Here is a 56871-nt window from a genome sequence, read left to right on the forward strand (position 1 = left end):
GCTCGTCGTACTGGCTGATCTGGTAGTTCTTCGGCTGATCCGGGTAGAAGTAGTTCTTGCGCGCGAAGCGCCCCCACGGGGTGATCGAACAGTTCAGCGCGAGGCCGATCCGGATGGCCGACTCGACGGCCTTCTCGTTGACGACCGGCAGCGAGCCGGGCAGGCCGAGGCACACCGGGCACACCTGGGTATTGGGTTCGGCGCCGAACTCGGTGGGGCAACCGCAGAACATCTTGGTCGCCGTGGACAACTCGACGTGGACCTCCATGCCGAGCACCGGCTCGTACCGGGAGATGACATCGGCGTAATCCATCAACTCGACCGTGGGTGCGCTCATGGCCCTCAGTCTAGGTAAGCCCTACCGGGCCGGGATGTGCTGGGTGAGCCAGTCGGTGACGTAGGCGAGCACGGCCGGGTCGATGGTGGTCTCGATGGTGGCGTATTCGCTGGGCTTGCCGGTCTCGGTCGGCTGCATCAGGTGGTTGACGTCGGGGAAGGTGTGCACGGTCGGGTCGGGGGCGCCGGCGAGATTCGCCCGCATCGGCCCCTCGTTCTGGGCCGCGGGCACCTGCAGATCCTTGCCGCCGAAGAAGGCGAGCACCGGGATCCGCAGCGCCTCCAGCGCCGGCTTCGGGTCGTAGGTGATGAACGAGGCCATGTACGGGGTGCTGAACGAGTCGATGGCTTCCTGCGGTGCGCGTTTGTCCGCGGGCTGGGCCTGGTTGTGCTGCTCGGCGTAGGCCTTCGCGCCCGCGGTGTCGCCTGCGCGCAGCAGGCCGGTCCAGCGGGTGAGGTAGTCGATCTGGGCGTCGATGTCGGGTTGGGGCGCGCCCTCGGCGGCCATGATGATCTTGTTCTGCTCGATCAGCACATCACCGCCCACCACGGACGGGCCCGCCATCAGCACGGTGAAGGCCACGCCGCTGTCGGGACGCGCGGCGACCAGCGGCGCGAGGTACCCGCCCTCGCTGTGCCCGAACAGACCCACCTTCGCCGGGTCGATCTCGGGGCGGGCCCGCAGGAAGGACACCCCGGCGGCGGCGTCGTCGGCCAGGTCGTCGTAGGTGGACTGGTCGAGGTTTCCGCTGGTCCCGCCGACGCCGCGGTCGTCGACACGCAGGACCGCGTATCCGGCGCGGGTGAAGGTGTCGGCCAGCAGCAGGAACGGACGGTGACCCATCAGGTCCTCGTCGCGGTTCTGCGGGCCGCTGCCGGTGATCAGCAGCATCGCCGGAAACGGCCCTGCGCCTTCGGGTTCGGTGAGGGTGCCCGCGATGGTGACATCGCCGCTGGCATAGCTGACGTCCTCGCTGCGGTACGGGTACGGCGGCACCGGATCCTGCGGCCTGCTGGTGCCCGCGACCGGACCGCGGGTGAACACCAGCGGCGCGCTCTGGCCCGACTGCACCCACTCACCGGTGAGCTGCTCGCCCTCGAGCTTGCCGTGGAACTTCGGATCGCCCGGCACGTCGGGCATGGCGAACTCCACCCGATCCGGCTCGGTGCGTACGTCTTTCAACGGTGCGGCACGCACACCCTGGACCGGGATGTCGATGGTGGCCGAGCCGTCCGCGGCGAAGCTCACCCCGATCGAGACGGCCTGCCCGCCGGCGGTGAGATCACCGTGCCATGGCCCGAGGACCGCCGGGGCGGTCTGCTCGTCCGAGGATCCCGAGCAGCCCGCCACCAACGCGGCGACAACGAACAGAACCGTGACGATCACTCGACCGGGGCGCATACCGCCACGGTACCGACCCGCACCGACATCTCAGCCGAAGAAGGCCTGCGCCTCGCTGAGCCGTTCGGCGGGCACCCGCTTGAGCTGCTTGGTGGCCTCCGAGAGCGGCACCAGGCCGATGGCCGTGCCGTGCAGGGCGACCATCTGACCGAAGTGCCCGGCGTGCACGGCCTCCGCCGCGTGCACGCCGAACCGGGTGGCCAGGATGCGGTCGTAGGGTGTCGGGCTGCCGCCGCGCTGCACGTGGCCGAGCACCGTGGTGCGGACCTCCTTGCCGATGCGACGTTCGATCTCGGACCCGAGCTGCTGGGCGACCCCGGTGAATCGTTCGTGCCCGAATTCGTCGATGCCGCCCTCGCGCAGCGCGAACCCGGAATCGGGTGCGGGATGGGCGCCTTCGGCGACCACACAGATGAAGTGCTTGTCCCCGCGCTGGAAGCGGCTCTTGATCATCGCGCACACCTGGGCGACGTCGAAGGGCTCCTCGGGCACCAGGGTCAGGTGCGCGCCCGCGGCGATGCCGGAGTTGAGCGCGATCCAGCCGGCATGGCGGCCCATCACCTCGACGAGCATCACGCGCTGATGCGATTCGGCGGTGGTGTGCAGGCGGTCGATGGCCTCGGTGGCGATGGACAGGGCGGTGTCGTGGCCGAATGTGACGTCGGTGCAGTCGATGTCGTTGTCGATGGTCTTGGGCACGCCGACCACCGGCACGCCCTCGTCGGAGAGCCAGCTCGCCGCGGTCAGCGTGCCCTCGCCGCCGATCGGGATGAGCGCGTCGATGCCGTTGTCGTCGAGGGTCTGCTGGATGCGGCCCAGCCCGGCGCGCAGCACATCCGGATTGGTGCGCGCGGTGCCGAGCATGGTGCCGCCCTTGGCCAGCAGCCGGTCGGTGCGGTCGTCGTTGTGGATGCGGATCTTGCGGTCCTCGAGTAGGCCGCGCCAACCGTCCTCGAAGCCGACGATCGCGTCGCCGTAGCGGCCGTTCGCGGTCCGGACCACCGCCCGGATCACCGCGTTCAGCCCTGGACAGTCTCCGCCTCCGGTCAAGACTCCGATGCGCATGGCGTTCATCTTGCCGCACCGGCGGCGTTCAGGCGCAGTGACCTCCGGCCAGTTCGTCCAGGTGGCCCGAGACCAGCGTCGCCATCTTGTCGAGCATGGTCATGCCGTCGTTGAACGAGCCCGAATCCGGTTGCGCGGCGAAGGCGATCGCGATCCGGCCCGAGGGCGAATCGATGAGCCCGAACTGGCGGACCAGGTACTTGCCCGCGGGATCCGGGCCCCAACCGCCCTTGAATTCCGCGCTGGTGAAGGCGCCGAGTCCCCACCGGTGACTCGGCACGATCTGCTGCATCAGCCCGACCACGCGCTGGCTCTGCGCCAGGCACGGCAGCCGCGAGGCGAAGCGCACCTGATCGGCCAGCGTCCATTCGGCCTGACCGTAGATCGAGGCGTCGGCGCGGGTGCGCTGGGTGGGCACGGTGGTCTTGGTGTCGCCGCCCTCGCGCAGCACGCCCTCCACGGCCGCGGCCGCGTCGGCGCCGGAGCCGAGCGACTGCCACAGCGTGTCGGCGGCGCCGTTGTCGGAGGCGGTGATGGCCGAGCTCGCGGTGGCGCTGTAGCCGGCGTTGTTGCGCAGCGCGGCGATGGCCAGCGGCACCTTGATCGTCGACCAGGCGGGTCCGGTGGTCCAGCTGCCGAAGGTGACCATCTTCTCGCCGCCGACCGGCATGATCGCCAGCCCCACGCTGCCGCGGAAACCCTGCTGCAGGGTGGCGAAATCGGCGGCCAGACTGCCGGGGAGCGCGATCGAGAAGCTTCCGGCGCCCCCGCCCGGATCCACCGCGGCGGCGCTCGTCCTGGTGGGCTGAGTCGGCGCGGGCTTCGGATCGTCGCCACAGCTCGCGGTGAGCAGGGCGAGGGTCCCCAGCAGCGCGGCGAGCGCGGTCCGGACCGGACGCCGATCTTTCGTCATCATGTGAAGCATCTTCGTTTCTAGACTCCCCCGGGCTTCGGCGCCGGGTTGGCGATCCCGACACCGTACTGGGCAGTATTGCCGATCGCCCACCGCGAGTACGAAACGCTCAGGTCAGACGGTGTTCACCCGAGTAGATGTTCATCGTTTCCCCGCGCAGGAACCCCACCAGGGTCAGCCCGGACTCCGCGGCCAGGTCGACCGCGAGTGAGCTCGGCGCCGAGACCGCGGCCAGGATCGGGATGCCCGCCATGACGGCCTTCTGCGCGAGCTCGAAAGAGGCCCGGCTGCTCACCACGAGCATCAGCTCGGCGGCGGGGATCCGGTGCTCGCGCACCGCCCAGCCGATCACCTTGTCGACGGCGTTGTGCCTGCCGATGTCCTCGCGCAGCGCGAGCAGGGCGCCGTCGGTGGTGAACAGGCCGGCGGCGTGCAGCCCGCCGGTGGCCTCGAACAGCTTCTGGCCCGCGCGCAGCTTCCCCGGCAGCTCGGCCAGGGTGTCGATCGCGACCGTGCCGGAGTCGGGCCGGATCGGGTAACGGGTGTGGGTGCGCACCTCGTCGAGCGCGGTCTTGCCGCAGAGCCCGCAGGCGCCGGTGGTGAGGAAGTTGCGGGTGTGCAGCGGCACCGGCGTGCGCAGGCGCACGTCGAGCACGTTGTAGGTGTTGCGGCCGTTCTCGTCGGTCCCGGCGCAGTAGCGGGCGGTGACGAGGTCGTCGGCGGAGCCGATGATGTTCTCGCCGAACAGGAATCCGTGCACCAGATCGATGTCGTCGCCGGGGGTGCGCATGGTGACCGTGAGCGACTGCCCGTCGACGCGGATCTCCAGCGGTTCCTCCACGGCGAGGGTGTCGGGTCGCTGGATGCGGCCGGTCGGCGACAGCCGGGTGGTCTTGCGCCGTGCGGTGACTCTGCTCATCTGGGCTGCCGATCGGTTCGGTGGCGGGCTCGCCTCAGCCGGTCGCGAAACCGGCGACGAGGTTGATCGTCGTCGCGAGGATGACCGTGCCGAAAGCGTACGACAGCAGGCAGTGCCGTAACGCGACGGCACGGATGGTCTCGTCGGTGACGTTGGTGTCGGAGACCTGGTAGGTCATGCCGAGGTTGTAGCTGAAGTAGAAGAAGTCGCGGTAGCTGGGCTCGGCCTTGATGTTGAAATCGATCCCGCCCGTCGGCTCCTGGTAGTAGATGAAGGCGTAGCGCGCCGCGTACATCAGATGCACCGCGGCCCAGGCCATGAACACCCCGGCGAGCGCGGCCGCCGCGGCGATGTCGCCGGAGCCGGAATTGCGCAGCACCAGGACCACCACGATGCCGACGAGCCCGCTCAGCGCGGCCGCGACCACCGACAGCTCCTCGATGAAGGGCTGGAAGTCCTCCGCGCGCGCCAGCTCCCTGGTGCGCTGCGCGCTCATCGGCCACAGCACCAGCCATCCGGAGACCACGAAAGCGGTGGCGGCCAGGACGATTCCGGTGAGCACACCCAGCGGAGGCCCGGTCCAGATCCCGACGATCAGACCGGCCGACAGGCCGATGAGCACCGCCACGATCAGGCGGGTGAGAGCGGATTGCGGCAATCGAGCGCTCATATCCGAGGACCCTACCGAAAGATTGCCGTGTCATAGCTGAATTCGATCGTCGCGGGTGAATTCGGTGGCCCGGGCGGTGTCGGCGAGGGCGGTGGTGAGCACCGACGCGGGCTCCACGGCCGTCGTGACCAGCGCGATCCGCGCGGTGACCGCGGGGTCGGCGAGCTCGAAGACCCGGACCCGCGCGGTGGGCCCGAGGGTTGAGACCCAGGGTTGCGGGACGATACAGGCCCAGCGGCCGGTCCGCGCGTGCTCGAGCAGGGTGGCCACCGAGTCGCTCTCCAGCTGCGGCGCCGCGACCAGTCCGCGTCCGGCCAGCGCGCTGTCGATGAGCTGGCGGCCACGCATTCCCTTGGGCAGCAGGCACATCCGCAGTTGCAGCGCTTCGGTCCAGGTGATCGTCTCGGCGCGGCCGGTGAGCAACTCGGCGCCGGCGACGAGGACGTGCCGCTCCTCGTAGAGCGGGATACCGGACAGGCCCTCGGTGTCGACGCCGTCGGCGTAGACGATCCCCGCGTCGAGCTCGAAGCGGCGGATCCGTTCGACGATGTCGCGCGAACGCAGGCTCGTCTCGACGCGCACCCGCACCAGCGGATGCGCGGCGCAGAACGGGTCGGTCAGCTGGGTGACGGTGCCCGACGCCGCCGGGATCACCCCGATGCGCAGGTCTCCGGTGAGGCCGGTGCGCAGCGCGGTGACCTCGTGTTCGAGGGCGTCACGGTCGGCGAGGATCCGGCGGGCCCACAGGACGAGCCGCTCGCCCTCGGGCGTGAGTCCTTCGAAGGTCCGCCCCCGCCGCACCAGCGGCACGCCCAGCTCGCGTTCGAGCTTGCGGATGGCCTCCGAGAGCGCGGGCTGGGAGACGTAGCAGGCCGCGGCCGCGCGCGCGAAATGGCGCTCCCTGGCGAGGGCGACGAAGTACTCGAGTTGCCGGAACATGCGCCCCCGGGTCAGTCGTCCTCGTCGTCGGCGGCCTTGTTGCGCGCCTTGGCGATCCCGAGCGCGCGCTCGGCCGTCGCCTGATCGGGGTAGGGGCCCATCCGGTCGCCGTACCAGCAGGTTTTGCCCTGCTCGGCGGTGCGGTGCTTGAGGCAGTAGTACCACTGGTTGTCGTCAGCCATGACGCCAGTATGCATCGGTTCGCATACCCGCGGCGGGAACACGGGCGCCGGTTCGCGGATCAGTAGCGCGACAGCGATTCCCACCGCGACGCCGACCACCGTGTCGAGGGCACGCTCGGTGAGCATCGTGCGCGGATCGGTCGGCGCGGCGAGTTCGGTCATCGACATGATCAGCGGCGTGAAGAAGCCGAGCGCGAGCGCGTAGTGGCGGGCCATGAACAGCTCGGTCGGGTACAGCAGCGCGATGATCGCCAGCGCGAGCACCGTCGAGCTCGGCCCCGGCAGCAGCAGCGGGGCCGTGACCGCGAGGCCGAGGAAGGTGCCGAGCACCCGGTGCAGCCCGCGCGAGATCCGGTCGCGGGAGGTCGCGGCGGCCAGCGGGACGGCGGCGCCCGCCATCGCCCAGTTGGCGTGGCCGACGCCGAGCAGCAGCCCGATGCCGCCGGAGATCGAGATCGCCAGCGCGTAGCGGCCGGACTGGACCAGCGAGACCCGGCCGGTGCGGTGCGGCGCGATGCTCACCGGCAGCACGCAGGCACCGGCGCGGCGCGCGCGGCGGGTGCAGTCGAGGTAGCCGACCGCCACGCACAGCGTCGCGGTGATCGCGCAGATCAGCAGCGCCGCGAGCGGATCGGGCTGATTCCCGGCGACCATCGCGATCGCGCCGAAGGCGAAGATGCCGAAGAAGGGTCCTTCGGGGCGCAGCCCGAGCCGGTCGGTGACCGGCGAGGCGACCGCCGCGAACACCGCCACCGCCGCGACCAGGACGACCGGCGGCGCGTGCCAGCGCGCCAGCGCGATGCCCGCGCCGACCGCCCCGACCAGCATGACCGCGGCCTCGCTCTGGTGGATCAGGCGTTGCCGCTGCGCCTCGGCGAACCCGTACATGCCGGTGAAGGAGCCGAACACCGCGTAGATGAGCAGGTCGGTGCGGCCTGCCGCGGTGAGCAGCAGGCCGGGGATCGCCAGGCCGACGAACACCCGCGCGGCGGGCAGGTGGTCGATGTCGATGCCGGACCGCCGAATCAGCGGGCGCGCCCGGGTTCGGGTGGTGGGCAAGGGTTCCTCCGGCATCGGCTCAGGGGTCTGGAATCGCATCGTCGCCGAGAGAACGCGCCGCCGTCAAACCGCTTCCATGCAGCTCAGAGGCTGTTTTGCGGACCTTACCTGCGTTGATAATCCGAACCTATCGAGTGCTCGGAAGTAGGTCTTGGACGTGTCGGGCCGCGCGGGCCGACAATCGAACCGCGACACGCGCGATGGCGGTGGGTCGAGCGCTGAAACGTCGAAGGGAAGATGTCATGGCCGACGGTCCGTACACCCCGTATGACCCCGACAGCGGGCCGAGCGGCGACGCCGACCGCGCCGCGGTGCCGAAGTTCAAGCCCTACCATCACCCGGCTGCCGGGTGGGGCGCCGCGCTCTCGGTCGGCAAGTTCATGCTGCTCGACGAGCACGAGCCCGTGCTCGGCACCAAGGCAGTACTGAAGATGAATCATCCCCACCATGGCTTCGACTGCCCCGGCTGCGCGTGGCCGGACGCCACCGACGGCCTGATGCTCGATGTGTGCGAGAACGGCATCAAGCACGTGACCTGGGAGATGACGCACAAGCGCTGTACCCCGGAGTTCTTCGCCCGGCACACCGTCAGCGAGCTGGCCACCTGGAGCGACCACGACCTGGAGGACCAGGGCAGGTTGACCCATCCGATGGTCTACGACGCCGCGACCGATCACTACGTGCCGATCAGCTGGCCCGACGCGTTCGAGATGGCGGGCAAGGCGCTGCGCGAACTCCCCGATCCGAATCTGGCCTCCTTCTCCACCTCCGGCCGGCTCGGCAACGAGGCCACCTTCCTCTACCAGCTGATGGTGCGCGAACTCGGCACCAACAACCTGCCCGACTGCTCCAACATGTGTCACGAGGCGAGCGGTCGCGCGCTGCAGGCGGCGCTCGGCACCGGCAAGGGCACCTGCGACATCGACGACTGGGACAAGGCCGACGCGCTGTTCGTGATGGGCATCAACGCCGCCTCCAACGCGCCGCGCATGCTGACCGCGCTGGCCGAGGCGCACAAGCGTGGCGCGCAGATCGTGCACGTCAACCCGCTGATCGAGGCGGGCGCGCGCAACACGATCATCCCGCACGACTTCGCCGCGATGGCCACTTTCCGCGCCACCGACACCAGCACCATGACCCTGCAGGTACGCATCGGCGGTGACTTCGCGCTGCTGCGCGGCATCGCCAAACATGTGCTGGAGGAAGCGAAGACGAATCCGAAGGCGCTCGACCGCGAGTTCATCGAGCGCTACACCGCCGGCTTCGACGCCTACGTGCGCGAGGTCGAGGCCACCACCTGGGCCGAGATCCAGCGTCAGTCCGGGCTGAGCGAACAGGAGATCCGCAAGGCCGCCGGGATCTACTGCGACGCCGACCGCACCGTGATGAGCTGGTGCCTCGGGATCACCCAGCACGAACACGGCGTCGACACGATCCGCGAGATCGTCAACGTGCTGCTCCTGCGCGGCAATCTGGGCCGCGAGGGCGCGGGTCCGTCACCGGTGCGCGGCCACAGCAATGTGCAGGGCAACCGCACGTGCGGCATCGACAACAACCCCACCGCGGAGTTCCTCGACCGGCTCGCCCAGGTGTGCGGGATCGACCCGCCGCGCGAGAACGGCTACGACACCGTCGCCACGATCCAGGCGATGCAGGCGGGCAAGCTCGAGTTCTTCCTCAGCATGGGCGGTAACTTCGTGGCCGCGGCCCCGGATGCCGCCTACACCTTCGCGGCGTTCCAGAAGTGCGGGTTCACGGTCAATGTGAGTACCAAGCTCAATCGCAGTCACGTCATCCACGGCAAGCGCGCGCTGATCCTGCCCTGCATCGGTCGCACCGAACGCGACATCCAGCGCGGCGGACCGCAGATCACCTCGATGGAGAACGGGATGGCGGTGGTGCACATGTCGCGCGGTATGAAGAAGCCCGCGTCACCGCATCTGCTGTCGGAGCCTGCGATCCTGGCCGGCATCGCGAAAGCCGCGCTGCCCGAGACGAAGACGCCGTGGGAGTACTACATCGAGGATTACGACCGCATCCGCGACACCATGTCGAAGGTGCTGCCCGGTTTCGAGGACTACAACCGCCGGGTCCGGCTGCCGCTGGGCTTCCGCATCCGTCAGCCCGCGCGTGAGCTGATCTTCCTCACGCCGTCGGGCCGGGCCGAGTTCTCCACGGCGACGCTGCCCGACATCACCAATCCGCCGGGCGTGCTGACGCTGGCCACCCAGCGTTCCCACGACCAGTGGAACACCAGCATCTACTCCGACAACGACCGCTACCGCGGCGTGAAGAACCTGCGCACGCTGATCTTCATGAACACCGAGGACATGCGCGAACGTGGGCTGCGCGAGTTCGACGAGGTCGACATCACCAGCACCGCCCGCGACGGATCGACCCGGTCACTGCACCGGTACAAGGTGATTCCCTACGACATCCCGATGGGCTGTGCCGCCGGGTACATGCCGGAGATGAACGCGCTGTGCGCGATCGGCGACTACAGCACCGAGAGCGACCAGCCCTTGATGAAGAGCGTGAAAGTCACTGTGACGCGGTCCAGCTGAGCGGTTGTGATCGGCCGCGGCTCCGTTCGGGGCCGCGGCCGAGGCGTCTCAGTAGACGTAGACGACCGCGTTCTCGCCGCCGGTGCAGGTGACGAGCTTGCCCGCCGGGGTGCAGTCCATCGTGTAGGTGCGCCCCGTCACCGGGCTGGTGGCGACGACGGACCTCGGGCCCGCCGCGCTGCCGCCACTCGCGTACGCCGCGCGGACCGCCTCGGCGAAACCACAGCTGGTGACCGTGCTGCCGATCGCGGCCTTGCCGAAAGCACCACCGGTGGAACCGGATTCGCACGGTTGCGCACCGGCGGGCAGGGTGACCGGCCCTGCCGAGGTCGTCGGGGCCGCTGTCGTTGCGCGCGGGGCCGTGGTGGCCGCGCCCCCGCCGCCGATCGGCGCCGCCGAGCTGGGCGCGGCGGTGGTGTCGGTGGCCGGGTCGCCGCCCGACATCAGCCGCCAGCCGATCGCGCCGCCGATCACGAGCACCGCGACGGTGAGCACGCCCACCAGGATGGGCAGCATGGCCTTGTTCCGGCCCGAATCCCGTTGCTGCCAGGCGGGTTCCGCGTAGCCGGGGTCGGGGCCGTACGGGTCGGCGCCGTAGGCGGGGTCGCGGTAGGCGTGATCGCCGTAGGCATTGTTCTCGTCGTACTGCGCGTACGCCTCCGGCCCGCCGTACGGTTCGTCCGACGGGGCCTGGTGTGCGGGGAACGGCGCGGCGCCACCGCGATACTGCTGCGTGGCCTGCGCGCGTTGCGGATCCGGTGCGCCGAACGGTTCTCCACTGGGCGAGGTGCCCTGGTAGTGCTGCGTCGGCGCCGATCGCTGCGCGTCGAACCCGGCCGGGTCGTACTGCTCGGTCGCCGGGCCGTCCACACCGCCGTACTGCCGGGTCGCGGCGACCCGGCGCGGGTCCTCCCCCGGCACGCCGCGGTACTGCTCGGTCGGCGCGGCGAACCGGTCGGCGCCGCTGGGGGATTCGCCGAACCGATCCGGGTCGTCGAATCCACCGGCCGGTGCGCCGAAGCGGGCGTCCGGGCCGGGCCGGTCGTGGTCGTCATCGAACCGGTCCGGTCCGGCAGCGAACCGCGCGGGCTGCACGGTGCGGTCGTCATCGAAATCGTCTGCCGCGGAACCGAAGCGATCGTCTTCGCCGCCGAACTTCGCTGCCGGGCCGAAGGGGTGCGGCGAGTTCTCGCCGTCACCGAACATCCCCGCGGGAGCCGGGAACCGGGCGTCGGAGCTGGAGTCAGGCGCGCGAAAGCGGGCGTCCGGGGCGCCGGACTCGCCGAACGGTGGTTCCTCGTCGCCGAACCCGCCTGCCGGAGAACCGGATTCGGGACCACCGGGACCGAATTTCGGGTTGGGGTTGGAACGCCCGGAGTCGACGTACTCCCCGACTCCGGGGTCTGCCGGGTATCGCTGAGTGGGCGCGGACCGCTGCGGGACGGGGCCGGAGGGCCCGTCGGGTCCGGCGCCGAACGGTCCGCCCGGAGCCGCTCCCGGCGCGCCGGGAGCCGAGCCGAATGGGCTGTCCGGGGCACTTGCGGCACCGAAGCGGTTGCCCGAACCCGGGTTCGGCGACTCCGGATCCTCGCCGAAGTGGTTGCCCGGTTCGTTCGCGGCACCGAACCGGTTGTCCGGGAACGGGTTCGGCGCGCCGGGAGCCGAGCCGAAGGTGGCCTCGGGGCTGCCGCTGAATTCGGCCGGTCCGGGAGGACCGCCCTGGTAGCGCTGGGTGGGCGCGGATCGTTGCGGGAGGGGGCCGGAGGCGCCGTCGTGTGGGGGACGCACGGGATCGGGCCCGGTGCCGAAGGGGCTTCCGGCGCCCGGTCCGCCTGTGGCTGGCCCATCCAGTGGTGGGCGTGCCGCGTCGGCGGTGGGGCCGAATCTCGGGTTGGGGTTGGAGCGGCCCGTGTCGACGTATTCCGGCGGGGGGCCCGCGAAGCGCTGGGTGGGGGCCGAGCGCTGGGGAACGGGGCCCGACGGGGTCGCGTCGGCGAAGCCGGTCGGGGCCGGGTACGGCGGGTGCGATACCGGGGCCGAGGTTTCGCCGGGCCGGGCGCCCTCGTAGAGGTGGGCGTCGGGGAACGGGCGCATCTTGGGCAGGCCCTGATCCGGGGTGTAGGCCGGCGGCGGCTCCGGGGCGACCGGGGCGTCCGCGGGCGGGAGCGGCGTGAAGTAGGTGTCGTCGGGGCGGATCTCGGCGGGGCCCGTCGGTTGGATCACCGCGGGGATCGACACCTCGCCGGTGCCCTCGGCCGGGACGCGCTGGAATCCGGCGGTTTCCGGGCCCGCGTTGGCGGGCGGCCGGATGATCAGCGTGGGCTGCGCGCCGGTCGCCGAGGTCTGGCTGCGCGAGGTCTCGATGCCACCGGTCGCGGTCACCGCACCGACGACGCGAAACTCTCCGGTCGGCGTCGGCACGGCGTCGTCGGCGTTGTCGTCACCGTCGGGCCCGCGCCCCTCGCCGGGCGCCTTCCGCCCACCGGACACTGTGCGACCACCGGCATCAGCGCCACCGGGCGTCCGACCGCCCGGCCCCTCATGACCGCCGCTGGGCACGGCCTGTCCCCCGGCACCACCGGGCAGCGGATGACCACCAGTCGCACCGGCGCCAGCCACACCCCGGCCACCGGCACCCCCGGGCACCGGATGACCACCGGTCCCACCACCACCCGGCACGCCCCGGCTGAGGCCGGCACCCTCTGGCACCGGATGACCACCGGTCCCACCTTGGCCACCGCGACCGCCCCCGGGCACCGGATGACCACCGGTCCCACCAGCACCGGGCACACCCCGGCCACCGGCGGCGTCATAACCACCACTCGCGCCGACACCCGGCATCGGCTGACCACCGGTTCCCACGCCTGCGGGCAGATTCCAGCCTTCGGGCGCCTTGCCGCGCACCGGATTCCGCGCACCCGCGCCGAAGGCCGCCGCACCCGCCGCCGCTCCGGTACCCGGGCTCGGCACGCCCATCGCCCCGGAACCCTGCGGACCACCCACCGGCAGACCGTCCTGGATCGCGGCGACCAGCGCTTCCCTGGCCGCGACCGCGAGTTCGCCCGCGCTGGCGTAGCGGTCGGCGGGGTCCTTGGCCATGCCGATCGCGATCACCTCGTCGAGGCTCGACGGCAGGCCGGGCAGCAGGGTGCTCGGCTTGGGCGGGACTTCGGAGAGGTGGGCGCGGATGAGCACGCTCATGCTGGCGGCGGGGAACGGCGCGGCGCCGGTGAGGCATTCGTGCAGGACACAGGCCAGCGAGTAGACATCGGCACGGCCCGAGATGGGGCCGACGTCGAAGCGTTCCGGCGCCATGTAGATGTAGGAGCCCATGGCCATCCCGGCCTGGGTCACCGCGCTGTCACCCTCGGTGTGGGCGATGCCGAAGTCGGCGAGGTAGGCGAAATCGGCGGGCGTCACCAGGATGTTGGCCGGTTTGACGTCACGGTGCACCAACCCGCCCGCGTGCGCCGCGTCGAGCGCGGCCGCGATCTGCTCCACTACCGCGACCGCCCGGTCGGGACTGAGCGGCCCCCCGCCGCGCAGGACCGTCCGCAGATCGGTGCCGGGAACCAGGCGCATGTCGATGAACAGCACCCCGTCGATCACGCCCCAGTCGTGAATCGGGATGACGTGCGGTTCGGCCAGTTTCGCCGCCGCCTGGGACTCGCGCCGGAATCGGACCTGATAGGCGGGATCCTGGGCGAGCTCGGGCGCCAGCAACTTCAGGGCGACCACCCGGTCCTTGCCGGTGTCGTAGGCCTCGTAGACCTCGCCCATTCCGCCTTTGCCCAGCATCGACCGCAACTCGTACGGGCCGAATCTGCTCCCCGTCCGTGACCCAGGTGCCTGCACCAGCGTCCGCCTCCCACTTCTGGCATGCCCGAAGACCTGCTCGTCAGAAGGAGGATTCTCCCGGTGTCACCACGCCGTGGTCAAACGCGAACACGATCGCGGCGGCTCGGTCACGCAGGTCCAGCTTGCCGAAAATGTGTCCTACGTGGCTTTTCACGGTGACTTCGGAGATGCCGAGTTCGGCGGCGATCTCGCTGTTGACCCGGCCGCGCCCGATCAGTTCGAGCACTTCGTACTCGCGCGCGGTGAGGTCGCCGAGCCGGTGATCGCTGCGCGTACCGGTCGGTCGCACCGTGCGGTACGCGGTGAGCACGCGACCGGTCACCGACGGGTCGAGCCACGCGCCGCCCGCGGCGACGGTGCGCACCGCGCGGATCAGGTCCTCGGCGGGTGAGTCCTTGAGCAGGAATCCGGCCGCGCCGGCGCGCAGCGCCCCCGAGAGGAGCTGATCGTCGTCGAAGGTGGTGAGCACGAGCACCGGCGGCGCGTCGGGACGCGCGCGCAGCAACCGCGTCGCATCGATGCCGCCGACCCGTTTCATCCGCAGATCCATGAGCACCACGTCGGGGCGCTCGGCGCCGACCGCGGCCACCACCTCGTCGCCGTCGGCGCACTCGGTGACGGTGAAGCCGTCGCGGCGGCGCAGGATGCGGCGCAGGCCGCCGCGGACGAGTTCCTGATCGTCGACGACGAGCACCGTCACCGGGTTGTCGATCGGCGCGGCGGCCGTCACGTGTCCTCCTGGGGCTTGGTCCTGAGCAGGTTGGGCAGCAAGGCGGTGATGGTCGTGCACGGCCCGGACTTCAGCGGGAAGCTCGCCCGCACCGTCCACCCGTCGTCGGCGCTGCCCGCGGTGATGCGGCCGCCGAGCAGTTCGGTGCGCTTGCGCATGCCGCGCAGGCCCATGCCGACGTCGCGCCGTGGCGGCGGACCGCAGGGCATCGGGTTGGTCACCACCAGCGTCGCCAGGTCGGGGGCGACGTCGAGCCGCACGGTCGCGGCGGCTCCGGGCGCGTGCTTGGCCACGTTCGCCAGCGACTCCTGTCCGATCCGGTACAGCGCGTGCCCCACGGTGCCCTCGACCACGGCGAGGTCGCCGGTGCGGGTGTATTCGACGTCGAGTCCGGCCCGCCGGAAGTCGCCGACGAGTTCGTCGATGTCGGCGGCGCTCGGTTCCGGGGGGAGCAGCGCGGGGCTGGTGTCGAGCATGCCGACGGTGCGGCGGATGTCGGCCATCGCCTGCCTGCCGAGGCGTTCGGCGTCGACGAGCGCGTCCACCGCCTCGGTGATGTCGTCGTCGGTCTGCAGCGCGCGCCGGGCCGCGGTCAGGTGCAGCAGGGTGATGGACAGCGAATGCGCGATGACGTCGTGCACCTCGCGGGCGATCCGGCGCCGCTCCTCGTCGGCGGCCTGCACGGCGCGGATCGCCTGGTTCTCGCGTTCCTGATAGAGGAACCGGCGCTGATACTGCAACAGCACGCCGACGAAGACACCGAGCACGATGCCGAGCACGTACATCGGCAGCCCCTGCAACCGCTGCCCCGCGTCGCCCCACCGGACGTGACCGGCGAGGTCGAAGGCGACCAGCTCGAGAATCGCGAGCACCGTGAACCCGACCGTGATCCCGCGCGAGGCGACCGCCGCCACCTCACCGGCGACGATCACCAGCACGAACGGCGCGAAATCGGCGCTGACGGGCTGCAGCAGGAACAGCCCGCAGGAGAGCAGCGCCGAACCCTTCAACAGCGCCGGATGCGGCTTCACCCCGAAGATCGCGAACAGCGGGATCGGCAGGAAGGCGGTGGCCATCGCCACCAGCGGGAGCGGACTCGGGAAGTAGGAGTGCCGCTGGATCACGGCCGCGCCGGTGATCACCAGCAGGGCGAGGTCGGCCCCGATGATCACGGCGGGAGGGTAGTCGTAAGGCAGGGACTCGATGCGCTCACGCACGATGTCGAGCAGCCGTCGCATCCCCTCCCGCGGCCGGTCCGCGAGCCGCCGCCAGCGGCCGTGCGGGCCCGCCGTACTCGCGGGAAGGGCGTGACTCACCTCCATGGGGTAAGGCTAGCCGCCGGGCCCGGCGCCCGTCATCGTCCCGCGAACGGGCCCGTCCTCCTACCCGGGTAGGAGGAGAAGTCGGGTCCCGGGCACGACGATTCCGCCGCGGCGCGACCGTAGCGTGAGTGACACCGCTCACGGAAGGTGAAGCCCATGACCTGGACCGATCAGCACCGCCGCACCGAGATCGTGCACACCGTGCTCGCCAGGGCCTCGATCGACCCGCGCGACCCCCAGCTGTTCACCGGCCTGGCCGGGCTGGACGAGCTCTTCGGCGGGATCGACGGCCTCCTGCAAGCCCTGGCCTATCGCTGGAACAACCATCTGCGCGCCAAACTCGAACAGGCCGAGATCGAAGGACATTCGGCGGTGGAGGCCTATCTGGAACTGGCCGCCGAGCAGCCTGCGCTGCGCGCTCTTCTCGACGCGCGCGCCGCGACCGGGCAGACTACCCGTACCCGCGCCCTCGTGCGCTGACGATTCCATCCGACCGAAAACCCTTGGGGGCCAAGAACATGCCGGACAACGATTCGCCGATGCTGGAACTGACGCGGGTGGTCAAGCAGTACCGTGTCGGCGAACAGCGGGTACGCGCGCTCGACGAGGTGAGCATGCGCATCGAGGCGGGCCAGTTCACCTCGATCATCGGGCCTTCCGGTTCCGGCAAGAGCACCCTGCTGCATCTGCTCGGCGCCCTGGACAAGCCCGACGAGGGCTCGATCCGCTTCCGCGGCACCGAGATCGGTGGCCTCGACGAGGACGCCCAGGCGGCTTTCCGTTTGCAGCAGGTCGGTTTCGTCTTCCAGTTCTTCAACCTGCTGCCCACGCTGTCGGCCTGGGAGAACGTCGCGGTGCCGAAGTTGCTGGACGGCACCGGATTACGCAAGGCCAAGCCGCGCGCGCTGGAACTGCTCGAGCTGGTCGGTCTGGGCGACCGAGCCCAGCACCGGCCCGCCGAGCTCTCCGGCGGGCAGATGCAGCGCGTCGCGGTGGCGCGGTCGCTGATCATGGATCCGCCGCTGATCCTGGCCGACGAACCCACCGGAAACCTGGACTCCAAGACCGGCGCGTCGATCCTGGAACTGCTGGGTGAGATCACCGCGCAGGGCAATTCGGTCGTGATGGTGACCCACGACATGGGCGCCGTCGCGTACTGCGATCGGGTGATCACCCTGCACGACGGCCGGATCGACGCCGACGACGTCGTGGCAGCGCGGGTCGACGCATGATCGCGGCGATGTGGGATCGGTTGCGGCTGTTCAACATCGGTGAACTGATCCGCCATCCGGGCCGCACCGTCATGTCCACGGCGGTGATGGCGGTGTCGGCCTCGCTGCTGGTCGCCGTGCTGAGCATCTCCGGCTCGGTGACCGGCTCGGTAGACCGGCTCACCCAGGGCCTGGCAGGCACGGCCGAGCTCGAGATCACCGGCATCACCGACGCCGGCTTCGAGCAGTCCCTGCTCGCCCGGATCAGCGCCACGCCCGGCGTCGCGACGGCGGTGCCGATGTTGCGCACCACGCTGGGCGCCGGTCCCGACCGGGCCATGCTGGTCGGCGCCGACGCGAATGTCGCCGCGCTCGGCGGCGATCTGGCCGGGCCGATGGCCGAGCACACGGCCGAGCTGGTCAGCACGCCGCGCGGGGTGCTTGTCGGCGCCGCCATGGGCTACCAGGTGGGCGACAGCATCCCGATCGGCTGGGGCACCGGGACGGTGGCGGGGGTGCTCGACGACGAGGCGACCAACCGGCTCAACGGCGGTCACCTGATCGCCGCCCCGCTGCCGCTCGCGCAGTTGCTCACCAACCGGGTCGACCGGCTCGACTCCGTGCAGATCCTGCCGAAGCCCGGCACCGATATCGGGCAGCTGCGGGCCGATCTCACGGCCGCCGTGGACGGGCGGGCCGTGGTGGCCGAGCCGAGCCTGCGGACGGCGCAGGCCGGCGGCGCGATCCAGATCCTGCGGTATTCCACGCTGATGTCGTCGGCGGCGGCGCTGATGGTGTCGGCGTTCCTGATCTACAACGCGATGAGCATGGCGGTGGCCCAGCGCAGGCCGACGCTGTCGCTGCTGCGGGCGATCGGCGGGCAGCGCGGGCCGATGGTGCGCGACCTGCTGGTCGAGGCGGCGCTGCTCGGTCTGATCGGCGGCGCCATCGGGTCGGCGATCGGCGCGGTGATGGGCCGGTTCGCGATCGAGCGCCTGCCCGCGGCGATCGTGCAGTCGGTGGAGTCGCGGACCGAGTTCATGGTGCCGAACTACGCGGTGCCCGCGGCGATCGTGGCCTGCGTGGTGGCGACCGTGCTGGCGGCGGCGATCGCGGCGCGTCAGGTGTACAAGGTGGCGCCGGTGGAGGCGCTGGCGCCGGTCGAGGCCAGTGATTCGGCCGCCGACAACGCGGTGCTGCGCTGGGCGGCGCTGGCCGGTGGGCTCGGCCTCGTCGGGGTGGCCGTCACGCTGGCCTTCCTCGATCTCGGACGGATCTCGCTGGGCGCCATCTCGACCTCGTTCGCCGCGGCGGTGCTGCTGTGCTTCGCCGCCACCGGCCCGATCGTGCGCGGCGCCGCGGGCATCGCCCGCTGGTTCGGCGCACCCGGCGCGCTCGGCGCCACCACCCTCGAACGCGCGCCACGCCGCGTGTGGGCGACCGCGATGACGGTGATGATCGGCGTCGCGGCCGTGGTGGCGCTCGGTGGCGCGTCCGGCAACATGGTCGACTCGGCGACCGAATCGTTCGAGAGCCTGGCCGACACCGATCTGTATGTGAGCGGCAGCCCGGTCGAGCAGTTCCCGACCGGCCCGATCCTGCCGCCCGAACTGCGCGAGAAGGTGGCCTCGGTGCCCGGCGTCGCGGCGGTGCGGCCCGCGCAGATGGCGTTCGCGACCGTCGGCACCGGGCGGGTGATGGTGCAGGGCTATCCGCCGACGGCCGACGAGAGCAGGCTGAGCGCGGTCGATCCGGCCGTGGTCGAGCGGATGGAGCGCCGCGAGGGCGTTGTCGTGACCCGTGATGTGGCCAGGTCGATGCACGTGGCCGCCGGTGACGAGATCACGATGCCCACACCGTCGGGCGCACGGACCGTGCCTGTCCTGCAGGTCATTCCGTACTTCACCGCCGTCTCGGGTGTGGTGATGATGAACCTGGATCAGATGCGGGAGTGGTATCAGCGACCCGGCGAGACCATCCTGTCGGTGGAGTACACCCCCGGCGCCGACCCCGAGACGGTCCAGGCCGCGGTGCGCGCACTGGTCCCCGAGGAGTTCTACGTCGCGACCGGCGCCGACATGGTGAACGCCATCTCCTCCGGCGTGCAGCAGGGCGCGGCCATGAGCAACATGATCCTGTGGATCGTTGTGCTGGTGGCGACGGTGGCGCTGCTCAACACGCTGATGCTGTCGGTACTGGAGCGGCGCAGGGAACTCGGCGTGCTGCGCGCCATGGGCACCAACCGCAAGTTCCTCTTGCGCTCGGTGCTCGCCGAGGCGGCGGGCATCGGCTTCATCGGCGCCGCCATCGGTCTCGTGATCGGCGTGGGCGTGCAGTACCTCGGCACCGTGGCCATCGGCCACGCCATGACGATCGACATCGTCTACCGGCCGAGCCCCCTGCTCCTGGTGTACGGCATCGTCGCCCTGGGACTCGCCCTCCTCGGCTCGATCCCACCCGCCTTCCGCGCGGCACGGATGCCGATCGTCGCGGCGCTGGCGGTGGACTGACGGATGTCGCGGTGTCGCCGGTCCGCCCGGTGGCACCGCGACGAAGGGCTAGCGCGCGGCGCCCGCCAGCATGGCGCGATGGAATTCCCAAGCGTCGCCGATGATTTCCGAGAGCTGCGTCCGGCGCGGAGTCCAGCAGAGTCGCTTGTGTGCCTTCGCCGAGGACGCGACGCAGACCGCTGGGTCGCCGGGGCGCCTGTCCTCGACATCGATCGGGAAGTCGGCGCCGGTCACGGCGAGCACGGCATCGATGATCTCGCGATTGGAGAAGCCGCGACCGTTGCCCAAGTTGAAGACCTCGTGCTCGCCGGGCCGGACCGCGTCGAGCGCGAGCAGGTGCGCGTCGGCGAGGTCGGCGACGTGGACGTAATCGCGCACGCAAGTGCCGTCCACGGTCGGATAGTCGGTGCCGAAGAGGGTGAACCGGGGCCGCTGCCCCGCTGCGGCCTGCAAGAGGATGGGGATCAGATGCGATTCGGGATCGTGCCGTTCGCCCAGATGGCCGCCGTCGGCAGTGCGGACCGCGCCCGAGGCGTTGAAGTACCGCAGTGACGCTGCGCCCAGGGTCGTCGAGGCGCCGCACTCCCCCGCGATCATCTGATCAACGGTGAATTTCGTTGCGGCGTAAGGATTATTGGGCCGTACTTCCGCACCCTCGTCGAACGATGTCTGACCGTCGCCGGCGTACATGCTGCCGGTGCTGGAGAAGATCAGCCGCGGCACCGCAGCGAGCCGGATCGCGCGCAACAGGGCCAGGGAGCCCTCGATGTTGTTGCGCCAATACTTGTCCGGATTCCGCACCGACTCGGCGACCTCGATGGACGCGGCGAAATGCAGCACACCGTCGAATCCCGCGTCGGGCGTGAGAATCTCGGCAACCTCGTGTACCGATATCTCGTGGAACGTCGCCGCGCCGGGCACGTTCTCCCGGAAGCCGGTGGACAGATTGTCGAGCACGTGGACCTCGTGCCCCGCGTCGACGAGTCGGTGCGCGGTCACGCCGCCGATGTATCCGGCACCGCCGGTGACGAGCAGTTTCACAGCTCTCCTCGGGTTCTAGCGGACTATCGTCAGAGTGGAACGTCCTCCCACCAGGCGGTGACCTCGTCCTGGGCGGAGGGGCGTGGGGCGCCTGCGGTGCCGCTGCTGCCGCGGCGGCTCACGGCGATGAGGTAGTTCGCGCGCAGGTCGTCGTCGGGGAAACCGATCACCTGGTGCGCGGTGCTCATGCGGGCGCTGGAGGGGTCGGGGACCACCCAGCGGCGCAGGTCGAACTCGACGCCGTCCTTGTCGCCGGGATAGCGGACCGCGGCGGGCAGCGCCTCGACCACCGACCTCGCGTGCGCGGCGGACGGGTACTCGAGCACGAGGTAGCTCACCGACCCCGCGTTGTTATCGGTGCGCTCACACTGCCAGCCGGCGCTGATCGGATTCCATTGCAGTGCGGGCTCTTTCCACTCCAGCTCGCTCACCGACCGCACCGCGAAGCAGCGCGCGCCACGATAGCCCGGCCCCTCACCCGTGGCACCCTGCGGGACCAGAGTGGGAAACACCCGACGGCTCTCGGCGAACGAATCACCCACTGTCGTAGCGGAACTCGACGGCGGACCGGCGGTGGCGGCATCCTTGGCCTGGTCATCGTCGTCCCCACCGACCACCACGGCGACCAGCGCCACCAGCAGCGCCACCAACGCCACGACCAGACCGACGAGCGCCAACCACCCCAGCCGGTGCAACCCGGACATCCGCTTCGGCACAGGCAGCCGCGGGCCGGGCCAGGCCCGGCCCATCGGCGGTGGTGCGGGATAGGGGTGGACACCGTGTCCCGCAGGCCCCGGACGCGCGCCTTCGGCCGACGGAACACCCTGCGACCCAGCGGAAGCCTGGTGCCGTGCCGCGCTCTGTGGTGCCGGGTCGCTGTCCCCCATGTCGAACGGCTTGTCCGGCTCGGCCGCGCCACCGCCACCGCCACCGCCACCAGCCGCACCACCACCGTCAGCTGTGCCACCACCAGCCGTGCCACCACTACCAGGCACGCCACCACCGCCAGGCACACCGCCACCGCCATGAGTGCCGCCACCACCCGGCGTGCCGCCACCACCCTCAGCCGCACCACCACCGGCAGGCATACCACCACCGGCAGGCACGCCACCACCGCCATGCGCGCCGTCACGACCGTCAGCCGCGCCACGACCGTCAGCGTCGCCACCACCAGCCGTGCCGCCACCTGCAGGCGTGCCGCCACCGCCATGCGCGCCGCCACGACCGTCAGCCGCGCCACGACCGTCAGCGTCGCCACCACCACCAGGCGCACCACCACCACCGTCAGCCGCGCCAGCACCGGCAGGCGTGCCGCCACCGCCATGCGCGCCACCACCAGCCGTGGCACCACCGGCGGGCGCGCCGGCACCGCCACCGACCGCACTTGTGCCCACCGCAGCGCTGCTGCCCGTGGCAGTTCCACCCGGCTCCGCGGTACCGGCGCGCAAGGATTCAGCGCTGCCCACTGAGCCACCGTCGGCTATTGCGCGGTCGTCGACCATCGCGCCGCGGTCTGCCGCCGGAGCTCGCGCCGAACGCGCCGAAACAGTGTCCGTGGCGTCGGCGTCGCCGGCGACTGCGGCCGATCCCTTGGCATCGGCCTCGGCGCCCACCGCAACGGGTCCGGTGAGACCCATCTCGGCCCGCACCGCGACGGATCCCGTGGCACCGGCTGTCCCAGCGGCACCGGGCGAACCGGCGACCGGCGCGTCCGGGGCCTCAGCACTCCCCGTCCGCTCCGACTCCGCCACATCGGAACCGCCGCTGGCGCCTGCTGGATCGGCGTTCGACTTGTCCGGCTCACCCTCGATGAACCCTGGTCGTTCCTCGGATGAAGCGCGGCCGGCGCCACCACCTCCGTCCGTGAGCTGTGGCTCTGCCGCGAAATCCTCGGGGGCGGGCACTCTTTGAGCCTGGTCCGGCGGGCTGGACGAACTCGCGATCGCGGTGACGATGGTCGGGGCGTTCGCGTTCGCGGCCAATCGCGCGGACTCCGGCATCGGCACCACATCGGTGACCGCTGACTCGGATCCGTCGGTGCGCACCGACGAGGGGTGGTCGCCGACCGCACCCCCGCCTGCCTGCGCGCCCGCCGGATCTCGGCGCTGAGGCTCTGCGTGAGCGGCTGCACCCTGCCCGGCTCCCGAATTCCCCGCCGGTCCGCCGCTCGACACAGACGATCCCGGCTCGACACCGGGCCGCACCGGCGGCAGATCCAGCTCCGCCATCGGCGGTGAGTACTCGCCCGCCCCCACCGAGGGCGCCGCCGAATGCTGCTGTGCCGCATCGTGCGAACCACCTGACGGCGTAACCGCAGGATGTCCGGACTCGGGGTGAGCGACCGGACCACGTCCCTGTCCACCAGCCGAAGCGGAACTCGGATGCGGCGGCACAGGCGACGCGGAGCCCAGGTGCGGCGGCACTGGCGAAGCGGAGCCGGGGTGCGGCACAGGCGAAGCCGAACCCGCGGGGGACGACGCGGGCGAACCCGAACCCACGTGCGGCGGAACGGGCGACGCGGAACCGGCGTCCGGCGGCACTTGCGAAGTCGAACCCTGCGGCGTCGGCACGGGCGAAACGGAGCCCGACTGCGGCGACACGGGCGAACCCGAACCCACGTGCGGCGGAACGGGCGAAGCCGAACCCTGCTGCGACACAGGCGAAGCCGGACCCTGCGGCGTCGGCACGGGCGAACCCGAGCCCACATGCGGCGGCACGGACGTAGCCGAACCCGCGTCCGGCGGCACGGGCGAACCCGAACCCTGCGACGTCGGCACAGGCGAAGCGGAACCCTGCTGCCTCGGCACGGGCGAGGCGGAGCCCTGCTGGGACACGGACGAACCCTGCTGCGGCACAGACTGACCCGGTTGCTGCACAGGCGAACCCTGCGGCGGCACAGGCGAACTCGAACCCACGTGCGGCGGAACGGGCGAATTCGAACCTGACTGCGGCACACGCGAATCCGGCCCCTGCTGCGGCGGCAGCACCGGTACCGGCGGCACGCGCGGTGGCGCAGCGGGAGGGGGAGGCGCGGCAGGTCCCCAATTAGCCTGGGGCACAGGCTGTCTCGGCGGTCCCGGTTGGGCCGCATATCCGGGGGCGGCCGGCGGGTAGGGCCCACCGCCCGGCTGGGGCGCGGGTGGGTAGTAGGCGGCAGGCCGAGGCAGAACGGGTGGGGTGTTGGAGGTGAGGGCCTTGCGGGCAGCCTTGGCGAAGGCCGTGCAGGAATCGAAGCGGGCGGCGGGATGTTTCGCCATGGCGGCGGCAAGGACCGCGTCGAGGGCGGGCGGTAGGCCTTGGCGGCGCAGGGCCAGGGGCTGCGGCGGGAGGTGCAGGGTGCCGCGGATGATCTCGTTCGGGTCGGGGGAATCGAAGGGGGCGACGCCGGTGAACAGCCAGTACAGGGCACAGGCCAGCGAATACTGGTCGGAGCGGTGGTCGAGTTCGGCGCCGGTCATCTGTTCGGGCGAGGCGTAGGCCAGCGTCGCGGTGAACATGCCCTGCTGGGTCAGGTGGGTGGAATCGGCGCGCAGACGGGCGATCCCGAAGTCGGTGAGGAACACCCGCTCGCCCTGGCCGCCGCTGGAGCGGGCCAGCAGGATGTTGGCCGGCTTCACGTCGCGATGCAGCACGCCCCTGCCGTGCGCGTAGTCCAGGGCATCGGCGACCCCTTCGATGATCTGCACGGCCCGCTCGGGCGGCAAGGCCATCGGGTCGACGGTGGCCGCGTCGACCCCGTCGACGTACTGCATGCTGATCCACAGCTGTTCGCCCTCGGCGCCACGGTCGAAGACGGTGACGATGCCGGGATGGTCGAGCCCGGCGGCGAGATCGGCCTCCCGCTCGAACCGCGCGCGAATGCGGGCGTCGGCGAACAGGTCCCGATTGAGCAGCTTGAGGGCGGTCAACCGGTCCAGCCGCGGGTGCCGCGCCAGGTACACCGTGCCCATGCCGCCCTGGCCGAGCATCCGCTCGACGGTGAACCCGGCGAACACCTCACCGATCTCGAGCACTGCGACCCCCTTCCGGCCTCCGTGGCGGACCAGCATGGCACCCGCGACCGCGTGTGACCACGTTCATTCGAATTCTCGCCGAAAATCGGTGAAACTTGCCATCAGTCGTCCGGGATCGTCCGGACGCGCTCGACGAGTAGTTTGCACCGCCGAAGATCAGCGCCGACGCGCAGTGGGTGGTGGGGAGGATCCGGTGGTGAATTCCATAGGGAGGGCAGCGGTCGTTCGCGGACTGCTGCACAGTGTGGTGCTCGTTTCGGCCGCGCTGAGCGCCTCGTGCGCGTTGCCGGACGCCCCGGCCGCGGTGCGTGCCCCGACGGTCGCGGTGAGCAGCGAGGACGCCGGGAACCCCGGCCTGTCGATCATGCGGCCCGACTCGCTGACCGCGGAGTTCACCCAGTTGCAGGCCCAGTTGCCCGGCCAGGTCGGGATGGCGCTGATGCCGGTCGGCGGCGGCCGGATGACGATCTACGGCGACTGGACCACCGGCATCGCCTGGTCCACCATGAAGGTGCCGCTGGCCGTCGCCGCGCTGCGCCACGATCAGGATCAGTCGATCTTCGAGATGGTGCAGGCCGCGATCACGGTGTCGGACAACGACGCCGCCTACGGGCTCTGGGAATCGCTCGGCGACGGCGAGGAGGCGGCCGCGGCCGTACAGCAGGTGCTCGACGAGGCGGGTGACATCCCGGCGGGCAAGGAGAGCCTGCGCACCGAACTCGACTACACCTCCTTCGGCGGCACCGAATGGTCGCTGGCCAATCAGGTGCGCTTCGCCTCGCGGCTGCCCTGCCTGCCGCAGACCGAGGTGGTCACGAAGCTGATGGGCGAGATCACCCCGGATCAGGGCTGGGGTCTGGGCCTGCTCGACAACACCGAGTTCAAGGGCGGCTGGGGCCCCGACGACTACACCGGCGTGTACACGGTGCGCCAGTTCGGGCTGGTGCCGGTGGGCAGCGGCCAGCTGGCGGTCGCCCTTGCCGCGCAGGCGGATTCGGGCACCTTCGAAGACACCACCGCGCTGCTGGACCGGATGACTCTGCTGCTGGCCCGGCACCTGCCGCAGCTGCGCGGCGGCGTCTGCCCGCGCTGAGCCCACCGGCTCAGCCGGGGACGACCAGGCCGGATTCATAGGCCAGGACGACGGCTTGGGCCCGGTCGCGCAGGCCGAGCTTCGAGAAGACCTTGGAGACATGGGTTTTCACCGTCTGCTCGGCGACGAACAGCGCGGCCGCGATCTCGGTGTTCGACAGCCCCTTGGCGACCAGTTCGAGCACCTCGCGTTCGCGCGGGGTGAGCGAGGCCAGCGCGGGCGCGGCGGGGGTGCGTGCCGTACTGCGGCGCCGGGTGACATCGGCGATCAACCGGCGCGTGATGGTCGGGGCCAGCAGTGCCTCGCCGTCGGCGACCACGCGCACCGCCCGCACCAATTCCTCGGCGGGCGCGTCCTTGAGCAGGAATCCGCTCGCGCCGAGGCTCAGCGCCTCGTAGACGTAGTCGTCGATGTCGAAGGTGGTGAGCATCAGCACGCGCACCGGCGGATCGAAGCCGGCGGCGAGGATCGCGCGGGCCGCCTCCAGCCCGTTCATCTCGGGCATGCGCACGTCCATGAGGACGACGTCGGGACGCAACCGCTTGGCCTCGGCCACCGCGATCCGCCCGTCGGCCGCGTCACCGATGACGCTGATGTCGGGCTGGGCGGCGAGCAACGCGCCGAAGCCTTGCCGGACCATCGCCTGGTCGTCGGCGATCAACACGGTAATTGCCACTCGACCACCCTAGTGTGCGCGGAAGCGATGCGTTCGCCGGTCTTTCGCGCCGGGGCCGGCCCGATCACGCGGGCACGCCTAGGCGGTGGGCAGTTTCGCCGACACCTCGAAGCCGCCGTCGCCGGTGGGTCCGGCGGCGAGTTCGCCGCCGACCGCCTCGACCCTGGTGCGCATGCCGTCGATGCCGTGTCCGCCGCCGAGGCCCGGACGCGACACGGTCGCCGAGGGCGCGTTGCGGACGGTCACCGCCACCGTGCCTGGGCCGACGGCGACCGCGACGAGCACCGGGGCGCCCGGGGCGTGCCTGGCCGCGTTCGCGATGGATTCCTGCACGACGCGGTACATGGTGAGCCCGGTCGTCTCCGGGACCGACTCCAGCGACCCGGTGACCGTCCACTCGACCGGCATCCCGGCCCGCTGGGCCGAGGCGCACAGCTCGGGCACGTCGACCGCGCGCGGCTGGGGCGCGTGCTCGGGCAACTGCCCGTCGCTGCGCAGCACCCCGAGCATGCCGCGGATCTCGTTGAGCGCGGTGCGCGCGGTGGCGCCGATGGACTCGAACTCGCCGCGGGCCGCGGGATCGAGATCGGCGATCCGATACGGCGCGGTCTGGGCCTGCACCACCACCATCGACATGTGGTGGGCGACGACATCGTGCAGGTCGCGCGCGATGCGTGCCTTCTCCTCGAGAATGGCTCGCCGGGCGCGTTCGACCTCGGTGACCTCCTCCTGTCGTTCGAGCTTGCGCCGCGAGGCGAGCAGCGTACGCAGCAGATACCCGAACAGCGCCAGGGCGCCGAGCCCGATCGGCCAGCCCCACAGCGGACCGGCGGCCGAGCCCGGCATGGTGGTGGCGAACAGCATCGACTGCGCCGCCCAGGCGACCACGACGACCGGCACCGCGGCCTGCAACGCCACCGCGAACAGCAGCACGAACAGCACGATGATGTGCACCACCTGGAACGGCACATCGTTGCCGGGGGTGGACGACAGCGCCAGCGAGATCAGCAGCGCCGACCCGGCCGAGACGGCCCAACCGAGTGCCGGGTTGATCCGCACGAACAGGATCGGGAACACCGCCAGCGCCGCGAGCAGCGGCGCGAGCGGCGCCGGCACCTCGTGGGTGACGAACAGGGTCGGCCAGGCGATGCTGTAGAGGATCAGCGCGACCGCGACGGTCCCGATGTCGAACCAGGTGCGCGCGGCGATTCGGCGCGCGGCAGGGCGCAGTTGTCCAGGCATGGCACGAGCCTACGAACCACCCGGTCGGCGGACCTCATACCCACGTGCCAAATCGGACCCCCTACCCTGGTGTGACCCCGACGCCGGGTCACCCGCCCGCGCGTCCCGAGAACCGGTCCGCAGCGGGATGCCCGCCGCGCGACCCGCTCCTTACCGTCGGAGGCCATGAACACCCCGCTTCGCCCGGTACCCGCCGCTCGCCGTGCCCGTACCGCAGTCTCCGCCGCCTCCGCGTCCGATTCCACGCACCGCCGCCGTAGCGGGGTCGCCCTGTGCACCGCGGGTGTGGCGATGGCCGCCGCGGTCGTCATGTCGGCGCCGGGCGCGATGGGCACCACTCCCGGCGGCACCGAGAACGCCGCGGCGGCCGCGGTGGTGCGCGCGCTCACCGACGACGACCCCGACGCCACCTCGCTGATCCCGCGCGACTTCGGCTACAAGTTCGGCTACGACCCGGCCCAGCAGGACGGTCTGCTGCTGAACCCGAACGGCAGCTGCTCCTCGCCGGTGACGCTGCCCGCCGAGTTCGCCGCGGCCTGCAAGGCGCACGACCTCGGCTACGACATGCTGCGCTACGCCGAGCGGGTCGACGAGCCGCTGGGCCCGTGGGCCCGGCGATCGGTGGACGCGGCGCTGAACCGCCGCATCCACGCGGCCTGCGAACTGCGCGACGACGAGTTCTCCCGGGCCCGCTGCGGGGTGATGGCCGACATCGCGTTCACCGCGGTCGATGTGAATTCGCGGCGCCAGGAGTACGGCGCCCCGGTGGTGGAGAACGTCTTCGCCGAGACCGATCCGGCCGACCGCCCGAACCTGTGGCCGCTGGCGCGCACGGTGCTCGGGTTGTTCGCGGCGACGGCGGCCTCGGCGGTGATCATCGATGCGCTGCGGAAACGTCGGCGCAGGCTTGTCTGAACGGCTTGCCGAAAATTAGAACTTGTCCTAGTTTTCAGGCATGGCCCTGACTATCGACGAAACGATCGAGATCGACGCCCCCGCCGAGAAGGTGTGGCAGGTCCTCACCGATTTCGGTCGCTACGGCGAATGGAACACCTTCTGCTACGAGGCCGCCAGCACCCTGGTGCCGGGTGAGCCGATCGACATGAAGGTGAACCTCGGCGGCAACGAGCGACCCCAGCGCGAATGGATCCGCAGCCACACCCCCGGCTCCGAGTTCAGCTACACCATGAAGCCGGTCCCCGCAGGCGCACTGCACAGCCTGCGCTCGCACACCGTGGTGCCGCTCGGCGCCGACCGCTGCCGCTACGAATCGCGGTTCACCCTGGCCGGCTGGCTGAGCCCGGTGGTGAACCTCGCTCTCGGCAAGCACCTGCGCGCCGGCTTCACCGCGATGACCGCGGGCGTCGCGAAGCGGGCCACCGAGATCTGAAAAACGGGGTGCGCCAGGCCGATCCGGCCCCGCGCACCCCGCTCGTGTGCTTCGCTCAGACCGCCGCGGGCACCGGCAGCGCGCCGCGGGCGAGTTCGTAGGCGGCGCCAACCCGGTACAGCCGGTCATCGGCCAGCGCGGGTGCCATGATCTGCAGACCCACCGGCAGGTTGTCGTCGGTGGACAGCCCCGACGGCACCGACATGCCGCAGTGCCCCGCCAGGTTGGTCGGCAGCGTGCACAGGTCCGACAGGTACATGGCCAGCGGGTCGTCGACCTTCTCGCCCAGCTTCCACGGGGTGAACGGGCTCGTCGGCGAGACCAGCACATCGACCTGCTCGTAGGCGCGGTCGAAGTCCTGCGCGATCATCGTGCGCACCTTGAGCGCCTGACCGTAGTAGGCGTCGTAGTACCCGGCCGAGAGCGCGTAGGTGCCGATGATGATGCGGCGCTTGACCTCGGGGCCGAAACCGGCCTCGCGGGTCAGCGACATCACCTGGTCGGCGCTGTGGCTGCCGTCGTCACCGACGCGCAGGCCGTAGCGCATGGCGTCGAAGCGGGCCAGGTTCGACGACACCTCCGAAGGCATCACCAGGTAGTACGAGGACAGCGCGTACTCGAAGTTCGGGCACGACACCTCGATCACCTCGGCGCCGAGGTCCTTCAGCACCGCGACGGCGGCGTCGAAGGAGGCCAGCACGCCGGGCTGGTAACTGTCGGAATGCAATTCGCGCACCACGCCGACGCGCACGCCGCTGAGGTCGCCGTTGGCGCCCTGCTTCGCGGCCGCGACCACCGGGGCCACCGGCACGTCACGGGAGGTGGAGTCGCGCGGGTCGTGCCCGGCGATCACCTCGTGCAGCAGCGCGGTGTCGAGCACCGTGCGACCACACGGGCCGCCCTGGTCCAGCGACGACGCGCACGCGACGAGACCGTAGCGCGAGACCGTGCCGTAGGTGGGCTTCACGCCGACCGTCGCGGTGACCGCGGCGGGCTGACGGATGGAACCGCCGGTGTCGGTGCCGATGGCCAGCGGGGCCTGGAACGAGGCCAGCGCGGCCGCCGAGCCACCGCCGGACCCGCCGGGGATGCGGGTGGTGTCCCACGGGTTGCGGGTGGGGCCGTAGGCGGAGTTCTCCGTGGAGGAGCCCATCGCGAACTCGTCCATGTTGGTCTTGCCGAGGATCGGGATGCCCGCCGCGCGCAGCCGCGTGGTCACCGTCGCGTCGTAGGGCGACATCCAGCCCTCGAGCACCTTCGACGCGCACGTGGTCGGCATGTCGGTGGTGGTGAAAACGTCCTTGAGCGCCAACGGAACTCCCGCCAGCGGCGAGGCCGGGGTCTCGCCGGCGGCCAGCGCCGAGTCGACGACCGCGGCCGCGGCCAGCGCCTCGTCCCCCGCGACGTGCAGGAAGGCGTTGAGCTCACCGTCGACCGCGGCGATGCGATCCAGGTGCGCCTGGGTGACCTCGGTCGAGGACACCTCGCCACCGTGGATCTTGGCTGCCAGCTCGGCTGCCGACAGCTGGGTCAACTCGGTCATTCGCCCTCTCCCAGGATCTGCGGGACCAGGAAACGCTGCTCTTCCACGGCGGGCGCCTGGTCCAGCGCCTGCTCGGGAGTCAGACCGGGCACGACCACGTCGGGCCTGGTCACATTGGTCGTCGGATTCGGCGACGCGGTGGCGGGGACGTCGGCGGCGACCTCGGAGATGGTCCGCACGTGGCTGAGGATCGAATCCAGCTGACCGGCGAACTGGTCGAGTTCGGCGTCGGTCAACGCCAGCCGGGACAGCCGGGCGAGGTGAGCGACCTCGTCGCGGGAGATTGCGGGCACCGCGGGACCCCTTTCGGCTTCGGTACTGTCGGTAGTGGGTACAGCCTAGTCAGCGGGTCCGCGGGCTCCTGACGCACCCGCCCCGCGCCGACCGGCCCGGTCACGCACCACCCACCTCCCTCGAAAGTTCGCGCATGTCGTGCGGTTGGGCGCATACTTCGAGTCGAGAACCCGCGTTCGGGGGTGTAAGTATTGCGTCACCGGGTATTCGTCTCGGACCACCCGGCCCTAGGAAAGGAACGCACGTGTCATTCCTGCTCCGCGTGCAACTTCCGGATCGACCGGGAAGCCTCGGTTCCCTCGCACTCGCCCTCGGCGGGGTCGGCGCGGACATCCTCTCGCTCGACGTCGTGGAGCGTGGCGCCGGGTTCGCCGTCGACGACCTCGTGGTGGAGGTCCCCACCGGCGCCCTGCCCGACACCCTCATCACCGCCGCGGAATCCGTGCACGATGTGAGCGTCGACTCGATCAGGCCCTACTCCGGGGTGCTCGACACCCATCGCGAACTCGAGCTGATCGACCAGGTCGCCAGCGCCCGCGACGATCGGATGCAGGTGCTCGTCGACGGCGTGCCGCGCGTGCTGCGGGTGGGCTGGTCGACGATCATCGGCATGGGCCCCGCGGGCGCGTACCGGGTCGTCGGGAGCCCGAGTGCGCCTGAGACGCAAGCGGGTTCGGCGCCGTGGATGCCGCTGGAGAAGCCGTCGTGGCTCGACGGCGAGGCCGAGTGGGTGCCGCAGATCTGGCGCGACATGGACACCAAGCTCGCGGCCGCGCCGCTGGGCAACACCGGCAAGTCGCTGCTGCTCGGCCGCCCGGGCGGCCCGGACTTCCGGCCCTCGGAGGTGGCGCGGCTCGGCTATCTGGCCGGGATCGTCGCCACCGTGCTCAGCTGAGCGCCAGCCGCATCACGTACAGCGGAAGGCCGTGGTCGGTGGACCAATTGCGTTCCGGCACACCGACGAAGCCGAGTCGCTGGTAGATGCGGTGCGCGTCGACCATCGTGCCCATGGTGGTCAACGCCACGGCCGAATAGCCGCCCGCCTTCGCCTCGTCGATCACGGCGCGTACCAGCGCCGTGCCGACGCCGAGACCGCGCGCCTCCTTGGCCACCGCGAGCATGCGGAACTCCAGCTCGCCCGGCAGCGCGATCTCCGCGTACCGGGTGCCCGGCGCGGCCACGGTGAGCGAACCGGCGACCTTGCCCTCGTGCACCGCGACGAGCACTTCGGCCTCGGCGGCGCGCCTGCCGACATCGGCCAGCTCGCGCACGTAGCTGTCGTCCTGGTCGACGTAGCCGTCGCCCACGTACACCTGCACGGTCAGCGCGGCGACGGCGGCGAATTCATCGGCTCTGGCGGGCCGGATGTGGAGGCCGTCGCCGGAGGTCTGATGGTGGTAACCCTGCATACGGGCATGATCCCACCCCGGCGACTGTGATCTGAAACTCACCCATGTCTGACTCGAATGGCGCGGTCACGAGCCGAGGTAGGACCGCAGGCCCGGATGCTGGGCCACCCACCGGTCCGGATTGCGCGGCGGGTACACGACGACGAGGTGCTCGCCGATCGACGGCCACTGGGTGGCGTCCCAGGCGAAGCGGCGGTACACCACCCGCTCCGGCACCGACGGGCCGACGAGCGCGCCGGTGATCGTCACGTAGTGCTCGCCGGTCATCGCGGGCAGCGGGCTGACCCCGGTGATGATCAGCGAACCCTGTTCGACCGTCTGCCCGCCGCCGCGGCCGAAGCGATGCGCGAACACGGCACCGAGCGTCACGAGCAACATCGTCACCATGGCCGCCGCCATCACCACTTCGAGCATGGTTCCCATGGTAGGCCCCGACCTGCGCGGACAGCGCGGCCACAGGGCGGCATCACAGCGGCGTGAGCTCGCTGACGCCCCGCTCCCGGCGCAACTGCCACACGGCGGTGCGGGTGCGCTGCGAGCGGCCGTTGTTCCGGTCGATCAGCGCGCGGTTCGCGGTGGTGTAGATCAGTTGCGCCCCACGGGCATTCGTCTCCGGGTTCTGGAACAACTGCACGAGGCGGTCGGTCTCCTCCACCGGCAGCCCCGCGCCGAGATCGTCGACAGCGAGGACCTGGCCGGTGTCGAGCGCCTCCAGCATCGCGGGCAGCACCCGCAGCAGGGATCTGGTCGCGGTGGACTCGTCGGCCAGCTCGAAGGGCACGTCGACACCCTCGTGGACCAGGCTGAGCCCGGCGCCGCGGCGATCCACCATCCGGCGATACAGCGCGTCGCGCGCCGCCCGCAGGGTGCTCAGCTCCCGCTCCACCAGGATCGGGTCGGCACCGCCGTGTTCGAATTGTCCCGTCAGCGCGGCGATCTCGGCGTCGAGGTCGCGCAGATAGTCGGCGTACATCGGATCGTGTTCGGCGACGAGCAGGTCCTCGATCCCCAGATCGGCCGTGCGCAGCAGCATCAGCAGGCGGGCGGCGTTGTCGGGTGAGCGGGAGATGTGGCTGCCGAGATCGTGCGCGAGCGCGTCGGTGTCGGCCTCGCCCTGTTGCACCCGCAGGTTCGCCGCGAACCAGCGATACGCGGGCACCAGGGCCTCGGCGTAGAGCTGCCCCGCGAGACTCAGCAGCAGCGCGTTGGGCCGCACCAGCGGGACCAGCGCCGCGACACCGTAGCGCGCGGCCTCGAACATCGGCCCGATCTTGACCTGATCGCCGGTGCGCTCGAACACGATCCGCTTGCGCGAGCGCGGATGCGTGTAGAGCCACTCCGCGATCACATCGGCGTTGTCGAGGCGGAAACCGTAGGTGTAGGGCACCCCTTCGGCGACGAAGCCTGCCACGAATTCCGTGGGGCGGTCGGCGAATCCGAGGTGCGGCCTGCGCACCGGCCCGGCGTAGGGATCCCAGCCGCTCACCGAGTGCAGCACCGCGTCGCGCATCTGGGCGAGCGCGTCGACCAGGCTCGTCTTCCCCGACGCCGCCACCCCGTGCACGGCCGTCACCGGCACGGCCACCGAGCTCCCGGCCGACTTGCTCAACCGCAGCTGCTGCGCCTCGGCCAGCGATCCGTGATTGGTCACCTGAAAACTACGCAGCACTGAGCTCGTCCGCCTCTCCGATTCTTTCGGCCAGACTAGGGGACATCTGGATGCGGCGGGCGAGGGGCGGGCCGGGGCCGCGCGACAGGCGGCCCCGGCGTCGGGTCGATCAGCGGCTCAACTCCCGGAACCGCCGCACCGCCAGCGGGAAGAACACCGCGACCAGGGCCACCGGCCAGACCACCGCGAGCAGTTCGGCATTGGCCGCGGCCCACGAGTCACCCGCGGCGACCGGATTGCCGAACAGCTCGCGCACCGCGGTCGCGGTCGCCGACATGGGATTCCACTCGACGACCGCGCCCAGCCAGGACGGCATCGAATCGGGTGCGGCGATCGCGTTGGAGAGGAATGCGACGGGCCAGACCAGGATCTGCACGGCCTGCACCAGCTCCGGTTTGCCCGCGACCATGGCCAGATAGATGCCGATCCACAGCATCGCGAACCGGAGCAGCAGCAGGAGTCCGACCGCGCCGAGGAACGCGGCGCCGCCGCCGTGCCAGCGCCAGCCGATCGCGTACCCGACCGCGATCATCACCGTCAGCCCGACCGCCGACTGCAGCATGTCGGCGATACTGCGGCCAACCAGAACAGCGGCCGAGTTCATCGGCATCGAGCGGAACCGGTCGATCACCCCTTTGTTCAGGTCCTGGGTCACCGCGAGCATCGTCGACTCGAGGCCGAAGGCCATGGTCATCGTCAGCATGCCGGGGACCAGGTAGTCCTTGAAGTCGCCGTCGACGCCACGGCCACCGCCGATCAGGTAGCTGAACATCAGCAGCAGCATCACCGGGAAGACCAGCCCGACGACCATCTGCACGGGCTGGCGCGCCCAGTGCGCCAGCTCGCGCCGGGTCATCGTCCACGAGTCGGCCACCGCCCAGCTCAGTGTCGAATCCAGCTCTCGGGTCGGGCTCATGCCTGCGTGCTCACGCGGCGCTACCGCCCCAGGCCGTTGACTCATGCCGCGTTCTCCTTCGTCAGGTGCAGGAAGACTTCGTCCAGCGTCGGCCGCCGGACCGCGATGTCCTCCGGTTCGATTCCGCGGGCCGCCAGCCCCCGGACGGTCTCGGTCAGGGCGGCCATCCGGTCGCTGACCGCGGCGCTGACCAGCCGGCGGTCCTCGTCGACGACCGCGTCGCCGGGCAGCAGCGCGGCCGCGAGCGCCAGCTGGGACGCGTCGCGCAGGACCACATCGATGCGGTCGCCGCCGGTCTTCGTCTTCAGCTCGTCGGCGGTGCCCTCGGCGATGACCCTGCCGTGGTCGATCACCGAGATCCGGTCGGCCAGCTGGTCGGCCTCCTCCAGATACTGGGTGGTCAGCAAGACCGTGGTGCCGCCGTCGACCAGCGATCGCACCGAGTCCCACACCTCCGTGCGACCGCGCGGATCGAGCCCGGTCGTCGGCTCGTCCAGAAAGAGCACCCGCGGTTGCGAGATGAGCGAGGCCGCGAGGTCGAGCCGCCTGCGCATCCCGCCGCTGTACTGCTTGACGGCCTTGCGCCCGGTGTCAGCGAGACCGAACCTGGCCAGGAGCTCGTCGGCCCGGAGCGCGGCGCGGCGCGCGCCCAGGTGGTACAGGCGCCCGAACATCTCCAGGTTCTGCCTGCCGCTGAGTTCCTCGTCGACGGCCGCGCTCTGGCCGAGCAGCCCGATCCGGGAGCGCACCCGATCGGCGTCGGTGCGCAGGTCGAGACCCGCCACCACGACCCGCCCCGCTTCGGGGCGCAGCAGCGTGGACATGATGCGCACGGCCGTGGTCTTGCCCGCGCCGTTCGGGCCGAGCACCGCGTGCACGGTGCCGGCCTCGACGACGAGGTCGAGCCCGTCGAGCGCCCGCTTCGACCCGTAGCTCTTCTGTAGGCCTTCGGCGACGATCGCCGGTTCACGGTCTGTCACTTCACCCCTCCATCGCTCAGTGATCAAACTTGACTAGACGCCCAAGGTACGGCCCCTCACTGCGATTAGTCAAGTTTGAATACTGATACATTGGTCAAAGTTGACCAGAAGGGAGGTGCCCATGTCGGCGATCCGCCTGCTCGTCCTCGGCGCGGTCCGGCAACACGGACGCGCACACGGCTACCAGGTCCGCAACGACCTGGAGTTTTGGGGCGCCCACGAGTGGTCCAACGCCAAGCCCGGCTCGATCTACCACGCGCTCAAGCAGATGGCCAAGCAGGGACTCCTCGTCGAGCACGAGGTCGCCCCGAGCACCGCGGGCGGTCCCCCGCGCGTCGAGTACGAGATCAACGACGAGGGCACCGCGGAGTACTTCGCCCTGCTGCGCCAGGCCCTGACCTCCTACGACCAGAAGATGGACATGCTCTCGGCGGGCATCGGCTTCCTCGTCGACCTGCCCCGTGCCGAGGCGGTCACCCTGCTCCGGCAGCGGATCGCCGGGCTCGAACAGTGGCGAGCCTCGGTCACCGAGTACTACACCCCGGAACAGGGCCCCGGACAGCTCGGCCACATCGGCGAGATCATGAACATGTGGGTCCACTCCGCCGACAGCGAAGCGGCGTGGACCCACGGCCTGATCGACCGCATCGAAGGCGGCGCCTACGTCTTCGCCGGCGAGGGCGAACCCTTCGTCGGCGTGCTCGCCGACGACGAACCCAACCCGTTCGCCACCGGCCCCGATCCGCTGGACGCCCGTTAGCGACACACCGGAATTCCCGACCGCGGCCGCTCGCTGTCGCCGATGCGCGAACTCGTGGACCGCCGGGCGTGTCCGGCGCCGACGAATTAGCATGCTGACATACCGCGGCCGCCCGGTCGGCGGGATCGGCGACGAGGATGGGTGCGCATGATGGCTGTTCGGATGATGGTGCGCGGAGTGGTCGTCGCGGCGGTGACCGCGGGCGCGGCGGTGCCGGTGGTGTTGCTCGGCGCCCCGAACGCGGCCGCCGACCCCTGCCCGAACGGAACCGCCCGGGTGTTCCTCGGTGACGAGACGAACTCCTGTCAGGGCGCGGGCTCGCAGACCTACGTGCTGGCCGGTGTCTCGAAGGTGTGCTCGATGACCAGCACCGACGTGACGATCGATATCGACAGCGAGAGCAAGAAGCTGCGCCGTCACGTGGAGATCAGCAACGGGCAGTGCGCCCAGTTCCAGCTGCGCGGCCAGACCAGCGCCACCGTCACGGTCACCCCGAACTGATCGGTCGCGCGGTGGGCACCGGCCCACCGCGCGCACGCCCGCTATCCCGTCGCGGATTCTTCGTCCGCGGGCGTCACCGCGCCGGGACCACCGGCCAGCAGCGCGCGGAATCCGTCCTCGTCCAGGATCGGGACGCCGAGTTCCTCGGCCTTGGCCGCCTTGGACCCCGGCGAATCGCCGATCACCACGAAGGCCGTCTTCTTCGAGACCGAGCCCGCCGCCTTGCCGCCGCGCACCAGGATCGCCTCCTTGGCGCCGTCGCGGGTGAAGGTCTGCAGCGACCCCGTGACGACGATGGACAGCCCCTCGAGCGTGCGTTCGATCGACTCGTCGCGCTCGTCCTCCATCCGCACGCCCGCCGCACGCCACTTGTCGACGATGGCGCGGTGCCAGTCGACGGTGAACCACTCCCCGACCGCCGCGGCGATGGTGGGACCGACGCCGTCGGTGGCGGCGAGCTCCTCGACCGTGGCGGCCTCGATGCGCTCGAGGCTGCCGAATTCGGCGGCCAGCGCCCTGGCCGCGGTCGGGCCGACGTGCCGGATCGACAGCGCGACCAGCACCCGCCACAGCGGCCGCTCCTTCACGGTCCGCAGATTCTCCAGCAGCCGGTGCCCGTTCTGGGTGAGCTGCCCCTTCTGATTGGTGAACAGCGGCACCGACAGCAGGCGCTGTTCGTCGAGGTCGAACAGATCGCCCTCGTCGGTGATGGCGCCGGCACGCAGCAGCGCGTCGGCGGCCTTGTCGCCGAGCGCCTCGATGTCGAAGCCGCCGCGGCTGGCCAGGTGGAACACCCGTTCGCGCAGCTGGGCCGGGCAGAACTGCTGATTGGGGCAACGGATGTCGGCGTCGCCCTCCTTCTCCGGCGCCAGTTCGGTGCCGCAGTTCGGGCAGTGCGTCGGCATCACGAACTCGCGTTCGTCGCCGGTGCGGGCGTCGACGACCGGACCCAGGACCTCCGGGATCACATCGCCCGCCTTGCGGATGGTGACGGTGTCACCGATCAGCACACCCTTGCGCTTGACCTCCGAGGCGTTGTGCAGGGTCGCCATCGACACGGTCGACCCGGCGATCGAGACCGGCGCCATCACGGCGAACGGCGTGACCCGCCCCGTGCGACCGACATTGACCTCGATGTTGAGCAGGGTGGTCGTGGCCTCTTCCGGCGGGTACTTGTAGGCGATCGCCCAGCGGGGCGCCCGCGAGGTGGAGCCGAGGCGGCGTTGCAGCGCCGTCTCGTCGACCTTGATCACCTGACCGTCGATCTCGTGCTCGATGTCGTGGCGGTGCTCGCCCCAGTAGGCGACCCGCTCGATGACGGCCTCGATCCCCTCGACCAGCCGGGTGTGCTCGGACACCGGCAGGCCCCACGCCGCGAGCGCCTGATAGGCCTCGTGCTGGGACTCCGGGCGGTAGCCCTCGATCCGGCCGAAGCCGTGACAGATCATCCGCAGCCTGCGCTGGGCGGTGATCGCCGGGTTCTTCTGGCGCAGCGAACCGGCGGCGGTGTTGCGCGGATTCGCGTACGGCGGTTTGCCTTCGGCGACGATCTGGGCGTTGAGCGTCTCGAAGTCCTCGAGCCGGAAGTACACCTCGCCGCGCACCTCGAGCAGCTCCGGGATCGGGAAGTCGGCGTGCGGGGTGAGTTCGGTCGGGATGTCCTCGATCGTGCGGGCGTTGAGGGTGACGTCCTCGCCGGTGCGCCCGTCACCACGGGTGGCGCCACGGGTGAGTTTGCCGTTCTCGTACACCAGGTTCAGCGCGACGCCGTCGATCTTGACCTCGCACAGATAGTGCAGATTCGATCCGGTCTCGGCCTCGACGCGACCCGCCCAGGCGCGCAGTTCGTCGTAGTCGAACACGTTGTCCAGCGACAACATCCGCTCGAGATGGTCGACGGCGGTGAACTCGGTGGCGAACCCGCCGCCGACCAGCTGGGTCGGCGAGTCCGGGGTCCGCAGGTCGGGGTGGGTGTCCTCGAGCGCTTGCAGTTCGCGCAGCAGGGTGTCGAACTCGCCGTCGGAGATGATCGGCGCGTCGCGCACGTAGTAGCGGAACTGGTGCTCGCGCACCTCGTCCGCCAGCTGCTGCCAGCGCACCCGCTGCTCGGAGGTCGCGCCCTCTGGACTCACGGAAACCACGCTCTCGCTGTCACTCACCTGTCGAAGACTAGTCGAGGGCACCGACACTTCCGGCGACCGTAACCGCACGTCGCGGGGTCATTCCGGGGCGATGACGTCGAGCCGTGGAAAGTACGTCCGGTATCTGGCGGCGTCCCGCGTGAGGAGTTCGATATCCGCTGACGGCAGCGTGCGCGCCGATGTAGAAATCCGGCAGGGGCGGCCGTTTTGTCGCCACCGCGTCGCCGGTAGGCGAGAAAGGCCTTCGCGGCTAGGAAGCCGCATCCCACGGAAGTGGCTCACGATCGAACGCGTCCGACGGTAGGGCGGATTCCAGAGCTTCCTTGGTCGCGTAACCTATCGAGACTTCCGCGTAGATCAACGGGTTGATCACCACGCGCCCAGCGTTGCGCGCTGCCGACAGCGCGGAAGCCGACCAGTCCTCCCACGTCGGGTCGCCGTCGAGAATGTCGATGAGCACGCACGTGTCGACGAGGGTCGCGCGCCGCAGCGCGGTGACGGCGTCAGTCACGCAACAGATCCATGATCTCGTCGGTCGTGAGACCACCGACGTCGGGATTGTCGAACCGGTGGCGGCGCATGTGCCGGACGAGTCGCTCCCCCGGACTGTCCGCACCGCCACGCGCGACGATACGCAACGCACCGCCGACGTCGATGACATCGAGCTCGTCGCCCTCGCGCAGGTTGAACCGCGCCCGTAGCTCCGGCGGGATGGTGACCTGACCGTTCGCGTTCATCCGCATGTCCGCCTCCATCCAATAGACAGCTTCTTAATAGGTGGTAGCGGGCCCGGAAGTCAATCGGCGGTGATCGAGTCCGGGTCCTCGGTGAAGGCGCGGGCGGCCTCGGTGGTGAGGGTCAGAGCGGTGCGGGCCCAGGGCAGGGGGGCGCCGGCCAGGCCGCAGGCGGGGGTGACCAGGATCTGGTCGGTGAGGACGCGGCGGGGGAAACCGAGGCGGTCGATCAGGCGGATGCCGGGCTCGGCGATGGTGCGCCAGGTCGGCGGGGTGGCGGGGCGCGCGGTCGGGGTCAAGCCGAGGGCGAGCTTCGTGCCGGAGTCGACGATCTCGCCGAGGGCGTCGAGGTCGGCGGTGGTGATCGTCGCCGCGTCGACGGAGATCGCCGCGGCGGAGGTACGGCCCATGGTGGTGAGCGCGGGACGCGACGCGCAGGTGTGGAGCACGACCGGCGCGGACTGGGCGGTGATCACCGTGTCCAGGATGTGCAGAGCCTCGGGTTCAGGCAGCGCGCGGAGGGTGTTCAGGATGCTCGGACCCCGCAGGGAGCCGTCGAGGACCGCGGTGAGCCGGGGCTCGTCCAGCTGGACGACCACCTGCGCGCCGAGCCGCCGGGCGACCTCGGCCACGTGCCGGGCCAGCCCCTCGGCGAGGGACTCCGAAAGATCGCGCACCGCACCGGAATCGGTGAGGATGCGATGCCCACCGGGCAGCTCCACGTCGGCGGCCAGGGTCAGCGGACCCGCCGCCTGAACCTTGACCACCCGGCCTGACCCGGCCAGACCCGCTGTCTCCCAGGCTTCTTCGAGCGCGTCGAGGTCGGTCCGCAGCAGGTCTCTGGCCCGCCGCGACACCCCGCCCGGCCGCACCGCCAACCGGTACCCGCGCGTCGTCGAGTCGAAGCGCAGGTCGACCAGCAGTGCCGAGGCCCGGCCGATCATGTCCGCGCCGACCCCGCGAGCCGGCAGCTCGACCAGGTGCGGCAGGCCGGGCAACTCGCCGATGATCGTCGCCGCGGCCTCGCGCGGGTCGGTCCCCGGCCAGGAGCCGACAGCCGTGGCGATGCCGCCGACGAGCACCTCGCCCGGCACCGCGGTCTGCCCCTGCTCGGCGGACGCGTCCCGCACCGGCACAACCAGGTCCGACGTCGCCGACGCATCGCCCGCATCCGGCCACCGTGTCATCCGCGCGGTACCTCTCCCGCTGTCCCGGATTCGATCCGGTGCTGCTCGACGACATCGGCGTACACCGCGCGCTCGCCATCGTCGAGGTCCTCGCCCGTGCGGACACCCAGTGCCCAGGGAATCGGGCACGGCGGCGTGTGCTCCGGGTCGGGGCACAGCACCGACTCGATCGCCGCGCTCACCCGCCGCATCTCCGCCTCGGTCGCCACGATGCCGAGCCGAATCTCCCACAGCTCGGGCCCTGGCCCGCCGTCTGGTTCAGACATCGGCCGCGGCGCGGTCGGTGCCGCTGATGGTCCCGCTGCCGATCACGGTGTCGCCCGACTCGGCGTCGGGCAGGTACAGCACGATGGCCTGGCCCTTGGCGACACCGCTGAGCGGTTCGCGCAGGCGCGCGATCAGCCCGTCGCCGAGCGGTTCGACCACCGCGGGGGCGATGCCACCGTGGGCACGGACCTGCACCACACAGTCGACCGGACCCTGCGGGCGCACGCCGGAGGTCCAGATGGCGCGATCGGCGGTGACGACGTCGACCTGCAGGTCTTCCACCGAACCGACCTTGACCGTGCCCGAATCGGGATCGATCCCGGTGACGTAGCGCGGCTTGCCGTCGGCGGCGGTGTGGGTCAGGCCGAGGCCCTTGCGCTGGCCGACGGTGAACCCGTGCACGCCCTCGTGCTCGCCGAGCACGGTGCCGTCGGAGTCGACCAGGGCGCCGGGACGGATGCCGATCTTGGCGCCGAGGAAGGCGCGGGTGTCGCCGGAGGGTATGAAGCAGATGTCGTGGCTGTCGGGCTTGTTCGCCACGGCAAGGCCCCGCTCCGCCGCTTCCTCACGGATGCGCGGCTTCGGGGTGTCGCCCACCGGGAACATGGCGCGCGCGAGCTGCTCGGCGGTGAGCACCGCGAGCACGTAGGACTGGTCCTTGTCGGCGTCGACGGCCCGGCGCAGCACACCGTCCTCGAGCCGGGCGTAGTGACCGGTGACCACCGCGTCGAAACCCAGCGCCTGAGCGCGGTCGGCCAGGGCGGAGAACTTGATCTTCTCGTTGCAGCGCAGGCACGGATTCGGGGTTTCGCCCGCGGCGTAGGCGGCGACGAAATCGTCGATCACGTCTTCCTTGAAGCGGTCGGCGAAGTCCCACACGTAGAACGGGATGCCGAGCACGTCGGCGGCGCGGCGCGCGTCACCGGCGTCCTCCTTGGAGCAGCAACCGCGCGACCCGGTGCGCAGCGTGCCCGGTGACGCCGACAGCGCCAGGTGCACCCCGACCACCTCGTGACCGGCGTCGACGGCCCGCGCCGCGGCCACCGCCGAATCGACGCCACCACTCATCGCGGCGAGTACTCGCATCAGGCACCTCCTCTAGCGCCGGCCAGGCCCGCGGCCCTGGCCCGTTCGATGACCTGCGGAAGGACGGTCATCAGTGTGTCGATATCGGTCCCGTTCGAGGTGTGGCCGAGCGAGAAGCGCAGCGAACTGCGCGCCTGCCACGGCTCCACCCCCATCGCGATGAGCACATGACTCGGCGAGGCCACGCCCGCGTTGCAGGCCGACCCGGTGGAGCACTCGACACCGGCGGCATCGAGCAACATGAGCAGCGAGTCGCCCTCGCAGCCGGGGAAGGTGAAGTGGGCGTTGCCGGGCAGCCTGCGCTCGTCGACGGGACCGTTGAGCACCGCGTCGGGCACGACGGCCCGCACCCCGTCGATCAGCTGATCACGCAGGTCACGCAGCTGTTCGGTGCGCGCGGGCAGGTCAGCGGCGGCCGCGCGCAGCGCCGCGGCCATCCCGGCCGCGGCGGCCACGTCGGAGGTGCCGGATCGCAGGTCGCGCTCGTGCCCGCCGCCGTGGACCAGCGGCACACACGGGACCTGCCTGCCCAGCAGCAGCACGCCGATGCCGTGCGGACCGCCCGCCTTGTGCCCCGCCACGCTCAGCGCTGCCAGCCCGCTCGCGCCGAAATCGATCGGGATCTGGGTCACCGCCTGGATCGCGTCGCTGTGCATCGGGACGTCGAATTCCTGTGCGACAGCGGCCAACTCGGCGATCGGCTCGATGGTGCCGACCTCATTGTTGGCCCACATCACACTGACCAGCGCCACCTCGTCGGCATGCTCGGCCAGTTCCGCGCGCAGCGCCTGCGCCGACACCACACCCTCGGCGTCGACCGGCAGCCAGCTCACCCGCGCGCCCTCGTGCTTCTCCAGCCACTCGACCGCGTCGAGCACCGCGTGATGCTCGACCGCGCTGGTGACGATCCTGGTGCGCCGCGGATCGGCCGCCCTGCGCCCCCAGTAGATGCCCTTGACGGCCAGATTGTCGCTCTCGGTCCCCCCGGACGTGAAGATCACCTCCGACGGCCGCGCCCCCAGATCGGCCGCGATCGACTCGCGCGCCTCCTCCAGCGCCCGCCGCGCGGCCCGCCCCGACCCGTGCAACGACGAGGCGTTACCCACCGTCCCCAACGCAGCCGTCATCGCCTCGACCGCGGCAGGCACCATCGGAGTGGTCGCCGCATGATCGAGGTAGACCGTCTTGGGCGCACCGCTGACCGGACCCGCATTAGCCGACTTCATGACCGACAAAGCCTATCCCACCGCTGACCTGGTCATCTTCGGGGTCCACCCCTGCTCTCGACGATTTTTCTACGATTTGCCCACGATCCACAACACGCGTATCACCTATCCGTATTCCTCTGCTCACACCCCGCAGGGTCCGACCAGGTCGTGAGCGCACCCGAGAACCTCCGGATCCGACGGGTGCGGTGCCCGCTGATACCGCCGGTGTGTGGAACCCGCCGTCCTTCGCCGCGTCGCAGCCTCCGCCTACCGATCCGCCACGCACACGGCGAGCCCCGGTTCCAGCTTCTGACCACCGTGTCGTCATCACCTTCAAAGGAGTCGTTCGCGGCACTGTGCGCGGTCTCGGACTGCCAGTAGCGTCGACAGAGCAAACGACCAGCATCCGAGGAAAGGACTTCTGATGACTGACCTTCCGGCCCCCACCACGCCGTACCTGGAGCCCGAGGCCAAGAAGCTCACCGAGGACACCGACCCGCACCCGCGCATCTACGAGCTTCCGCCCGAGCAGGGGCGCAAGATCCTCAGCGACTTGCAGAGCGGCGAGGGCGTCGAACGCCCCGATGTCGACGAGGAGTGGGTCGACGTCGACGCCGGCGAATGGGGCATCGTCCGTACCCGCATCATCAAGCCCAAGGGCGCCACCGGCCCGCTGCCGGTGGTGTTCTACATCCACGGTGCAGGCTGGGTCTTCGGCGACGACAAGACCCACGACCGCCTCTTCCGCGAACTCGCCGTCGGGGCTGGTGCCGCCGGCGTCTTTCCCGTCTACGACTGGGCGCCGGAGAAGGGGTATCCCACGCAGGTCGAGCAGAACTACGCCGTCGGCCAGTGGTTGCAGGCGAACGGTGCCGACCACGGCCTCGACACTTCCCGCGTCGCCGTCGCCGGCGAGTCCGTCGGCGGGTGCATGTCGGCGGTCTTCGCGCAGATGAACAAGGACCGCGGCGGGCTCGCGCTCGAAGCGCAGATCCTGCTCTACCCCGTGACGGGGCCGGACTTCGACACCCAGTCCTACCACCAGTTCGCTGAGCACTACTACCTCACCCGCGACGGGATGAAATGGTTCTGGGACGCTTACACGACCGACGAGAACAAGCGCGAGGAGAAGTACGCCTCCCCCCTGCGCGCAACGCTCGAGGACCTCGCGGGTCTGCCGCCCGCCCTCGTCATCACCGCGGAGGCTGATGTCTTGCGCGATGGGGGCGAACTCTATGCGAACAAGCTCCGCGAGGCCGGCGTCGAGGTGACAGGCGTCCGCATCAGCGGGACCGTCCACGACTTCATGCTGCTGGACAGCCTGCGGGACACCCCGGCCACCAACGTCGCTCGGAAGCTGTCCATCGACGCATTGCGCAAGGCACTCCACCAAGAATGACACCGGCAAGGCCGTGGACGGCAGCCTCGGCAGGGTCTGTCGCCCACGGTCGGATCGGCCACGGAATCCGAGGAGGCGAGATGAGCCCGAGGGCCACCGGTCCACACGTCGACGCGACCGGAGCCCGGGTGGTCGGTGAGGTCGGCCTGCTGGAGTACGACGAATGCCAGGTCTCGGCGATCCACGGCCTCCGCGACATCTTCCGCGTCGCCAGTGAATATGCCGTCGCGTCGGCCGATCCGCCGAGCGTGATCCGGGTCAGCACCTGGGCCGTGTCGGCCTCCGACGAAGGGCCCGTCATGGTCTGCTCGTCGGATACCCATCCCGAGCTCGCGCATCGCCTCAGCCACGTCATCATTCCGCCCAGCCTCGTCGTACCCGAGCTGATGACGCCGGTCGGGGAGCTCACCGACTGGCTTGTCGGCCTCCGGTCCGGGGGCGCCACTCTGTGTGCTGTGTGCGCCGGTGTCTTCGTGCTCGCCGAGACCGGTCTGCTCGACTCGCGAGACGCGACGACCCACTGGGCGTTCGCCGACGAGCTGGCGCGACGACACCCGAACGTTCGGGTGGACGCCTCACGCATGGTGATCGACGATCTCGACATCGTGACGGCTGCGGGGATTCTGGCTTGGGTCGACCTGGGACTGACGCTGGTCGACCGGATGCTCGGTCCCAGTGTCATGCTGCACACGGCGCGCTTCGTCCTTGCCGACCCGCCTCGCCGACGGCAGTCCCTCTATCAAGAGTTCACGCCTCGGCTCGAGCACGGCGACGCCGAGATTCGCCAGGTGCAGGCCCAGCTGCACGCCGGCCTCGAGGAACCCCACTCCGTCAAGCACCTCGCCCAGGCCGTGGCCATGCACCCGCGCACCTTGCAGCGACGGTTCAAAGAAGCCACGGGCCTGACGACGACGGAGTACGTTCAGGCGGCGCGCATCGCGAAGGCCCGTGAGGCACTGGAGCTGACCAACGAGCCGGTCGCGCGGATCTCGCGCAGCGTCGGCTACCTCGATGTGTCGAACTTCCGGCGGCTTTTTCAGCGATCCACGGGGGTCACGCCGTCGCAGTACCGCAACCGTTTCGGCATCGCGGCACGCGAGGGCAACTGACCGATCGCGCGACCCGCCGCCGAACTCGACATCGTCGACGGTCTCGGTGCGGGGATCGAGGGCGTTGAGCTCGACGGTCGTCACGACAGGACGACCAATCCAGCTGTCAACGTCGTTCCATACGACGCCTTCAGGAGTACCCACCGGTCGGACGAACACGTGTTGATGGAAATGCGCAACACTGCGGCCTGCGATAGCGGAGAACACGAACTTGCGCTCACAACGCAGTCAACTGGCGGCGGGAGTTGGGGCAGGTCACGCATCGGTGACCCTCGACGTTCTAGCTCTATGTCCTCCTCCGGCTCGAGGTCGGCTTGCAGCGTGAGCTCCTCGTCGACCTCGTCATTCTCGCTCGCCGGAACTTGACGGCGCGACGCGCGCCGAACTGGCCGACGCGTCACCGGCGCGATGGCCGGATGAGCCGAACTCACGCGCGGCGGCGTGGCGGGTGGTGGGGTCGGTGACCTTGACGGTGGCCGGGCGGCCGGGCGACTTCTCCCTCCCAGTGGGAGGAATCACGGGTGATGCGGGTGCACGCCGATAGCCTGGGCTTCGTTTCCGACCCCGCCTCCGAGAGGAAGCCGTTGAGCACCTATGTCATCACCGGAGCAGCGTCCGGCATCGGCGCCGCCACCAAGGAACGCTTGGAGGCCGACGGTCACCGCGTGCTCGGTGTCGACCTTCACGACGCCGACATCACCGTCGATCTGAGCACCGCGGCGGGGCGGGCCGAGGCGGTGTCCCAGGCCACCTCGCTGCTCGACGGCAGCCTCGACGGGTTCGTTCCCTTCGCCGGTCTCGCCGCCGCCACCGGCAGGTCTGCCGCGCGGATGATCGGGGTGAACTACTTCGGCGCCATCGACCTCCTGGAAGGTCTCCGGCCGTTGCTCGCCGCGGGCGAGAATCCCTCCGTCGTGTTGGTCAGCTCGAATTCGACGACCACACAACCGCATTGGCCTGTCGCGCTCGCCGACGCCTGCCTCGAGCACGATGAGGCGAAAGCGAACGAGATCGCCGCGTCGTTCGGTGAGATGGCGGCCATCCAGGCCTATCCCGCGACCAAGGCGGCGCTGGCCTACTACGCGCGGACGCGGTCGGCGAGCTACATCAAGGACGGGATCCGCCTCAACGCGGTCGCACCGGGCATCATCGACACCCCGATGACGCAGGAGGGCCGCAAGGACCCGCTCATCGGGGCGGCTATGGAGGGGTTCCTGGCCACGGTGCCGGCCGGGCGGGGCGGCACCGCGCGGGAAGTCGCGGCCCTCGTCGCCTTCCTGCTCGGGCCGGAGTCCAGCTATTTCGTCGGGTCGGTGGTGTTCGTCGACGGAGGTGTCGACGCGGCGTTCCGTGGACGCGACTGGCCTGCGGTCTGGGAACCCGGCCAGTGATGGTTTGACCGGCTGGTGTGAGCAGCGTCTCGGTCCGGTGCGCGTGCGATCCCGAGTTGTGAGGTGTCCATCCAGTACGTCGGTACACAGCGACGCAATCAACTCGAAGGACGGTTCCGATGTCTCTGAGCGACAAGATCAGCAACAAGGCCGACGAACTCGGCGGCAAGGCCAAGGAGGCGGCCGGTGCCGCCACCGGTGACGACGAGTTGCGTGCCGAGGGCAAGGCCGATCAGGCCGAGTCGGCCATCAAGGGCGCGGTCGAGGATGTCAAGGACGCGGTCGGCGACGCCGCGGACAAGGTGAAGAAGGCCTTCGGCAAGTAATCACATTCCGAAGCAGCGGGTTCGGGGTGCCCCAGCGGGCGCCCCGAACCCGTTTTCCGGTCGGAGGTGCCGGACATCACCAGCCGGGACGAGCGTTGCTCTCCCTTGCGGGCGAGGCCCGTCCCCGCGGATCTCGTTCCACCGGTAGAAGACCCGGCGCCGGGCCGGAAAATACGGTCTACCTGTGACTTTCTCCAGATATGAGCTCGGGTCGGCGGCAGCGGCGGTGGTGCTGTGCGGAGCGGCGTCGCTCGCGTGCGCACCGGTGGAGCAGCAGTCGTCCGGCCTTCCGACGACGATCGGCGACCAACGCATCGCCTGGCACGACTGCGCCGTCGGGGACGGCGACCCGGTGGGCGCCCGGCTGGCCGCGGTCGGCGCCCGGTGCGGTGAATTCCGAGTGCCCGTGGACTATTCGGACCCCGCCGGGGCGACGCTCACGGTCGCCGTGGCGCGCAGGCCCGCGAGCGATCCCGCCCGTCGGCTCGGGACGCTCGTCGTGGAGACCGGCGGCCCCGGACCGTCCCGTGACGGGGTGTCGCTGCTGCTCGACGGTCCCGAGGGCGGCCATGCCGCGGCCCCGGAGCTGGCCGAACGCTACGACCTGGTCGGCATGGACCCGCGCTTCTTCGGCGCGAGCTCACCGCTCGAATGTGGCTGGCCGACCGGCGAATACCTCGGACTCGCGCAGGCGGCGCCGACCGACGGCGCCGGTGTCGAACGCGCGCTCAACACCGCCCGCGACCTCGCCGACCGCTGCGCCCCCTGGCGTCACCTGCTGCCGCACGCCTCGACCCGCGCCGCCGCCCACGACCTCGACCTGTTGCGGACCCTGCTCGGGGAGTCGTCGCTGTCGTATCTGGGTTGGTCGTGGGGCACCTACCTGGGCGCTGTCTACGCACAACTGTTCGGCGACCGCGTCGACCGGATGGTCCTCGACAGCCCGCTCGATCCGGGTGCCGCCGGACCCGACCTCACCCGCCACACCGCCGCTGCCGATGCCGCGGCGCTGGCGGACTGGGCGCGCTGGGCCGCCGAGCGGAACGCCGACCTGGGACTCGGCGCGACCACGGCTGCCGTGCTCGGCGTCGTCGACGCGCTGATCGCGCGGGTCGCGGTCGAGCCGATCGTCCTCGGCGGAATCACGATCACCGCCGACCTCGTGCCCGGACTGCTGCTCACCGTGGACGATTCCACCGAGGCCTACACCGCCTTCACCGACCAGGTCCGGGCGCTGTCCGACGCGGCCGAGGGCCTGCCGATCGACCCGCCACCCGCCCTGGCCGCCAAACTCGCGCTCTACGCCGACACCGAGGTGACGCCCGAGTTCGGTTTCAGTGCCACCGTGGCCAATCAGTGCGCCGACCGCGCGGCCAGGCCCGCCGCCGACTACGGCGTCGACATCGCGGACCATCGTGACGCGGAGCCCCTGTTCGGTGCTCTCGCCAGGCACCCCGGCCCGTGCGTGTTCTGGCCGGTCCCACCCGCCGAACCCGCGACCGTGATCGCGAACGACACGCCCGCCCTGCTCGTCGGCGCCGAGGGCGATCCGGTGGCGCCCGCGGCGGGTCTGCACGCGCTCGCCGCGGCCATGCCCGCCGCTCGTTCCGTCACGCTGCGGCAGGCGTTTCGGCACGGCGTGTACCTCTTCGATCGTTCGGCCTGTGTGGACTCGGCGGTGAACGCCTATCTCCTGGACGGCGCGCTGCCCGCCTCCGGCATCACCTGCGCGCGTGACGAGGACTAGCCGAGCCCGGTGAGCCCGGCCTCGTGCGCCACGATGACCGCCCGCACCCGATCGCGGGCGGACAGCTTGGCCAGGATGTGGCGGACATGGGTTTTCACCGTGCCCTCCCCCATTCCGAGGGCCACGGCGATCTCGGCATTCGACGCTCCGGTGGCCAGGATCCGCAGCACCTCGGCCTCACGGCGGGTCAGCGTGGACACCAGCTCGCGGGCCGTGGGGTCGACGGCGGGGGCGAGCAGGTGCAGCAACCGGCGGGTGGTCGAGGGAGCCAGTACGGCGTCGCCCGCGTGCACCGAACGAATGGCGGCCAAGAAGTGTTCGGCCGGTGCGTCTTTGAGCAGGAAGCCGCTGGCCCCGGCGCGCACGGCGGCCGTCGCGTAGTCGTCGAGGTCGTAGGTCGTGAGCACGAGCACCCGGGGTGGGTCCGGCGCCGCCATGATCCGGCGGGTGGCCTCGACGCCGTCGACGCCGGGCATCCGGATGTCCATCACGACCACGTCCGGGGTGAGTCCGGCCGCCGCGTCCACCGCGGTCTCGCCGTCGCCCGCTTCGCCGATCACCCGCATGTCGGGTTGCGAGTCCACCACCATCCGGAAGCCCGCGCGCACCAGGACCTGGTCCTCGACCAGCAGCACGGTGATCACGATCGGCGCCCGAGGGGGACGGTCACGGCGAGCCGATGCCCGCCGTGCGCGCGGCTGCGCAGTTCCACGCTTCCGCCGTAGGCGCCGACCCGCTCCCGCATGCCGATCAACCCGAAACCAGGACGGGTGCCGTGCCCGTCCGCGCGACCGTCGTCGGCGACATCGATGTGCAAGCGCGACCGTTCGCCGCGGACCGAGACCTCCGCGCGCGCACCGGGTCCCGCGTGTTTGGCCACGTTGGTCAGTCCCTCCTGCACGATGCGGTAGACGAGCAGGCCGAGCCCGGCATCCAGTGGCGGACCGGCGAGGTCGATGGTCAGGTCGACCGGCAAGCCCGCGGCGCGCAGGTCGTCGGCGAGGGTGGACAGGTCCGCGACACCGCGCGCGGGGGCCGGATCGGGGTCGGCGTTCGGCTCTTCGCGCAGGACTCCGATGGCGCGGCGGGTTTCGGCGAGCGCGGCTCGTCCCTGATCACCGATCGCGGCCAGTGCCTCGATCGCCCGGCGTGGTTCGGTGCGTGCGGCGTAGCGGCCGCCGTCGGCCTGGGCGATGACCACCGCCAGCGAGTGGGCGAGGATGTCGTGCAGGTCGCGGGCGATGCGGGTGCGTTCTTCCAGCACCGCGTGCCTGGTCAGCGCCGCGATTTCCCTGCGCCGGGACCGCTGCCATGACCCGGCGAGCCAGGCCGCGACCACGATCGCGGCCAGTGCCACGCCCACCAGGACATGCGCGAGCGCGGGCATCGGCAGTTGCGGCCAGCTCCAGCCCCCGAGCACCGCCCCGAGCAGACCCGCGAACAGACCGGCGCGTCCTGCCCACCGCGCGCCGTGGGCCGCGAGGGTGTAGATCGCCAGCGGCACCGCGACATCGGCGGGCAACGCGCCGGTGGTGGCGCGCACACTCGCCCACTGCGCGAGGGCCACCACGGCGACGACCGCCGCCGACGCCTCGGGCCACCGGCGGCGCACCGCGAGCGGGCCGAGCAGCGCCACCGAGAACACGTAGTAGTCGAGGTCGGCGCCCACCAGCAGACCGACGCCCGCGCACATCACGACCAGGACCGACACCAGCACCGCGTCGGCCCGTACAGGGTGGCACGCCCACCATCGCACCAGGCGTTCGTCCAGCATGGACACACCCTAGGTCGCCGGGCACACGGCGGCGTCGACCCACAGGATGACTCCGGCGCCGCGGTGGTGCTACTTCCGGAACAGGATCGATCTCCGGGTCCGGAAGTCGACGGCCGAGGAGGCGCGGCGGGTCATCGCGGGTCTCGGCCGGGAGGTGGCGCGTTCAGGGGCCGCGGTCGGGGTCGATGCGTTCGTGGCTGGTCAACAGCAGGTGGTCGAAGGCGGTCAATGTCTCCGGCGGCGGGGGTGGGACCAGTTTCAGGTCCGCGATCATCTGGGCGGCGATGTCGCGGAGTTTGATGTTGGCTTCCTGGGATCGCCACACCAGCACCTTGAAGGCCTGGTCGGCGTCGATACGGTACATGCGCATCAGCACGCCCTTGGCCTGCTCGATCACCGCACGCGCGGCGACGACGCCGCTCATCGCCTCGTCGACCGCCTCGCCGGCGGCGGTCGCGGCCGCCGCGTCGACGGTGTCGGACAGGTCCAGGTAGTAGCCGGTGGTGGCCACCGGTTCGCCGTGGTCGTTGAGAACACGATCGGCGAGGACCATCACCGTGTGCACGCGACCGGCGGTGTCGAGGAAGCGGTGCCTGCTCGAGAAGGGGGCGCCTTCGGTGACGGCGCGGTCGATCAGGCCGGCGACGACATCGCGGTCGTCGGGGTGTTTGTGGGAGAGCAGCAGCTCGGTGGTCGGCTCGATCTCGCCGGGGGCGTAGCCGTGCATCCGGTAGACCTCCGGCGACCATTCCCAGCGGCCGGTGGTGAACCAGAAGGTGAACGTCCCGACATGCGCGGGCCGGTAGGCGCGCGCGAACCGCCCTTCGTCGTGGCCCGCGTGCGCGGGATCGGATTCGGTCACTGCTCCATCCTTGGGTATGAGTTTCGGATCCGGCCGGGTCAGGCGGCTGCCGGCGGGACGATCACCTTGGTCGCGGCAGCGGGCGGGTCAGGCAGCCAGTGCTCGTCGGGTCCGGTGTGCCGACGAGCGCCTGCTTGCCTTCGGCAGCCGAGCCGACGAGGCGTCGATGACGGATTCGTCGTAGGTCAGGATTCGGACGGCTTCGGGTCCGCGGCCGGTGTCGGTCGCGGTGAAAACCACGCGCTGCCCGGCACGGAGGGTCTTGTAGCCGGGCGTGTCGATGGCGGTGTAGTCGCAGAACACCGCGGGCCCACCGTGGTCGGGCGTCAGGAACCCGAATCCCTTTGCGGCGTCGAACCAGTCGACCCGGCCGGGCTGCCAGGCGACGGATTCGGTACCGCCGTGGCGGTGCGGGTCAGTAGGCGAGGCAGGAGAGGTCGTCGTCGGCACAGGGAACACTCCATGCTTGGTCGATACGGTCGGACACATCAGCGGCGGCGAGACCGTGCGCGGACTCACCGTCGTGCACCGCGGTCACATCGAGGCCAGACTCGCGGTCGGCGTCGAAGACGAAGGTCTCCTGGCCGGCGCGGTCGGCCTGGGCGGCGGTCGGTAAAGCGGTCATCATCATCTCCTCGTCGCTACCGGGCTGATCGAAACCAGCGGATATCCTTCAGATTATCTCTGCCATTCGGCACAGATATTATTTAGCAACAGACCAAGATGAGTTCAAGTGCCGGGATCGTCGAAGGTTTCGCGCGGCACCCCGTCCGTGGGCGAGCTGCTGGGCAGAGCTGGTGTGCCGTTCGGGCCGTGACGTTCACCGGTGTGGTGGTGCTGGCACCACCACAGGACCCCGGCAGGCGCTACCCGGTTTTCGGGTGCGCGCGGCATGGGCGCGCGACCTGCGGATTCCTAGGCTCGAATCGTCGGGAACGCACTGGCTTCCGCGACTCGAACAGGAGGAAGACACTGCTCATGAACCCATTTCGGCGTAACTCCGGTAGAGCGATTCTCTCGGTCGTCGTGACCGGCGCGGTGCTCGCCGCGGCGGCGTGCGGTGAGACGTCGGTGGGCGCGCCGAACGAGGCGAAGACGCCGCCGCCCGCCGTGGCCACCGCGATGGACACGGTGATGGGCCAGGGGTTCCCCGGTGTGCAGGTGGTGATCGACGGCCCCGCCGGCCATCGCACGTTCACCGCGGGAGTCGGCGATCTCGGCACGCGCGCGCCGTTCCCGGACGACGCGCGCGTCCGGATCGGCAGCAACACCAAGACCTTCGTGGCGACGGTGATCATGCAGCTGGTCGCCGAGGGCCGGGTCGACCTGGACGCACCGATCGAGCGCTACCTGCCCGGTGTGGTGGCCGGCAACGGCAACGACGGCAACCGGATCACGGTGCGGCAGGTGTTGCAGCACACCAGCGGAGTGCCGGACTATGTCGGCTCCGGTCCGGGCATCACTACGCAGAACTCCGAACAGCTCGACCCGGACGACGAAGCGCTACGGTGGCAGCACTTCGAGATGGCCGACCTGGTCCGCCGGGCGATGACGACGCCGCCGCAGTTCGAGCCGGGTGCGAAATCCGTGTATACGAACACCAATTACCTGCTGGCCGGTCTGCTGATCGAGCGGGTGACGGGCAATGCGGTCGCCGACGAGATCCGGCGCCGGATCTCCGAGCCGCTCGGCCTGCGCGACACCTATGTGCCCGCAGCCCACGAAACCGGTCTCCGTGGCCCGCACACCCGTGGGTATCACCAGATCGACGGCGGGCCGGTCGATTTCACTGATTTCGACCCGTCGTGGGCCGCAACCGCCGGCGACATGGTGGCCACCGCGACCGACCTGAACCGGTTCTTCATCGCCCTCCTGTCTGGAGAGCTTTTGCCGGCAGCGCAATTGGCCGAGATGCAGCGCACCGTGCCGTTCGACCGCATGCCTGGCGCGGGGTACGGCCTGGCTCTGGTCCAGCGGACCACATCGTGCGGCGCGCAGGTATGGGGGCACGGCGGCAGCATCGTCGGCTTCGCGACGCGCAACGCGGTGACGGCCGAGGGCACCGCGGTGACCGTGACGGTCAACCAGCTGCCGGGCACCGAGGCGCAGGCCGACGCGGTCGAGAAGCTGCTGGATGCCGCCCTGTGCGTCTCGTGACCACGTGGTCCCACCGCCCCCGAACAGGCTGCGGCCGAACACTTTCCGAGGAGACTCAATGAAACGCGTGAAAACTTTGGCGGCCACGGCGACCGCCCTGGCGGTCTGCGCCGGCCTGATCGGCTGCGCCGGCCCCGAGGCCGGGGCGAAACCGGACACCGCGATCCCCGACCGGCTCACCGGTCAGCAGTTGGACTGGAAAGCCTGCGGTGTACCGAAATTGGATGATGCCGGGGCACAGTGCGCCGACGTCACCGTGCCGGTGAACTACGCGGACCCGGCGGGCGCCACACTCACGGTGGCGATCTCCCGGATCGCGGGTACCGACCCGCAGCGTGGCGTCATGCTGTCGAACTCGGGCGGGCCCGGCGGCGAGGGGCTCGACTTCATGGTGGATGTCGGCAAGGCGATGACGCCGGAGGTGCGGGCTCGCTACGACCTGATCGGTATGGATCCGCGTGGAGTCGGGCGCTCCTCGGCCGTCGACTGCCGGTGGCCGATGGGCTTCGGGTTGCATTCGGCGGGCCTCGACGCGAACGGTTTCGCGGAATCGGTGGCGACACATCGCGATCTGGCCGACCGTTGCGCGGCTACCGAAGGAGATCGGCTGCCGCACATCACCACTCGCAACACCTCGCGGGACATGGACCTCATCCGCGACGTGCTCGGCGCCGAGAAGATCAGCTACTTCGGCACCTCGTACGGCACCTACCTCGGCGCGGTGTACACGCAGATGTTCCCCGAACGCAGTGACCGGATGGTGCTCGACAGCGCGGCCGACCCGGACGCCTACGGCACGGTCGAGATGATGCGGGCGATGGGCCCGGCCAACGAGGCCGCGCTCGACCTGTGGGCGGAATGGGTCGCCGCGCGCGACGGGGAATACCACTTCGGGACGAGCCGGTCCCAGGTTCGCGCCGCTGTCGAGGATCTGATCGAACAGGCCGCGATCACGCCGATCCAGGTGGGCGAGTACGAGATCGACGAACACTGGCTGCCGGTGGTGCTGTTCGTCGGGCTCGACAGCCCGGAGCAGTACGGGATGCTCGCGGGTCAGCTCCGCACCATCGCCGACGCGGCGGCGGGCGAACCCACCCAACCCGACGAAACACTCGACGCCACACTCGGATTCGCGCTGAAAGCCCGGCCGAACGACAATTCGGCACAGATGGCGATCATGTGCGGTGACGTCGCCGCGCCCCGGGATCCGTCCTTTTACCAGCGCAATATCGACGCTGCCAGAGCCACGCAGCCGGTGTTCGCCGGGTTCGCGAACAACATCACGCCGTGCGCGTTCTGGGCTGAGCCAGCCGAACCGGCCACGGTGGTGCGCAACCAGGTGCCCGCCCTGATCGTGCAGTCCACCGGTGACACCAGGACCGCTTACGACGGAGCGGTCGCCCTGCACGGCGACCTGAGCGCCTCGCGCATGGTCACGCTCCAGGATGTGCCGATCCACTGGATCTTCGGGCGCTACCCGAACTCGTGCGTGTACTCGGCGGTGAACACCTACTTCCGCGACGGCACACTGCCCGCCGACGACCTGACCTGCCGAGCCGACTGACCGGGCGGAGTGCGGCCCTGAGCCCCTACGGGCTCAGGGCTTCACGCGTTCAAGTAGGCGAGGACGGCCAGCACCCGGCGGTGCCCCACCTCGTCGGCCGCGAGACCGAGCTTGGCGAAAATGCTCCGGATGTGTTTGTGCACAGCGCCTTCGCTGACCACGAGGCGCTCGGCGATGGTCGCGTTGTTGTGCCCCTCCGCCATCAGCGCGAGCACCTCGCGCTCGCGAGCGGTGAGCGCGGCCATCGGGTCGTCGGCCTTGCGCCGCACCAGCAGTTGCGAGATCACCTCGGGATCCATGGCGGTGCCGCCCGCCGCGACCCGGCGCAGCGAATCGAGAAAGCGGTCCACCTTGCCGACCCGCTCCTTGAGGAGGTAGCCGACGCCGCCCATGCCGTCACCGAGCAGTTCCGCGGCGTAGCTGTCCTCGACCCAGGACGACAGCACCAGCACGGGCAGTCCGGGGTGCAGTTCGCGCGCCCTGACGGCCGCGCGCAACCCGTCGTCGGTGAAGGTCGGCGGCAGGCGCACATCGACGACGACCGCGTCCGGGCGGTCCGCGGCCACGGCGGCGAGGAAGTCGTCGGCATTGTCCGCGGCGGCGACCACCTCGATGCCTGCCGTGCTCAACAGCAGGACCAAGCCCTCCCGCAACAGAGCATCGTCCTCGGCGATCATGATCCGCACGGCAACTCCACCCGCACCACAGTAGG

General features: G+C 70.6%; 52 protein-coding genes and 3 pseudogenes (2 of these 55 cut by a window edge). 18 read left to right on the forward strand and 37 right to left on the reverse strand.

Going from position 1 to position 56871, the window contains the following annotated elements; genetic code table 11:
* From gatB to AB0H56_RS11170, 8 genes and pseudogenes are all read right to left on the reverse strand, one after another.
* A protein-coding gene (gene gatB, locus AB0H56_RS11135; protein ID WP_357160515.1) for an Asp-tRNA(Asn)/Glu-tRNA(Gln) amidotransferase subunit GatB crosses the window boundary here: on the reverse strand, positions 1-337 show its 5' end (the start). 1169 nt of this gene lie to the left of the window's left edge; 337 of the gene's 1506 nt are visible here — the first part of the coding sequence; its start codon is at positions 335-337; its stop codon lies off the left edge, out of view.
* Between the two features lie 21 nt (positions 338-358).
* Positions 359-1738: an alpha/beta fold hydrolase gene (locus AB0H56_RS11140; RefSeq protein WP_357160518.1), complete on the reverse strand. Its 1380-nt coding sequence runs from the start codon at positions 1736-1738 to the stop codon at positions 359-361.
* 30 nt (positions 1739-1768) lie between these two features.
* On the reverse strand, positions 1769-2803 hold the full coding sequence (locus AB0H56_RS11145) for an ATP-dependent 6-phosphofructokinase (protein ID WP_233000009.1): 1035 nt from the start codon (positions 2801-2803) through the stop codon (positions 1769-1771).
* A gap of 28 nt (positions 2804-2831) precedes the next feature.
* The gene (locus AB0H56_RS11150) at positions 2832-3716 is read right to left on the reverse strand and encodes a hypothetical protein (RefSeq protein ID WP_357160522.1); all 885 of its coding nucleotides are present in this window, start codon (positions 3714-3716) and stop codon (positions 2832-2834) included.
* A 109-nt stretch (positions 3717-3825) separates the two neighbouring features.
* Entirely contained in the window at positions 3826-4635 is an 810-nt protein-coding gene (gene fdhD, locus AB0H56_RS11155; protein WP_357160525.1) for a formate dehydrogenase accessory sulfurtransferase FdhD, read from the reverse strand.
* A 34-nt stretch (positions 4636-4669) separates the two neighbouring features.
* On the reverse strand, positions 4670-5305 hold the full coding sequence (locus AB0H56_RS11160; RefSeq protein ID WP_357160528.1) for a DUF1345 domain-containing protein: 636 nt from the start codon (positions 5303-5305) through the stop codon (positions 4670-4672).
* A 30-nt stretch (positions 5306-5335) separates the two neighbouring features.
* Positions 5336-6244, reverse strand: a complete 909-nt coding sequence (locus tag AB0H56_RS11165) for a LysR family transcriptional regulator (protein ID WP_357160531.1) — start codon at positions 6242-6244, stop codon at positions 5336-5338.
* Positions 6245-6507: 263 nt separating this feature from the next.
* Positions 6508-7524, reverse strand: a pseudogene (locus tag AB0H56_RS11170) (FUSC family protein); the annotation flags it as partial.
* Positions 7525-7727: 203 nt separating this feature from the next.
* Here AB0H56_RS11170 and AB0H56_RS11175 point away from each other — a divergent pair.
* Positions 7728-10049, forward strand: coding sequence for an FdhF/YdeP family oxidoreductase (locus AB0H56_RS11175; protein WP_357160534.1), 2322 nt, complete (start codon positions 7728-7730; stop codon positions 10047-10049).
* 3030 nt (positions 10050-13079) lie between these two features.
* On the opposite strand, the pseudogene AB0H56_RS11180 reads toward AB0H56_RS11175, so the two are convergent.
* The 3 genes and pseudogenes from AB0H56_RS11180 to AB0H56_RS11190 all read right to left on the reverse strand — a co-directional run.
* Positions 13080-13904, reverse strand: a pseudogene (locus tag AB0H56_RS11180) (serine/threonine-protein kinase); the annotation flags it as partial.
* Between the two features lie 43 nt (positions 13905-13947).
* Positions 13948-14637, reverse strand: coding sequence for a response regulator transcription factor (locus AB0H56_RS11185; RefSeq protein WP_357160537.1), 690 nt, complete (start codon positions 14635-14637; stop codon positions 13948-13950).
* The gene (locus tag AB0H56_RS11190; RefSeq protein WP_357160540.1) at positions 14634-15959 is read right to left on the reverse strand and encodes a histidine kinase; all 1326 of its coding nucleotides are present in this window, start codon (positions 15957-15959) and stop codon (positions 14634-14636) included. The genes AB0H56_RS11185 and AB0H56_RS11190 overlap by 4 nt, the downstream gene beginning before the upstream one ends.
* 156 nt (positions 15960-16115) lie before the next feature.
* On the opposite strand from AB0H56_RS11190, the gene AB0H56_RS11195 reads away from it, so the two are divergent.
* Genes AB0H56_RS11195 through AB0H56_RS11205 form a run of 3 tightly spaced genes read left to right on the forward strand, consistent with a single transcriptional unit; the run spans position 16116 to position 19680 of the window.
* Positions 16116-16439, forward strand: coding sequence for a hypothetical protein (locus tag AB0H56_RS11195; RefSeq protein WP_357160543.1), 324 nt, complete (start codon positions 16116-16118; stop codon positions 16437-16439).
* Positions 16440-16498: 59 nt separating this feature from the next.
* A complete protein-coding gene (locus tag AB0H56_RS11200; protein WP_167456140.1) occupies positions 16499-17191 on the forward strand; it encodes an ABC transporter ATP-binding protein in 693 nt (230 codons plus the stop codon).
* A complete protein-coding gene (locus tag AB0H56_RS11205) occupies positions 17188-19680 on the forward strand; it encodes an FtsX-like permease family protein (protein WP_357160547.1) in 2493 nt (830 codons plus the stop codon). Before AB0H56_RS11200 ends, AB0H56_RS11205 begins: the two co-directional genes overlap by 4 nt.
* A 48-nt stretch (positions 19681-19728) precedes the next feature.
* On the opposite strand, the gene galE is transcribed toward AB0H56_RS11205, so the two are convergent.
* Together galE and AB0H56_RS11215 are read right to left on the reverse strand one after the other, a co-directional pair.
* Positions 19729-20721 (reverse strand): UDP-glucose 4-epimerase GalE, encoded by a 993-nt coding sequence (gene galE, locus AB0H56_RS11210; protein ID WP_357160549.1) that lies wholly within the window; start codon positions 20719-20721, stop codon positions 19729-19731.
* Between the two features lie 29 nt (positions 20722-20750).
* On the reverse strand, positions 20751-21425 hold the full coding sequence (locus AB0H56_RS11215; RefSeq protein WP_357161290.1) for a hypothetical protein: 675 nt from the start codon (positions 21423-21425) through the stop codon (positions 20751-20753).
* 141 nt (positions 21426-21566) lie between these two features.
* On the opposite strand from AB0H56_RS11215, the gene AB0H56_RS11220 reads away from it, so the two are divergent.
* Positions 21567-22190 carry a hypothetical protein gene (locus tag AB0H56_RS11220; protein WP_357161293.1) on the forward strand — a complete coding sequence of 208 codons (624 nt, stop codon included), beginning with the start codon at positions 21567-21569 and terminating at the stop codon, positions 22188-22190.
* A gap of 1824 nt (positions 22191-24014) precedes the next feature.
* Here the strand turns inward: AB0H56_RS11220 and AB0H56_RS11225 are convergent.
* Positions 24015-24770: pseudogene (locus AB0H56_RS11225) on the reverse strand (serine/threonine-protein kinase); the annotation flags it as partial.
* Positions 24771-24930: 160 nt separating this feature from the next.
* On the opposite strand from AB0H56_RS11225, the gene AB0H56_RS11230 reads away from it, so the two are divergent.
* Positions 24931-25827: a hypothetical protein gene (locus AB0H56_RS11230; RefSeq protein WP_357160552.1), complete on the forward strand. Its 897-nt coding sequence runs from the start codon at positions 24931-24933 to the stop codon at positions 25825-25827.
* A gap of 10 nt (positions 25828-25837) precedes the next feature.
* Here AB0H56_RS11230 and AB0H56_RS11235 read toward each other — a convergent pair whose 3' ends face one another.
* Positions 25838-26503, reverse strand: coding sequence for a response regulator transcription factor (locus AB0H56_RS11235; RefSeq protein ID WP_110035985.1), 666 nt, complete (start codon positions 26501-26503; stop codon positions 25838-25840).
* Positions 26504-26581: 78 nt separating this feature from the next.
* Positions 26582-27745, reverse strand: a complete 1164-nt coding sequence (locus AB0H56_RS11240; protein WP_357160555.1) for a histidine kinase — start codon at positions 27743-27745, stop codon at positions 26582-26584.
* Positions 27746-27910: 165 nt separating this feature from the next.
* Here AB0H56_RS11240 and AB0H56_RS11245 point away from each other — a divergent pair, with 165 nt between their 5' ends.
* Together AB0H56_RS11245 and AB0H56_RS11250 are read left to right on the forward strand one after the other, a co-directional pair.
* Complete coding sequence (locus tag AB0H56_RS11245; RefSeq protein WP_357160558.1) at positions 27911-28660, forward strand: hypothetical protein; 750 nt, start codon at positions 27911-27913, stop codon at positions 28658-28660.
* A gap of 40 nt (positions 28661-28700) precedes the next feature.
* Entirely contained in the window at positions 28701-29135 is a 435-nt protein-coding gene (locus AB0H56_RS11250; RefSeq protein ID WP_357160561.1) for an SRPBCC domain-containing protein, read from the forward strand.
* 55 nt (positions 29136-29190) lie between these two features.
* Here AB0H56_RS11250 and gatA read toward each other — a convergent pair whose 3' ends face one another.
* Both gatA and gatC read right to left on the reverse strand, forming a co-directional pair.
* The gene (gatA, locus tag AB0H56_RS11255; protein ID WP_357160564.1) at positions 29191-30678 is read right to left on the reverse strand and encodes an Asp-tRNA(Asn)/Glu-tRNA(Gln) amidotransferase subunit GatA; all 1488 of its coding nucleotides are present in this window, start codon (positions 30676-30678) and stop codon (positions 29191-29193) included.
* On the reverse strand, positions 30675-30971 hold the full coding sequence (gene gatC / locus AB0H56_RS11260) for an Asp-tRNA(Asn)/Glu-tRNA(Gln) amidotransferase subunit GatC (RefSeq protein ID WP_067493225.1): 297 nt from the start codon (positions 30969-30971) through the stop codon (positions 30675-30677). The genes gatA and gatC overlap by 4 nt, the downstream gene beginning before the upstream one ends.
* A gap of 245 nt (positions 30972-31216) precedes the next feature.
* Here gatC and AB0H56_RS11265 point away from each other — a divergent pair, with 245 nt between their 5' ends.
* On the forward strand, positions 31217-31867 hold the full coding sequence (locus AB0H56_RS11265) for an amino acid-binding protein (protein WP_110035990.1): 651 nt from the start codon (positions 31217-31219) through the stop codon (positions 31865-31867).
* Here the strand turns inward: AB0H56_RS11265 and AB0H56_RS11270 are convergent.
* The 5 genes from AB0H56_RS11270 to AB0H56_RS11290 form a co-directional block, all read right to left on the reverse strand.
* Entirely contained in the window at positions 31860-32381 is a 522-nt protein-coding gene (locus AB0H56_RS11270) for a GNAT family N-acetyltransferase (RefSeq protein ID WP_357160567.1), read from the reverse strand. The two genes, AB0H56_RS11265 and AB0H56_RS11270, sit on opposite strands and share 8 nt — an antisense overlap.
* 66 nt (positions 32382-32447) lie before the next feature.
* The gene (locus tag AB0H56_RS11275) at positions 32448-32795 is read right to left on the reverse strand and encodes a hypothetical protein (RefSeq protein ID WP_357160570.1); all 348 of its coding nucleotides are present in this window, start codon (positions 32793-32795) and stop codon (positions 32448-32450) included.
* Positions 32796-32847: 52 nt separating this feature from the next.
* Entirely contained in the window at positions 32848-34032 is a 1185-nt protein-coding gene (locus AB0H56_RS11280) for an ATP-binding protein (protein WP_357160573.1), read from the reverse strand.
* A 127-nt stretch (positions 34033-34159) separates the two neighbouring features.
* Positions 34160-35011: an ABC transporter permease gene (locus AB0H56_RS11285; protein WP_357160576.1), complete on the reverse strand. Its 852-nt coding sequence runs from the start codon at positions 35009-35011 to the stop codon at positions 34160-34162.
* The gene (locus tag AB0H56_RS11290; RefSeq protein WP_357160579.1) at positions 35008-35946 is read right to left on the reverse strand and encodes an ATP-binding cassette domain-containing protein; all 939 of its coding nucleotides are present in this window, start codon (positions 35944-35946) and stop codon (positions 35008-35010) included. Before AB0H56_RS11290 ends, AB0H56_RS11285 begins: the two co-directional genes overlap by 4 nt.
* Positions 35947-36067: 121 nt before the next feature.
* Here AB0H56_RS11290 and AB0H56_RS11295 point away from each other — a divergent pair, with 121 nt between their 5' ends.
* On the forward strand, positions 36068-36706 hold the full coding sequence (locus AB0H56_RS11295; RefSeq protein WP_357160582.1) for a PadR family transcriptional regulator: 639 nt from the start codon (positions 36068-36070) through the stop codon (positions 36704-36706).
* A 147-nt stretch (positions 36707-36853) separates the two neighbouring features.
* The gene (locus AB0H56_RS11300; protein ID WP_357160585.1) at positions 36854-37207 is read left to right on the forward strand and encodes a hypothetical protein; all 354 of its coding nucleotides are present in this window, start codon (positions 36854-36856) and stop codon (positions 37205-37207) included.
* 41 nt (positions 37208-37248) lie between these two features.
* On the opposite strand, the gene ligA is transcribed toward AB0H56_RS11300, so the two are convergent.
* From ligA to AB0H56_RS11335, 7 genes are all read right to left on the reverse strand, one after another.
* Complete coding sequence (gene ligA, locus AB0H56_RS11305; RefSeq protein WP_357161250.1) at positions 37249-39339, reverse strand: NAD-dependent DNA ligase LigA; 2091 nt, start codon at positions 39337-39339, stop codon at positions 37249-37251.
* Between the two features lie 259 nt (positions 39340-39598).
* A complete protein-coding gene (locus tag AB0H56_RS11310) occupies positions 39599-39859 on the reverse strand; it encodes a PIN domain-containing protein (RefSeq protein WP_357160588.1) in 261 nt (86 codons plus the stop codon).
* On the reverse strand, positions 39852-40091 hold the full coding sequence (locus tag AB0H56_RS11315; RefSeq protein WP_357160591.1) for an AbrB/MazE/SpoVT family DNA-binding domain-containing protein: 240 nt from the start codon (positions 40089-40091) through the stop codon (positions 39852-39854). The genes AB0H56_RS11310 and AB0H56_RS11315 overlap by 8 nt, the downstream gene beginning before the upstream one ends.
* A gap of 53 nt (positions 40092-40144) precedes the next feature.
* Positions 40145-41269 carry a methionine synthase gene (locus AB0H56_RS11320; protein WP_357160594.1) on the reverse strand — a complete coding sequence of 375 codons (1125 nt, stop codon included), beginning with the start codon at positions 41267-41269 and terminating at the stop codon, positions 40145-40147.
* A complete protein-coding gene (locus AB0H56_RS11325; RefSeq protein ID WP_357160597.1) occupies positions 41266-41535 on the reverse strand; it encodes a hypothetical protein in 270 nt (89 codons plus the stop codon). Before AB0H56_RS11325 ends, AB0H56_RS11320 begins: the two co-directional genes overlap by 4 nt.
* A complete protein-coding gene (gene mnmA, locus AB0H56_RS11330) occupies positions 41528-42622 on the reverse strand; it encodes a tRNA 2-thiouridine(34) synthase MnmA (protein ID WP_357160600.1) in 1095 nt (364 codons plus the stop codon). Before mnmA ends, AB0H56_RS11325 begins: the two co-directional genes overlap by 8 nt.
* Positions 42622-43848: a cysteine desulfurase family protein gene (locus AB0H56_RS11335; RefSeq protein ID WP_357160603.1), complete on the reverse strand. Its 1227-nt coding sequence runs from the start codon at positions 43846-43848 to the stop codon at positions 42622-42624. The genes mnmA and AB0H56_RS11335 overlap by 1 nt, the downstream gene beginning before the upstream one ends.
* Before the next feature lie 406 nt (positions 43849-44254).
* Here AB0H56_RS11335 and AB0H56_RS11340 point away from each other — a divergent pair, with 406 nt between their 5' ends.
* From AB0H56_RS11340 to AB0H56_RS11360, 5 genes are all read left to right on the forward strand, one after another.
* A complete protein-coding gene (locus tag AB0H56_RS11340) occupies positions 44255-45229 on the forward strand; it encodes an alpha/beta hydrolase (protein WP_357160606.1) in 975 nt (324 codons plus the stop codon).
* 80 nt (positions 45230-45309) lie between these two features.
* Entirely contained in the window at positions 45310-46338 is a 1029-nt protein-coding gene (locus AB0H56_RS11345) for a helix-turn-helix domain-containing protein (RefSeq protein ID WP_357160609.1), read from the forward strand.
* 584 nt (positions 46339-46922) lie between these two features.
* Entirely contained in the window at positions 46923-47729 is an 807-nt protein-coding gene (locus AB0H56_RS11350) for an SDR family oxidoreductase (protein WP_357160612.1), read from the forward strand.
* Positions 47730-47848: 119 nt separating this feature from the next.
* Positions 47849-48055: a CsbD family protein gene (locus tag AB0H56_RS11355; RefSeq protein WP_357160615.1), complete on the forward strand. Its 207-nt coding sequence runs from the start codon at positions 47849-47851 to the stop codon at positions 48053-48055.
* A 184-nt stretch (positions 48056-48239) separates the two neighbouring features.
* Positions 48240-49802, forward strand: a complete 1563-nt coding sequence (locus tag AB0H56_RS11360) for an alpha/beta fold hydrolase (protein WP_357160618.1) — start codon at positions 48240-48242, stop codon at positions 49800-49802.
* Here the strand turns inward: AB0H56_RS11360 and AB0H56_RS11365 are convergent.
* The 5 genes from AB0H56_RS11365 to AB0H56_RS11385 all read right to left on the reverse strand — a co-directional run bounded on the left by AB0H56_RS11365 (position 49799) and on the right by AB0H56_RS11385 (position 53063).
* Complete coding sequence (locus AB0H56_RS11365; RefSeq protein WP_357161253.1) at positions 49799-50449, reverse strand: response regulator transcription factor; 651 nt, start codon at positions 50447-50449, stop codon at positions 49799-49801. The two genes, AB0H56_RS11360 and AB0H56_RS11365, sit on opposite strands and share 4 nt — an antisense overlap.
* Positions 50443-51576: a histidine kinase gene (locus AB0H56_RS11370; protein ID WP_357160621.1), complete on the reverse strand. Its 1134-nt coding sequence runs from the start codon at positions 51574-51576 to the stop codon at positions 50443-50445. Before AB0H56_RS11370 ends, AB0H56_RS11365 begins: the two co-directional genes overlap by 7 nt.
* Positions 51577-51739: 163 nt before the next feature.
* Positions 51740-52438: a PAS and ANTAR domain-containing protein gene (locus tag AB0H56_RS11375; RefSeq protein ID WP_357160624.1), complete on the reverse strand. Its 699-nt coding sequence runs from the start codon at positions 52436-52438 to the stop codon at positions 51740-51742.
* An 87-nt stretch (positions 52439-52525) separates the two neighbouring features.
* Positions 52526-52888, reverse strand: a complete 363-nt coding sequence (locus tag AB0H56_RS11380; RefSeq protein ID WP_357160627.1) for a cold shock domain-containing protein — start codon at positions 52886-52888, stop codon at positions 52526-52528.
* The gene (locus AB0H56_RS11385) at positions 52854-53063 is read right to left on the reverse strand and encodes a hypothetical protein (protein ID WP_357160630.1); all 210 of its coding nucleotides are present in this window, start codon (positions 53061-53063) and stop codon (positions 52854-52856) included. The genes AB0H56_RS11380 and AB0H56_RS11385 overlap by 35 nt, the downstream gene beginning before the upstream one ends.
* Positions 53064-53416: 353 nt before the next feature.
* On the opposite strand from AB0H56_RS11385, the gene AB0H56_RS11390 reads away from it, so the two are divergent.
* Positions 53417-54595, forward strand: a complete 1179-nt coding sequence (locus AB0H56_RS11390; protein WP_357160633.1) for a serine hydrolase domain-containing protein — start codon at positions 53417-53419, stop codon at positions 54593-54595.
* A 58-nt stretch (positions 54596-54653) separates the two neighbouring features.
* The gene (locus AB0H56_RS11395; protein WP_357160636.1) at positions 54654-56159 is read left to right on the forward strand and encodes an alpha/beta fold hydrolase; all 1506 of its coding nucleotides are present in this window, start codon (positions 54654-54656) and stop codon (positions 56157-56159) included.
* A 41-nt stretch (positions 56160-56200) separates the two neighbouring features.
* Here the strand turns inward: AB0H56_RS11395 and AB0H56_RS11400 are convergent, their stop codons facing one another.
* Positions 56201-56845 (reverse strand): response regulator transcription factor, encoded by a 645-nt coding sequence (locus tag AB0H56_RS11400; protein WP_357160639.1) that lies wholly within the window; start codon positions 56843-56845, stop codon positions 56201-56203.
* A protein-coding gene (locus tag AB0H56_RS11405; RefSeq protein WP_357160642.1) for a sensor domain-containing protein crosses the window boundary here: on the reverse strand, positions 56833-56871 show its final stretch. Its footprint extends 1212 nt past the window's final position; only the last 39 of its 1251 coding nucleotides appear in the window; its start codon lies beyond the right edge, outside the window; the stop codon is at positions 56833-56835. Before AB0H56_RS11405 ends, AB0H56_RS11400 begins: the two co-directional genes overlap by 13 nt.

This window comes from Nocardia sp. NPDC050717, assembly GCF_040654275.1.
In the GTDB taxonomy this organism is placed as follows: domain Bacteria; phylum Actinomycetota; class Actinomycetes; order Mycobacteriales; family Mycobacteriaceae; genus Nocardia.

Coding starts and splice junctions, on each gene's coding strand:
- AB0H56_RS11140 (WP_357160518.1), bottom strand. CDS start 1,738: ATGCGCCCCGGTCGAGTGATCGTCACGGTTCTGTTCGTTGTCGCCGCG.
- AB0H56_RS11145 (WP_233000009.1), bottom strand. CDS start 2,803: ATGCGCATCGGAGTCTTGACCGGAGGCGGAGACTGTCCAGGGCTGAAC.
- AB0H56_RS11150 (WP_357160522.1), bottom strand. CDS start 3,716: ATGACGAAAGATCGGCGTCCGGTCCGGACCGCGCTCGCCGCGCTGCTG.
- fdhD (WP_357160525.1), bottom strand. CDS start 4,635: ATGAGCAGAGTCACCGCACGGCGCAAGACCACCCGGCTGTCGCCGACC.
- AB0H56_RS11160 (WP_357160528.1), bottom strand. CDS start 5,305: ATGAGCGCTCGATTGCCGCAATCCGCTCTCACCCGCCTGATCGTGGCG.
- AB0H56_RS11165 (WP_357160531.1), bottom strand. CDS start 6,244: ATGTTCCGGCAACTCGAGTACTTCGTCGCCCTCGCCAGGGAGCGCCAT.
- AB0H56_RS11175 (WP_357160534.1), top strand. CDS start 7,728: ATGGCCGACGGTCCGTACACCCCGTATGACCCCGACAGCGGGCCGAGC.
- AB0H56_RS11190 (WP_357160540.1), bottom strand. CDS start 15,959: ATGGAGGTGAGTCACGCCCTTCCCGCGAGTACGGCGGGCCCGCACGGC.
- AB0H56_RS11195 (WP_357160543.1), top strand. CDS start 16,116: ATGACCTGGACCGATCAGCACCGCCGCACCGAGATCGTGCACACCGTG.
- AB0H56_RS11200 (WP_167456140.1), top strand. CDS start 16,499: ATGCTGGAACTGACGCGGGTGGTCAAGCAGTACCGTGTCGGCGAACAG.
- AB0H56_RS11205 (WP_357160547.1), top strand. CDS start 17,188: ATGATCGCGGCGATGTGGGATCGGTTGCGGCTGTTCAACATCGGTGAA.
- AB0H56_RS11215 (WP_357161290.1), bottom strand. CDS start 21,425: ATGTCCGGGTTGCACCGGCTGGGGTGGTTGGCGCTCGTCGGTCTGGTC.
- AB0H56_RS11240 (WP_357160555.1), bottom strand. CDS start 27,745: ATGCCTGGACAACTGCGCCCTGCCGCGCGCCGAATCGCCGCGCGCACC.
- AB0H56_RS11245 (WP_357160558.1), top strand. CDS start 27,911: ATGAACACCCCGCTTCGCCCGGTACCCGCCGCTCGCCGTGCCCGTACC.
- AB0H56_RS11250 (WP_357160561.1), top strand. CDS start 28,701: ATGGCCCTGACTATCGACGAAACGATCGAGATCGACGCCCCCGCCGAG.
- gatA (WP_357160564.1), bottom strand. CDS start 30,678: ATGACCGAGTTGACCCAGCTGTCGGCAGCCGAGCTGGCAGCCAAGATC.
- AB0H56_RS11270 (WP_357160567.1), bottom strand. CDS start 32,381: ATGCAGGGTTACCACCATCAGACCTCCGGCGACGGCCTCCACATCCGG.
- AB0H56_RS11275 (WP_357160570.1), bottom strand. CDS start 32,795: ATGCTCGAAGTGGTGATGGCGGCGGCCATGGTGACGATGTTGCTCGTG.
- AB0H56_RS11285 (WP_357160576.1), bottom strand. CDS start 35,011: ATGAGTCAACGGCCTGGGGCGGTAGCGCCGCGTGAGCACGCAGGCATG.
- AB0H56_RS11295 (WP_357160582.1), top strand. CDS start 36,068: ATGTCGGCGATCCGCCTGCTCGTCCTCGGCGCGGTCCGGCAACACGGA.
- AB0H56_RS11300 (WP_357160585.1), top strand. CDS start 36,854: ATGATGGCTGTTCGGATGATGGTGCGCGGAGTGGTCGTCGCGGCGGTG.
- AB0H56_RS11315 (WP_357160591.1), bottom strand. CDS start 40,091: ATGCGGATGAACGCGAACGGTCAGGTCACCATCCCGCCGGAGCTACGG.
- AB0H56_RS11320 (WP_357160594.1), bottom strand. CDS start 41,269: ATGACACGGTGGCCGGATGCGGGCGATGCGTCGGCGACGTCGGACCTG.
- AB0H56_RS11325 (WP_357160597.1), bottom strand. CDS start 41,535: ATGTCTGAACCAGACGGCGGGCCAGGGCCCGAGCTGTGGGAGATTCGG.
- mnmA (WP_357160600.1), bottom strand. CDS start 42,622: ATGCGAGTACTCGCCGCGATGAGTGGTGGCGTCGATTCGGCGGTGGCC.
- AB0H56_RS11335 (WP_357160603.1), bottom strand. CDS start 43,848: ATGAAGTCGGCTAATGCGGGTCCGGTCAGCGGTGCGCCCAAGACGGTC.
- AB0H56_RS11340 (WP_357160606.1), top strand. CDS start 44,255: ATGACTGACCTTCCGGCCCCCACCACGCCGTACCTGGAGCCCGAGGCC.
- AB0H56_RS11345 (WP_357160609.1), top strand. CDS start 45,310: ATGAGCCCGAGGGCCACCGGTCCACACGTCGACGCGACCGGAGCCCGG.
- AB0H56_RS11355 (WP_357160615.1), top strand. CDS start 47,849: ATGTCTCTGAGCGACAAGATCAGCAACAAGGCCGACGAACTCGGCGGC.
- AB0H56_RS11370 (WP_357160621.1), bottom strand. CDS start 51,576: ATGCTGGACGAACGCCTGGTGCGATGGTGGGCGTGCCACCCTGTACGG.
- AB0H56_RS11385 (WP_357160630.1), bottom strand. CDS start 53,063: ATGACCGCTTTACCGACCGCCGCCCAGGCCGACCGCGCCGGCCAGGAG.
- AB0H56_RS11390 (WP_357160633.1), top strand. CDS start 53,417: ATGAACCCATTTCGGCGTAACTCCGGTAGAGCGATTCTCTCGGTCGTC.
- AB0H56_RS11395 (WP_357160636.1), top strand. CDS start 54,654: ATGAAACGCGTGAAAACTTTGGCGGCCACGGCGACCGCCCTGGCGGTC.